Genomic DNA, 55285 nt, shown 5'->3' with positions numbered 1-55285 from the left:
CGGGCTCCTCCTCGGCGGCGGGCTCCTCGGCGACGGGCTCGGCGGGGACCTCGGCGTCGGCGGCGGCCTGAGCCTCCTCCGCGACCTCGGTCTCGTCCGAGGCGACGGCCTCGTCGTCACCGGGGACCGCGGTGAACGCGGTCAGGTCGACGGCGTTGCCCTCGGTGTCGGTGACCTTCGCCTTGCCGAGGACGATCGCGAGCGCCTTGTTGCGGGCGACCTCGCCGACCATCTGGCCGATCTGGTTGTTCTCGGACAGGATCTTGATGAACTCGTTCGGCTCCATGCCGTACTGCGCCGCACCCTGGATGAGGTACTGCGTGAGCTCGTCCTGGCTGACCTGGACCTTCTCCTGCTCGACGACGTGGTCGAGGAGGATCTGCGTCTTGAAGGTCTTCTCGCTGGCCTCCTTGACCTCGGCGCGGTGCTCGTCGTCCTCGAGGCGGTTCTCGCCCTCGAGGTGGCGGTGCACCTCGTCCTCGACGAGACCGGCGGGTACGGGGACCTCGACGAGGGCGAGCAGCGCCTCGACGAGCTTCTCGCGGGCCTCGCCGCCCTGGCCGAAGGTCTTCTGCTGAGCGGCCTGCTCCTTGAGCGACTCGCGCAGCTCGGCGATGGTGTCGAACTCGCTGGCGATCTGCGCGAAGTCGTCGTCGGCCTCGGGGAGCTCGCGCTCCTTGACGGCGGTGAGCGCGACGGCGATCTCGGCCTGCTCGCCGGCGTGGTCGCCGCCGAGCAGCGGAGCGGTGAACGTGGTGCTCTCGCCCGCGGTGAGCGAGTCGAGCGCCTCGTCGATGCCCTCGATCAGCTCGCCCGAGCCGAGCTCGTACGAGATGGCGTTGGCGGTGTCGACCTCGACGCCGTCGATGGAGGCGACCAGGTCGATCTGCGCGAAGTCGCCGGTCTTCGCCGGGCGGTCCACGGTGACCAGGGTGCCGAAGCGGCTGCGGAGCTTGTCCAGCTCGGCGTCGACGTCGGCGTCGGTGACCTCGGCCGCCTCGACGGTGAGCTCGATGCCGTCGTAGTCCGGGACGGTGATCTCGGGGCGCACGTCGACCTCGATGGCGAGCTCGAGGTCGCCGGTGAAGTCCTTGTCGCTCGGCCAGGCGACGATGTCGGCCTGCGGGCGGCCCAGGGGGCGGACCTCGGTCTCGCGGACGGCCGCGCGGTAGAAGCCGTCGAGGCCCTCGTTGACCGCGTGCTCGAGCACCGCGGCCTTGCCGACGCGCTGGTCGACGATGGCGGGCGGGACCTTGCCCTTGCGAAAGCCGGGGACGTTGATCTGCTCGGCGATGTGGCCGTAGGCGTGCGTGATGCTGGGGCCGAGCTCGTCCGGGGTGACCGAAATCGCGAGCTTCACGCGGGTCGGGCTCAGCTGTTCTACCGTGGTCTTCACGTGAGGGGATCTCCTGTGCTGGTTGGTGTCGGCGCCGGATGACGGTCGTCACGGGTCGATGTCGTCACGATGAGTACTCGTGGTCGGGGCGACAGGATTCGAACCTGCGACCTCCCGCTCCCAAAGCGGGCGCTCTAGCCAAGCTGAGCTACGCCCCGGATGCGCGGGCCTGGGCACCGTGCGTGAGACTCTCGTCGAGCCGTCCCCGCACGTGCGCTTGCGCGACACGCCGAAATGGCCTTCGCAAGTGTACTGCACCGCGGCAGCGGCGACCGGAACCGCGCGGCGGAGGACGACCGGGGTGTCCACGGTGCTCGCGCGATGTACTACGCTGTCCTGGTGCCTGGTTGAGAGATCCGGACGCACCGGTTCGCGGTCGTCAGACCGCCGATCCGGGGCTGTAGCTTAGTGGTAAAGCCTCTGTCTTCCAAACAGATGATGCGAGTTCGATTCTCGTCAGCCCCTCTCCTCTCGAAGAGCCCCGGACGTCCGGGGCTCTTCGTCGTTCCGAGGCGTTCCGGGCGTGCTCAGCCGACCGCGCCGCGGTGCTCCTCCGTCAGGGCGAGGTACGAGGCGGCGTTCCGGCGGATGCCCTCGCGCTCCTCCTCCGTCAGCTCCCGCCGGACCCTCCCGGGGACGCCCGCCACGAGCGAGCCCGGCGGGACGACCGTCCCCTCGAGGACGACGGCGCCCGCGGCGATCAGCGAGCCGGTGCCGATGACGGCCCCGTTCAGGACGGTCGCGCTCATGCCGACCAGCACGTCGTCCTCGAGGGTGCAGCCGTGCAGCACGGCGTTGTGCCCGACCGAGACTCCGGCGCCGATGACCGCGTCGTAGTCGGCGTCGACGTGGACGACGACGCCGTCCTGGAGGTTGCTGCCGGCGCCGAGCTCGATCCGCGCGTGCTCGGCGCGCAGGACGGCGCCGTACCAGACGCTCGCCCGCTCCCCCAGGCGCACGGAGCCGATCACGGTGGCGCCCGGAGCGACCCACGCGGTGTCGGCGATCTCCGGGGCGCGTCCCCCGGTCAGGGCGAGGACGCGGGCGCCCTCCGCAGGACTCGACGGCATCGGGTTCTCCTCTTCTCCGGTGGTCAGCGCCCGGCGCGCAGGAAGGCGAGGACCGCCAGCACCCGCCGGTGGTCGGAGCCCGAGTCCTCGAGCCCGAGCTTCTGGAAGATCGCGGTCACGTTCTTCTCCACGGCGCCCACGCCGACGAAGAGAGCGGAGGCGATGCCCGCGTTCGTGCGCCCCTGGGCCATCTGCTCCAGCACCTCCCGCTCCCGCGGGGTCAGCGAGGCGAGCGGGTCGCGGTTGCGCTGCAGGAGCGAGGCGACGACCTGCGGGTCGAGGACGGTTCCGCCCGCTGCGACGCGCTCGACGGCGTCGCGCAGCTCCTCCACGGAGGCGACCCGGTCCTTCAGGAGGTAGCCGAGTCCGCCGTCGCCGGAGCCGAGCAGCTCCTGCGCGTAGGTGACCTCGACGTACTGGCTGAGCAGCAGGACCGACACCTGCGGGTAGCGCCGGCGGATCTCCAGCGCCCCGCGGACGCCCTCGTCGCGGAAGGTCGGCGGCATCCGGACGTCGAGCACGGCGACGTCGACGCCGGCCGGGTCCCGCGCCAGATCGGCGAGCAGGGCGTCCGCGTCCCCGAAGGCGCCGACGGAGGCGAACCCCGCGTCCTCGAAGAGGCGGACCAGGCCCTCGCGCAGGAGGACCGAGTCCTCGGCGATGGCGACTCGGATCACGGGCACGCCCTCAGGATAGGACGGCCGGGAGGTAGGGGACGTGCACCCCGACCGTGGTCGGCCCGCCGACCGGCGACTCCACGCTCAGGATCCCGCGCAGGCCCCGGACGCGCCCGCCCACCCCCTCGAGACCGTGACCGGCGACCGGCGACGCCCCGCCGACTCCGTCGTCGACCACCCAGGCGTCGAGCCAGCGCTCCCCCGGAGTGCCGGAGTCGCGGGTGTCGAGATGCACCCGCACCGATCGGGCACCGGAGTGCTTGGAGACGTTGGCGAGCAGCTCGGCGACGACGAAGTAGACGCTGCGCTCGACCTCGGGCGGCACGTCCGCCACGGGGTGCTCGGTGAGGACCTCGACCGGCACCGGGCTGAGCTCGGCGAGCGAGTGCACCGCCGCCTCGAAGCCCCGGTCCTGCAGGATCGGCGGCGCCACTCCGCGGGAGAGGGCGCGCAGCTCGTCGAGCGCGGCGCGCACGTGCTCGCGAGCCTCGTCGACCAGGCGGGCGGCGGACTCCGGGTCGGCGGCGAGTCGGTTGCGGGCCGAGGCCAGGTCCATCTGCACCCGGATCAGGCGCTGCTGCGGGCCGTCGTGGATGTCGCGCTCGAGCCGGCGCAGCGCGCGGTCCTCGGCGGCGACGGCTGCGCCGCGGGAGGCGCTCAGCTCGGCGACCTCTCGCTGGAGCACCTCCGACTCCCACGGGCCGAGCAGGAGACGGTCGACCAGCCAGTGCAGGAGGGAGAGGCCGCGGGTGGCGAACGGCAGGGTCGAGACGAAGAGGACGGTCGTGGCGACCGTCGCCGCGGCGACCAGTCCCGCCGGAGGCTGCGGGGCGCCCAGCAGAGCGGCCCCGCTCTCGGCCAGCAGGCGGGCCGGACCGGGGGCCCCCGTGAGCGCGGCGGCCACCGTGCCCGGGCCCGCCCAGGTCCACAGCGCGAGGAGCAGTCCGGACAGCAGCGCGAGCACCGGAGCCACGACGAGCGTGTGCAGGAGAGCGAGCCAGTAGTGCCCGTCGATCACCGGACCGTAGAGGGCGAAGGTCGAGGGAGTGACGGCGGAGGGCGGTCGCCGCCACTGCGGCCGGGGGACGGCGGGCCGTCCGGCCAGCACGTCGAGGCCGACGGCGGCCCGCGAGAAGAAGCGCGCCGTGTAGAGGGCGGCGGGCAGGAACACCAGGCCGATCAGGACTCCGACGAGCCCGAGCGCGACGGCCAGCGCGACGCCGGCGCAGAAGGCACCGAGGAGGGCGACCGGGATCGCGGCCACCAGCGCGAGCACCTCCCGGGGCAGTCCGCGCCAGAGCCGGAGGTAGGCGCGCGAGGCCTCGCCGAGGGCCGTCGATGCTCCGCTCATCCGCGCCTCCTGTCCGCTCCCGCCGCCGCCGCGACCCGGTCGAGCGTACCGGCGGCACGGCTCCGGGCACCCGGGGGGAAGCCCCCGTGACGCCCCTCCGCGACCGAGGTGAGCCTGTCCTTCACCGGACTGAGCCGAGCCTGCGCTTCCTTGCGGCGCCGAGGGATCTGCGTACTGTTGACGATCAGTCACCCCCTCTCGAAAGGACCAGACGATGTCCACCACGTCCGTCACGTCGCTCACCTCGTCGAACCCGGATGTCGCATCCGGAGTCGCCCAGTTCCTCAGCCCCGTCGTCGTCGAGATGACCGCGCTCGCCGTCAACGGCAAGCAGGCGCACTGGCACGTCCGCGGCGCCAACTTCATCGGCGTCCACGAGCTGCTCGACGCGATCGTCGGCCGCGCCATCGAGTGGGCCGACATCGCCGCGGAGCGCGTCGTCGCCCTCGGCCTCCCGGTCGACGCCCGCATCCAGACCGTCGCCTCGGCGACGCGGTCCGAACCCCTCACCCCCGGCTTCCAGCGCTCCGAGAACGCGATCGTCGAGATCATCCGCCAGATGGACGTCGCCATCGCGACCGTCAACACGGCGATCGCCGAGCTCGCCGAGATCGACGCGAGCAGCCAGGACGTCGCGATCGAGATCGGCCGCGGCCTCGAGAAGGACCGCTGGTTCCTCTTCGCCCACGTCAGCGAGAGCTGAGCACCACGCCTCGACCGGCCTGCGGATCCTCGGATCCCGCGGGCCGTCGTCGTTCCCGGGCCCGTCCGCGCGATCCGGAGCAGCCGGTGTCGCGACGGGCGCGGGTCAGCCGCCGTGCGTGAAGCGGCCCGCCAGGAGGGTCGCGGCGACCGGCATGGATCGGAGGGCTCCTGCATCGGCGGCGAGCGGATCGCGGTCGACCACCACCAGATCGGCGGGATCGCCGGCCGCGGGCGTGAGCCGGCGCACCCGGGTCGAGGCGACGATCGCCTCCTCGACGCTCACCCGCTGCTCCGGATGCCAGGGCTCGTCGCCCGGCAGCGCCCGCGCGACCGCGGCCGAGATCGCGACCCACGGGTCGAGCGGAGCGACCGGAGCGTCCGAGCCGAGCACCACGCGGGCCCCGGAGTCGAGCAGCGAGCGCAGCGGGAACGCCCGGCCGGTGCGTCCCGGCCAGTACCGCTCCGCCACCTCGCGGTCGTCGAGCGCGTGCGCGGGCTGCACTCCGGCCTCCACGCCGAGCGCGGCGAACCGCGGAAGGTCGGTCTCCGCGAGCAGCTGAGCGTGCTCGATCCGGCCCCCGCCGACCCGGCCGAGCGCGTCCAGAGCCAGCGTCGCCGCGGCGTCTCCGATCGCGTGCACGGTGGAGCGGATGCCCCCGGCGGCCGCGCGGGCGAGCAGCTCGTCCAGCTCGGCGGGCTCCACGGTGAGGACGCCGTTGCCGTCGTGGTCGGCGTAGGGGTGGGCGCAGTAGGCGGTCCTCGTGTTGAGGGAGCCGTCGATCAGGACCTTGAGCGGGCCCATCCGCAGCAGGCCGTCACCGCCGTCGAGCTCGTCGCCCGTGCGCAGTCCCTCAGCGAGGGCGCGGTCGAGGTGGTCGCGGTAGACGCCGGTGTCGACGCGGAGGGAGCGTGCTCCGCCAGCGACGCGACGGGGCCAGTCCCCCACATTCCAGCGCATCTCGAGGTCGACGACGCCGACCACCCCGCGAGCCGCAGCCCGCCGCGCCGCCGCGTCGGCGAGTGCGTCGAGCTCGTCGTCGCCGAGGGCGCCGAGTGCGGTGACGAGCTCGAAGCAGGCGTCCTCGCGCAGCAGCTCGGGCTCGGGAGCGACGGCGTAGCGCCGGTACGCGGCGGAGTTCAGCCAGGCGCAGTGCAGGTCGCCGCTGATCAGCACGACGGGCCGTTCCGGAGAGACCTCGTCCAGGAGCGCGGTCGTGGGCGGCTCCGGCCAGAGGCCGTCGCGGAAGCCGAAGCCGATCAGCGTGCCGGTACCGGGCTCCTCCGCCAGGCGACGTCGGACCGCGTCCGCCGTTCCGCGGGCCGAGTCGGCTGACGAGACGTCCAGGCGCGGTGCCGTCATCGCCCACTGGGAGAAGTGGACGTGCTCGTCCCAGAGGCCGGGGAGCACCCAGCGCCCGTCGAGGTCGCGCACCTCGTCGCCCGGGGCGGCGGCGGCGTCCGGTCCGACCGCTTCCACGCGGCCGTCGCGCAGGAGCACGGCACCGGGTCGGGACGAGCCGAGGAGGCGGGCGCCCCGGAGCAGGAGACCGCCGGTCATCGGGCGGCCTCGCGGAGCGCGGGGCGGACAGCTCGGCGGGCGCGGGACCGGGCCGGCGTCTCTCCACCGGCGCTCACGACTGGCACACCGGGCACCAGTAGAGCTTGCGTGCGCCGATCTCCTCGAGCAGCACGTTCGTGCCGCAGACGCGGCAGGGCAGACCCTCGCGCTTGTAGACGTAGTTGCGCTCGGCGCGGCTGCGGACGGCTTTCGAGCGCTCGGTCTTCGTCAGGCCGCGGCGCGTGATCATCATCCCGGTCCGGATGCCGTCCTCGAGCAGGTCCGCCCAGTCCCGCCACAGCTCCTGTGCGAGGTCCAGCGGCACCTGCTTGCCGGGAGTGTGCGGGTCGAGGCCGGCGCGGTAGAGCAGCTCCGCGCGGTAGATGTTGCCGATGCCGCTGACCACGGACTGGTCCATCAGCACCAGCCCGACCGGCGTCGCCGTCCTGCGGAGCCGGTTCACGAAGCGGTCGCGCGCCTCGTCGGAGTCGTCGTCGGCCGGATCCGGACCGAGGCGGGCGAGGAGGGCCTCCACCTGGGCGGGGTCCATCACCTCGCAGGCGGTGGGGCCGCGCAGGTCGGCGACCGTCTCCTCCGTCATGATGCGCACGCGCACCGCGCCCACGGGCGGCGGCGGGAACTCGTCGAGATCGGAGTCGGTCTCGTGCTCCGTCTCGGAGAGGCGCACGGCGCGGCGGCGCCGGGGAGCGCCGATGCTGCTGCCGGCCTTCCCGTCCGGGAACAGCGGCGAGACGTGCCCGAGGAAGTCCCACGCGCCGTAGAGGCCGAGGTGGACGTGCAGCGTCAGGTCGCCCTCGAAGCGCAGCAGCAGGTGCTTGCCGACGGCCGTGGACTCGAGGACTTCGCGCCCGTCGAGGAGCGCGGCTCCCTCGGTGAAGCGGCCCTGGGGGCTGCTGGTCGCGACGCGGTGCCCGACGACGTCGCGCTCGAACTGCAGGGCGATCCGGTGGACGGAGTGCCCCTCGGGCACTCAGCGCTCCTTCGCGGCGGAGTCGACGACCCGGCCGGCGATGTCGCCGGTGGCCTCGTACTCGGCGAGCTGCGCGATGCGGCGCACGTGCCGCTCCTCGAAGGTGAAGGGCTCGGCGACGAACGCGTCGATGAAGCCGGTGGCCTCCTCGACGGAGTGCTGGCGGGCCCCGATCGAGATGACGTTCGCGTCGTTGTGCTGGCGGGCCAGCACGGCGGTGCTCAGATTCCACACGAGCGCCGCGCGCACGCCCGCGACCTTGTTCGCCGCGATCTGCTCGCCGTTGCCCGAGCCGCCGAAGACGACGCCGAGAGCCTCGACCCCCGCCTCCTGATCGCGGACGACCGCGGCGGCGGCGTTGATGCAGAAGGACGGGTAGTCGTCCAGCGGGTCGTAGGACGTGGGGCCGTGGTCGATCACGTCATGACCGGCGGCGCCGAGGTGCTCGATCAGGTGACGGCTGAAGTCCAGCCCTGCGTGGTCCGTGGCGATGTGGATGCGCACGAGAGAACTCCTCCGGAAGAGCCGTCTGGGGCCCGCGGTGCCCGGGCCGGGAGCCAGAGTACCGCGGGTCGGCTCAGTCGAACTGCGGGTCGCGGGTCCGCGAGCGCTTGAGCTCGAAGAAGCCGTCGAAGGAGGCGGCGGCGACGATGCCGTCCCAGAGGGTCAGCGCCTGCTCGCCCCTCGGGATCGGCGAGATGACGGGGCCGAAGAAGGCGACGTCGCCGATCGCGATGACCGGGGTGCCGACGTCCTGGCCGACCCGCTCGATCCCGTCGAAGTGGGAGGCGCGCATCGGCTCGTCGTACTCGTCCGAGTCGGCGTGGGCGGCGAGCTCCGCGGGGAGGCCGAGCTCGGCGAGCGACTCGGCGATCACCGCGTCGACGTCGGTGCGCCCCCCCGGGTGGATCCGGGTGCCGAGCGCGTCGTAGAGCGGCTTCACGTGCTCGCGGCCCTCGCACTCGGCGACGGCGGCGACCAGGCGCGTGTAGCGCAGCGCGCGCGGGAGGAAGGCGCGGTACGAGTCGTCCACGTCCTTGTCCTCGTTGAGGACGGCGAGGCTCATGATGTGCCACTGCACGTCGAGGTCGCGCGCCGGCGTCACCTCGTCCACGAATCGCGAGGTCATCCAGGCCCACGGGCAGGAGGGGTCGAACCAGAAGTCCACAGAGGTCATGGGGACACGCTACGCCGCTCGCGGCGGCCGCGTCCGCGCTCCCCGGCGGCTCCGCAGGATCGGCGCCACGGGGCTCCACGGCGGGTCCCGGCAGCTCTAGGGTGGATCGGCGGCGCCCGCACCCCGGCGCCCGCGGCAGCGCCCGAGACGAACGGATGGAGCACCCCCGTGCCAGGAGACAACCTCACCCGGAGCGAGGCGCAGGAGCGCGCCTCGCTGATCCAGGTCCACGACTACGACATCGCCCTCGACCTGACCCGGGGAGCCGAGACCTTCCTCAGCACGACCACGGTGCGCTTCTCCGCCACCGAGGGCGCCTCGAGCTTCATCGACGCCGTCACGGGCACGGTCCACTCCGTCACCCTCAACGGCGCGGAGCTCGACCCCGCCGACGTCGCCGACGGCGTCCGGATCCGCCTCGACTCCCTGGCTGCGGACAACGAGCTCACCGTCGTCGCCGACATGCTCTACACCAACACGGGCGAGGGCCTGCACCGCTTCGTCGACCCCGTCGACGGCGAGGCGTACCTGTACTCGCAGTTCGAGGTGCCCGACTCCCGCCGCGTCTTCGCGGTGTTCGAGCAGCCGGACCTCAAGGCCGAGTTCCGCTTCACCGTCACCGCGCCCGCGCAGTGGCAGGTCGTGTCGAACCAGCCCACTCCCGAGCCGGTCCCGGCGGGCGAGGGGATCGCGACCTGGAGCTTCGAGCCCACCCCGCGCATCTCCTCCTACATCACGGCCCTCGTCGCCGGACCCTACGTGGTCGAGACCGACTCGCTCGTCTCCTCCGACGGCCGCACCATCCCGCTGGGGGTCTTCGCCCGGGCCTCGCTCGCGCCCTTCCTCGACGCCGACTACGTGTTCGAGAAGACGAAGCAGGGCTTCGCCTTCTACGAGGAGAAGTTCGGCGTCCCGTACCCGTTCGCGAAGTACGACCAGCTGTTCGTCCCCGAGTTCAACGCCGGCGCGATGGAGAACGCGGGAGCGGTGACCTTCACCGAGACCTACGTGTTCCGCTCCAAGGTGACGGACGCGATCAAGGAGCGCCGGGTCGTCACGATCCTCCACGAGCTCGCCCACATGTGGTTCGGCGACCTGGTCACGATGAAGTGGTGGAACGACCTCTGGCTCAACGAGTCGTTCGCCGAGTACGCCTCCACCCTCGCCACCGCGGAGGCGACGGAGTGGACCGAGGCGTGGACCACCTTCGCCGCGATGGAGAAGAGCTGGGCCTACCGCCAGGACCAGCTGCCCTCGACCCACCCGATCGTCGCGACCATCAACGACCTCGAGGACGTCCAGGTCAACTTCGACGGCATCACCTACGCCAAGGGCGCCTCGGTGCTCAAGCAGCTCGTCGCGTGGGTCGGCGAGAAGGAGTTCCTCGCCGGCGTCCACGAGTACTTCGTCAAGCACGCCTTCTCGAACACGGAGCTGCGCGACCTGCTGGTCGAGCTGGAGGCCACCAGCGGGCGCGACCTCACCGAGTGGTCGGCGCAGTGGCTCGAGACGGCCGGCGTGAACACGCTCCGCCCCGAGATCGCGGTCGACGAGAGCGGAGCGATCGCGTCCTTCGCGATCCTGCAGACCGCGGTCGAGGAGTACCCGACGATCCGCCCGCACCGCCTGGCGATCGGCCTGTACGACTTCGAGGGCGAGCGCCTCGTCCGCGTCGACCGCCTCGAGCTGGACGTCGACGGGGAGCGCACCGAGGTGCCCGAGCTGATCGGCCGCACCCGTCCGGCGCTCGTGCTGCTCAACGACGACGACCTCGCCTACGCGAAGGTCCGCCTCGACGACGCCTCGCTCGCCGTGGCCGTCGAGCACCTCGCGAGCATCGACAGCCCCCTGGCCCGCTCGCTGGTCTGGGGCTCGGTCTGGGACTCGACCCGCGACGCCGAGTCGGCGCCGCGCGACTTCGTCCGCCTCGTCCTGGGCAACGTCGCGACCGAGACCGAGTCCACGACCCTGCGGACGGTGCTGAACCAGCTCGTCGCCACCGCCACCCAGTACGTCGCTCCGGAGTACCGGGCCGAGGTCGTCGAGGAGGCGGGCGATCAGCTGTGGACGCTCGCGCAGAGCGCCGAGCCGTGCAGCGACGCGCAGTTCCAGTTCGTGAAGTTCTTCGCCGCGATCGCGTCCACCCCGGCGCACCTCGAGGCCGTGCAGGCGCTGCTCGACGGCTCCACCGCCCTCGGCGGCCTCGACATCGACACCGACCTCGGCTGGGAGCTGCTGATCGCTCTCGTCGCCGGCGGGCGGGCCGGTGCGGACGACATCGACGCGGCGCTCGCCTCGGACAACACGGCGACCGGCCAGCAGTCGGCCGCGCACGCCCGTGCCGCACTGCCGACCGCGGAGGCGAAGCGCGCGGCGTGGGACTCCGTCACGGCCGACGACTCGGCACCGAACACGATCGTCCGCTCGACGGGCCTGGGCTTCCAGCGCGCCGCCGACCCGCGCCTGCTCGACGCGATGGTCCCGGTCTACTTCGACGCCCTCCGCACCCTCTGGGAGTCGAAGAGCTACAAGATCGCCGAGTACCTGGTCGTCGGCTTCTACCCGGCCGCCACGCCCTCGCAGGAGATCGTCGACGCCACCCGCGCCTGGCTCGACGCGAACCCGGAGGTCCCGGCGCTGCGCCGACTCGTGATCGAGAACCTGGCGGGCGTGGAGCGTGCACTCCGCGCCCAGGAGCGCGACACCCGGGGCTGACAGCGAGCCGCCCGGTCCCCCGGCGCTCGGCGCTGCGGGACCGGGCGGATCTCCCCTCTCCCGGCGCCTAGCGCTGCGGGACCGAGCGGCGCTCCGGCCCGTCATAGGCGGACAGCGGCCGGATGAGCGCGTTCGAGCCCCGCTGCTCGATCACGTGGGCCGTCCAGCCCACCACCCGCGCGGCGACGAACAGCGGAGTGAAGATCCCGGTGTCGAAGCCCATCAGCCGGTAGGCGGGGCCGGACGGGTAGTCGAGGTTCGGCAGGATGCCCGTCCGCTCGGCCATCGCCGCGGCCAGGGCGTCGTACAGCTCCATCATCTCGCCGGCCCCCTCGTGCTCGGCGAGCCGCCGGAGAGCGGCGTCCATGGTCGGCACCCGCGAGTCGCCCGACTTGTAGACCCGGTGGCCGAACCCCATGACCTTCCGGCGCTGTCCGAGAGCCTCGGCGAGCCACTCGCGGGACCGCCGGTCCACCTCCGGTCCGGTGCCGACCTCGTCGAGCACGTGCAGCACGGCCTCGTTCGCCCCGCCGTGGAGCGGTCCCTTGAGCGCTCCCACGGCGGCGGTCACGGCGGAGTGGACGTCCGACAGCGTCGACGTCACGACGCGGGCCGTGAAGGTCGAGGCGTTGAAGGAGTGCTCGGCGTAGAGCACCAGCGAGACGCGGAACGCGTCGACGACGACCGGCTCCGGCACCTCGCCGAAGGTCGTCCAGAGGAAGTTCTCGGAGTAGTCGAGGTCGTCGCGCGGATCGATCGGCTCGAGGCCGCGCAGGCGGCGCTGAGCGTAGGCGACGATCGCCGGCAGTGCCGCCCAGAGCCGCACGGAGCGCTCCAGCACGGCCTCGGGAGCGTCGGCGTCCGGATCCTCCTCGAGCGCGCCCAGGACGCTCACCGCCGTCCGCACAACGTCCATCGGGTGCGCCGACAGCGGCAGCAGGTCGATCACGGTGCGCACCTCGGGGGCCAGGGCGCGGTGGGCCCGCTCCGCGGCGGCCAGCCCGGCCGCCTCCTCCGGAGTGGGGAGCTCGCCGTGCCAGAGCAGCCAGGCCACGTCCTCGAACGAGGTCCCCGCCGCGAGCTCCTGCGCGGGGTAGCCGCGGTAGAGCAGCGAGTTCGACGCCGGGTCGACCTTCGAGACGGCCGTCGTGTCGACGACGACCCCCACGAGTCCCTTGCGGATGTCCTGATCGGTCGTGCTCATCCTTCGCTCCTTCGCGAGAGGCGGGCGGCGGCGCCGGGGAGCGCCGCCGGTTCGTGCGGGTCGGCGCGCTCAGGCGCCGTAGTGGTCGGCGAGCGAGAAGTCGAAGACGCCCTCGTCGAAGCGGTTGTACGAGGCGTAGTCGAGGAGCTCGTAGAGCTCGGCGCGCGTCTGCATGGCCGGGACCTCCGAGCGGAGCGAGCCCTCCGCCTTGAGGGCGTCGAGTGCCCGCATCGCGGCGCCCATCGCGATCCGGAGCAGCGAGACCGGGTGGATCACGACGTTCACGCCGACGTCGGCGAGCTGCTGCGCGGTGAACAGCTCGCTCTTGCCGAACTCGGTCATGTTGGCGAGGATCGGCACGTCGATCGCGGCGCGCACGGCCTCGAACTCGGACAGGTCGCGCATCGCCTCGGGGAACACCGCGTCTGCTCCGGCGTCGACGAGGCGCTTGGCGCGGTCGATCGCGGCCGGCAGGCCGTCGAGGGCGCGGATGTCGGTGCGGGCCATGATCACCAGGTCGGAGTCGCGCCGCGCGTCGACGGCCGCCGCGATCCTCCGCACCGAGGTCGCCTCGTCGACGACCGCCTTGCCGTCGAGGTGCCCGCAGCGCTTGGGGTTCACCTGGTCCTCGATGTGCAGCCCCGCGACTCCGGCGTCCTCGAGCATCTGGACCGTGCGCGCGACGTTCAGCGGCTCGCCGAAGCCGGTGTCCGCGTCGACGAGGACCGGCAGGTCGGTCAGGCGCGCGATCTGCTGCGAGCGGCCGGCCACCTCGCTGAGCGTGGTGAGCCCGATGTCCGGCAGCCCCAGCTCGGCCGAGAGCACGGCGCCCGAGACGTAGATCCCGTCGAAGCCCTTCGCCTCGATGAGGCGCGCGGAGAGCGGAGTGAACGCGCCGGGCAGCTGCAGCAGCTCGCCCGAGGCGAGGCGCTCGCGGAAGAGGCGGCGCTTCTCGGCGGGAGTCCGGGTGGAGTGGAGCATCGGGCGTCCTTCCCAGGGCGGTGTCCGGGTCCGAGCGGACCCGACTCGAATCTATACGCGCGCGGAGCTCGTGCACCCGTCTCGGAGGGAGGCGTCCCGTAGCCTGGAGCGGTCATGCTGCTTCTTCAGACCTCCACCCCGGACCCTGTCCCCGCCACCGTCTCCTTCTTCGAGTCCGAGCCCTTCTGGAAGGTGGTCGCGATCCTCGGGATCGTGCTGGGCGCGCTGCTGGTGCGCGTCATCGCCCACTTCGTGATCGGCCGCGTCGTCGACCAGATCGTGTCGGGAGTGAAGCGCCGCCAGCGCGTCGAGGACACCCAGTCGATCGCCGCGTCGCCGCTCGCGGCCGTGCGGGTGGTGCAGCGCACGCGCACGCTCGGGTCGATCCTCAACAACCTGAGCTCGATCCTGATCGTCGTCATCGCCCTGGTCATGATCGTGACGACGATCGACAAGGACCTCATCGGCTCCTTCGCCCTGCTGACGGCCGCCCTCGGCGCGGGCCTCGGCTTCGGCGCGCAGAACATCGTCAAGGACGTCCTCAACGGGCTGTTCATGGTCGCAGAGGACCAGCTCGGGGTCGGCGACGTCGTCGACACAGGGCAGGCGACGGGCGTGGTCGAGTCGGTCGGCGTCCGGGTGACGCAGATCCGCGACGTCAACGGCACCCTCTGGTTCGTCCGCAACGGCGAGATCGTCCGGGTCGGGAACATGTCGCAGGGCTGGTCGCGCGTCATCGTCGACCTGGCCGTGCCCTACGAGACGGACCTCGAGCAGGTGCAGTCCACGGTCCTCGCGACCGCGAACGAGCTGGCGGCGAGCAGTCGCTGGCGGGCCCGGATCATCGACAAGCCCGAGCTCTGGGGCCTGGAGTCCATCGCCGACGACGCCCTGGTCATCCGGGTCGTGGTCAAGACCCGCACCACCGCCAAGGACGACGTCGCCCGCGAGCTGCGCCTGCGCCTGAAGAAGTCGCTCGACGCGCTCGACGTGAAGCTCCCCTCGCTGGCCACCGTCGTCCTCGAGGGCTTCGAGGGGGCGACGAGCGTCGGAGGCGCCAAGCCGCCGCGGACCACGCCCTCCCCCACGATCAGCACCGAGCACGGCAAGCCCGTGCGGCTCCCCCGCGCGCTGCGGCGCGGGAGCGGGACGCCGCCCCAGGACGGCGGCGGCACCTCCGGCCCGACGGGAGCGCGCTCGTGAGCGGCCTGCAGATCGGCGGCACGCCTCCGCTGCGCAGCTTCTGGGAGCACATCGGCGGCCGGCCGACGTTCGAGCGACTGGTCCGCCGCTTCTACGAGGGCGTCCGCGAGGACGAGGTCCTCTGGCCGATGTACCCCGAGCACGACCTCGAGGGCGCGATCCAGCGGCTGACCGGCTTCCTCGAGCAGTACTGGGGCGGGCCGGGCACCTACAGCGAGGAGCGCGGCCACCCGCGCCTGCGGATGCGGCACCAGCCCTTCCGGATCAATCCCGAGGCCCGCGACCACTGGCTCCGGCACATGCGGACGGCCGTCGACGATCTCGAGCTCGCTCCGGCCGACGACGCCCTGCTCTGGGACTACCTGGAGCGCGCCGCCCACGCGATGGTGAACACCTTCGAGGAGTAGCCCCTCAGCCCGGGGTGCGGACCAGCACGTGTCCGCGCCGTGAGGTGAGGCGGCGCCAGGCGCCGCTCTCGAGCAGGGCCACCGGGTCGTCGGCGCCGAGGAACCCGAGCGCGAAGAGGGCGAACGCCGCTCCCGCCGGGACGTCCTCGAGGCCGTCGAGCGGGCGGCCCCAGACGCTCGACCGCACGCGGCCGACGATCTGCTCGCCCGTCTCGGAGCCGACGGCCGCCGCGATCTCGTCGATCCCCTCGCGCGCGACGCGCTCCAGGAAGCCCGGGTCCACGGGCTCGCGCCGGGTCCAGCCGCCGCGGGGCGGGGAGACGCCCGCCCAGGGCCCCGCCGTCGCGTCGTCGCCGTCGGGCAGCACGACCGGCTTGCCGTCCGCTCCGCCCGGCTCCCACTGCAGGCGGGCGAGGCGGTCCGACAGCGCACGGATCGGCACGACCCGGTCGAAGCCGGCGGGCTCGTCGAGCGCGAAGACGCGCAGGCCCAGCACGGTCGCGGAGCGGTCGAGCAGACCGCGGGGCTGGAGGATCGGCGTGTAGGCGGCCAGCACGTGGTCGTCGGCGAGGAGCCGGACCGCACCGTCCTCGACCCGGGCCGAACGGCCGAGGAAGACGCGCAGATCCGACAGGCTGGGCGGATCCGCCAGGGAGAAGGACGGACTCATCGCGTCGATAAACTTACCCGAGGCCGCTCGCCCCACCGCCCGACACCCCGGAGGTACCGTGCCCGATCCCCTGTCCTCGTTCCTCACCGCGCTCGACCTGACGGACACCGGCGCCCGCACCAGCGAGGACATCTCGACGGGTCCCTCGCAGTGGATGCCCGAGGGGCGGGTCTTCGGCGGCCAGGTCCTCGCGCAGTCGCTCATCGCGGCCGGTCGCACCGTCGAGGGGCGCTCCGTGCACTCGATGCACGGGTACTTCCTCCGCCCCGGGGACGTCTCCCTGCCGATCACGTTCTCGGTCGACCGGATCCACGACGGCCGCTCCTTCTGCACGCGGCGGACGCAGGCCTACCAGAACGGACGCCCCATCCTCTCGATGATCGCCTCGTTCCAGACCGAGGACGAGGGTCTCGACCACCAGGCGCCGATGCCGGAGGGGATCCCCGACCCGGAGTCGCTGCCGAGCACCGCTCAGATCCTCGCGGGGGTCGACCACCCGGTCGGCAGCTTCTGGGCCACGCAGCGCCCCTTCGACGTGCGGCACGTCGAGCACCCGGTGTACCTCCGGGCCGACCCCGAGCGGGTCGCGCACCAGAGCGTGTGGATGCGCTCGCTCGGACCGCTGCCGGACGATCCGATGCTGCACCGCGCCGCCCTCGCCTACGCGAGCGACTACACGATCCTCGAATCCACGCTCCGCAGGCACGGTGCGGCGTGGACGACGCCGGGCCTGCGGATCGCGAGCCTCGACCACGCGATGTGGTGGCACCGCCCCGCGCGCGTGGACCAGTGGCTCCTCTACGTGCAGGAGGCGCCGAGCGCGTCCGGCGGACGCGGGCTCTCGCTCGGGCGCATCTACACGCAGGAGGGCGTGCTCGTGGCGAGCGTCGCCCAGGAGGGCATGGTCCGCGTCCCCCTGGGCTGAGCTCAGCCCCGCTTCGAGAAGGTGATGGGCTCCTCGACGTAGGGGCCCCACGCCTCGCGGAGCTCCTCCGGGATGCGCTGGGGCCTGCCCGTCGCGGCCGTGACCAGCACCAGAGTGGTGGCCGCCTTCGTGAAGAGCACCCGCGGGACGACGCCGGCGGGCGAGTAGAGCTCGTAGCAGACCTCGAGGCTCGCCCCGCCGATCCGCCCGATCCACAGCTCCACGTCGATCGGCGCGCGCATGTACGGGATCGGCGCGAGATACTCGATCTCCTGCCGGGCGATGAGGCTGATCGACTCGGCGCCCGGCCGTGCGTCGAGCACCGCCGTCGCCATCCCGCCGGGCTGCGGCGAGTCCGGCTTCCAGAACGCCTGGATGCGCGCCTCCTCGAGCAGGCGCAGCATCTCGGCGTTGTTCACGTGCGCGTAGGCGTCGAAGTCCGACCAGCGCAGCGGGATGGCGACGTGCAGGCGCATCAGTCGCGGGTGAGCTTGCGGTACGCGGAGCGGTGCGGCTTCGCCGCGTCCGGGCCGAGGCGCTCGATCTTGTTCTCCTCGTACGCCTCGAAGTTGCCCTCGAACCAGTACCAGTTGGCCGGGTCCTCCTCGGTGCCTTCGTAGGCGAGGATGTGGGTCGCGATCCGGTCGAGGAACCACCGGTCGTGAGTGATGACCACGGCGCAGCCCGGGAACTCGAGGAGCGCGTTCTCGAGGCTGCCCAGGGTCTCGACGTCGAGGTCGTTGGTGGGCTCGTCGAGCAGGAGCAGGTTGCCGCCCTGCTTGAGCGTCAGCGCGAGGTTGAGGCGGTTCCGCTCGCCACCGGAGAGGACGCCGGCCTTCTTCTGCTGGTCCGGGCCCTTGAAGCCGAACTGCGAGACGTAGGCGCGGGAGGGGATCTCGGTCTTCCCGACGGTGATGTAGTCGTGCCCGTCGGAGACGACCTCCCACAGGTTCTTCTGCGGGTCGATGCCGCCGCGGCTCTGGTCGACGTAGGAGATGTCGACCGTCTCGCCGATCTTCAGGTCGCCCGAGTCGAGCGGCTCGAAGCCGACGATCGTCTTGAAGAGCGTGGTCTTGCCGACGCCGTTCGGGCCGATGACGCCGACGATGCCGTTGCGGGGCAGCGTGAAGCTGAGGTCGTCGATGAGGACGCGCTCGCCGAACTGCTTGTGCAGCTTCTTCGCGTCGATGACCTGGGAGCCCAGACGGGGGCCCACCGGGATGACGATCTCCTCGAAGTCGAGCACGCGCGTCTTCTCGGCCTCGGCCGCCATCTCCTCGTAGCGCGCCAGGCGCGCCTTCGACTTGGCCTGACGGCCCTTGGCGTTGCTGCGCACCCAATCGAGCTCGGTGGTGAGCCGCTTGGCGAGCTTGGCGTCCTTCTTGCCCTGGACCTCCAGGCGGGCGCTCTTCTTCTCGAGGTACGTCGAGTAGTTGCCCTCGTAGGGGTAGAGGTGTCCGCGGTCGACCTCGGCGATCCACTCCGCGACGTTGTCGAGGAAGTACCGGTCGTGGGTGACGGCGAGCACGGCGCCGGGGTACTTCGAGAGGAACTGCTCGAGCCAGAGCACGCTCTCGGCGTCGAGGTGGTTGGTGGGCTCGTCGAGCAGCAGCAGGTCGGGCTTCTGCAGGAGGAGCTTGGTGAGCGCCACGCGGCGCTTCTCGCCACCCGAGAGGTTGGTGACGAGGGAGTCCCCCGGCGGGGTGCGCAGCGCGTCCATCGCCTGCTCCAGCTGCGAGTCCAGGTCCCAGGCGTCGGCGGCGTCGATCGCCTCCTGCAGGGTCCCCATCTCGGCGAGGAGACTGTCGAAGTCGGCGTCCGGGTCGGCCATCGCGAGGGAGATCTCGTTGAAGCGGTCGATCTTGCCCTTGATCTCGCCCACGCCCTCCTGGACGTTCTCGAGCACCGTCTTGGTCTCGTCGAGCTCGGGCTCCTGCATCAGGATGCCGACGGTGTAGCCCGGGCTGAGCCGCGCCTCGCCGTTGCTCGGCGTGTCCAGCCCCGCCATGATCTTCAGGATCGTCGACTTGCCGGCGCCGTTGGGCCCGACCACGCCGATCTTCGCTCCCGGCAGGAACGACATGGTGACGTCGTCCAGGATCAGCTTGTCGCCGACCGCCTTCCGCGCGCGCACCATCGAGTAGATGTATTCAGCCATGCCCAGTCCTCAAGTCCGTCGGTCTGCGCGGAGTCGGGTCGCCCGCCGGTGGTCTGCTCCGCGCGGAGGCGCTGACGGAGGCTCGGACCGGGGCGGGACGCCGGGCCCCGGCCGACGCGGAGCGCAGGCCGCGGGACCGTCCGCACCAGTCGAGGATAACGGGAACTCGCCGGTCCGCGTCGGAGGGACCGTCTGAACGCGGACCGCCCTCCGCTCCGGCCGGGCCGGTGGGGAGGGCGGATCGCGTCAGCGGCCGACGGTGCGGATCAGCTGCAGGGCGTCAGGCGCTCCACCGCCTCGGACAGCGTGTCCGTGCTGCCGAGCAGGATCACCTGCGTCGCCTTGGATGCGGTGATGTCGGCGAGGACCGCCCGGGGCACGCAGGTGGGCTGGACCGCGAAGAGCGGGCTCCCGGTGTAGCCCGCCGCCGTGGCTCCGGCCAGGGCGTCGGGGAACTTCTCACCGGTCGCGAGGTAGACGGTCTTCGCCGAGGTGAAGGCCGCCTTGTTCAGCTTCTCCGAGGTGTCGTACCGGTCGGTCCCGCCGATGCGGGTGATCACCGGGCCCGTGATCGAGCGCTCGATGCCGGCGCTGACCGAGAGCGAGGAGCCCGCGATGGTCAGCGTCCTGATCTTGAGGCCGCTGATGATCTGCTGGGTGAGGGGGTCCACCGTGGAGCCGGTTCCGTTGGTCAGCACCACCGGAGCGTCCTTGGCGCCGGCCGCGGCGCTGGCGCTCAGAGCGTCGGGGAACTTCTCGCCCGTCGCCAGCCAGGCCCTCGAGGAGCCGCCCCTGAAGGCGTCCTGGAGGATCAGCTTCGAGGTGTCGTAGCGGTCGACTCCGCCGAGGCGCGTGATGTTCCTGTTCGTCGCGTACCCGGCCAGGTCGTTGTAGACCTGGCTGCCGACGCTGAGCTCGGAGCCGACGACGACGATCTTCGCGGGCTTGAGACGCGTCAGCTCGGTGCGGACGACCTGGCTCATCGAGTCGCGGTCGACCAGGAGCAGCGGCCCGCCCGCCTTGGCCGCGGCGGGTCCGGCGCTGAGCGCGTCCGGGAAGTTCTGCCCGGTGGCGACGTAGACGACGGGGACGTTCGCCGGGAAGGTGCGCTTGGACACCTCGACCGCGGTGCCCTGACGGTCGGTGCCCGAGATGCGCGAGACGACCGGCGAGCCGGCGGGCGGGGCCGTCGGCGTTGCGGTCGGCGTGGGCGTGACCGGAGGAGTGGTCGGGGTCGGCGTGACCGGCGGGGTGGTCGCGGTGGCCGTCGGGGTCGGCGTGACCGGCGGGGTGGTGGCTCCGCTTCCCGTCACACGGACCGCGGCGTCCGACGTGATGGTCGCTCCGCGGGGCTGCTCCACCCTGCCGTTGCTGATGCCGGTGACCTGGAGCAGGCTGCTCACGCGGTTCTTGTAGGCGTCGTAGGCGCTGGACGGGATCGTCACGGTGACCTTGGACTGATCGTTGTCCGCGACCACCTGGGCGGGGATCCGCTCGGTCCTGCTGGGACCGACGTAGGCGGCGAGCCCCTGGAGGTCGTAGAAGCCGTCCCGGTTGGACTCGAGGACGACGGTGTCGCCGCCCTTGACCTCCACGACGTCGACGTCCTTCTTGTACGCGAAGTACGCGGCGCTCCGCTGCAGCGTCTGCGCGGTCCCGCTGAGGTCGACCCCGCCGACACCGCCGCTGCCGGAGGCTTCGGCGACGGAGAGGGTGGCCGACGTGGTCAGCTCGTAGCCGCTGTCGACCGGCTGGCCGATCGGCTCCTCGGGGTTCTTGATCGGCTGCTTCTGCGCAGTGATCTGCAGAGCGACGGTTCCACTGCCGAACGAGGCGAGGGGCTGCTTCAGGTCGATGCGGAAGCTGCGACTTCCGGACGCGAGGGTCGCCGACCCGGCGAGGTCGTAGTCCCCGATGGCCCAGTTGTAGGTCGTGAACGCCGGGTACGGTCCCGTCGGCCGAGCGGAGTCGGAGAGCGTGACGTCGAGCCCGGTGACGTCGCCCGCGACGGCAGCGGTCTGGGCGGCCGAGAAGGTCTCCGTCGTCGACCAGTTATAGGGACTGACCTGCGCGGACAGACGCTCCTGCTCGGCGGCGGCCGCTCCGGCTCCTGTCGTCACTCCGAGGACGACGGCTGCCGTGCTCGCGACCGCGATGGCGGCGCGCCTCCACCTCGCTCGCGTCGTCGTCTGCGGTCGGGATGTGATCATGGCGAGTTCCCCCTCGTCGTGGTCCTCGTGCCGAGCACTCCTGTCGGCACGTCCGTCGCGGTGCCCGCGCTGGGGCCCACGTGTCGGTCAGGGCAGCCTAACCGTGCGGAGCGGCGTCCCGGGGAGGGGAAGGCGCCGCCGACCACCGGGATCGTCGACCGGTCCGCGCGCACGAGGCTGTGCTCACGCTCGGATCCGCACCGGTCGGAGTGGTCCTGCAGGAGCGACGGGCGAACACCGGGCTCTCTCGGACTCGACGGGCGAGGGGCTTTGTCGAGGATCCTTTCGTCCTTTCCGACCCCGACCGGGGCTCATGGCGGAGCGGTTCCCGGTCGGAGCGAGCGCGTCAGCCCTGGATCGGGACGGTCCGGCCGACCAGGCAGGCGCCGGTCGCGATCGGAGCCGCGATCACCGCCCGCACCCCGCCGCTCTTCGGGCCGTACTGGCCGATGAGGCACGACTCCCCGAGCTTGACGGAGACCTGCACCGAGTCCGCGTCGAGTCCGACCGAGGTCTCGTCAGCCGTCAGCTGCATCGACTCGCGGGAGAACCCCGCCGCGACGAGCGCGTCGACCACGCTGGAGCCGCTCACCTCCGGATCGGGCTCGGCCGCCGCGCGAAGGGTCTGCTCGAACACGGGGAGGTTCTGCTCCGTCGTCCCGCCCGGCACGAAGGCGACGGGTGCGGTGGACTCCGCCGGTGCCGGCGCCTCGGCCGCGGAGGAGGACACCACGGGGTCCGGCGCCGACGGCGACGTACAGCCGGAGAGGCAGACGGCGAGACCGCCGAGCACGAGCGCGATGCGGGCCGCTCGGTTCCGTGTCACGCCCGGCTCCTCCCGACCGGGACGGCTCTCGCTCCGGTCCCCCGGATCAGAACGGGGTCTCCCCGGATCCTACCGAGAGACCGGGAGCGCCTCCGCCGACGCCCGCCGCCACCGGCGGCTCGGGCGCGGCATCACCGCGGTCATGGCCCGACGCGCCCCAGTCCCCCGCCGCGGCGCCCTCGCGCGGCGCCTCCTCGCTCCACGCGGGCTCGGCGGCAGGGGCGGGAGCAGAGGCGCGCCCGACGGTCTTCGTGAAGCTGCTGGTCCCCCAGGCGAGGTCGTGCCCGATGCCCTCGGCCGTGAGGACCACATCCGTACCGGCCTTGCCTCCCGCCTCCCAGGCCCTCACCCCGAGCCGCCCGGTGACGAGGATCCGGTCGCCGCGCGACAGGGAGGACAGCGCGTTGCCGGCCAGGCCGTTGAACGCGGTGACGGTGTACCAGTTGGTCGAGACGTCGACCCAGCGCTGCTCCGAACGGTCGTAGCGCCGCTGCGTCGAGGCGAGCCGGAAGCTGGTCATCGCGGTGCCGCTGGAGGTGTCGATGCTCCGGGGCTCGGTGCCGATGGTCCCGATGACGGTCAGCGTGTCGGTCATGGTCGTGTCCTCTCTACTCCTGCCCCGCCACGGCTGCGACGGGCACGGCGCCCGGGCGGAGGGGGCTGGTACCGCTCGGGCGCCGCAGGGCCAGTGTCGCGACGAAGGGCCCGTCTCCGAGGTGGAGGCGGGCCCTTCTGGGGAGAGGACGAGCGGATCGTCCCCTGTGGAGGAGCGTTACGACGCGGTGATGTACCTCGAGTAGGACTTGCGGATCTTGTTCACCTTGGGCAGTGCGACCGCCATGCAGTAGCCCTGGCCCGGGTTCTTCGCGAAGAAGTCCTGGTGGTAGTCCTCGGCGGGGTAGTAGACGCCCAGCGGCGAGATCTCGGTGACGATCGGGCCGTCCCACCACTCGGACGCACGGTCGCGCGCGGTCTCGAACAGCTCCTTCTCCTCGTCGGAGGAGTAGAACATCGCCGAGCGGTACTGCGTGCCGACGTCGTTGCCCTGGCGGTTCAGCTGTCGCGGGTCGTGCAGGGTGAAGAAGACGTCGAGGACGACCTGCTCGGGGATGACCTCGGGGTCGAAGGTGACGGCGACGGCCTCGGCGTGGCCGGTGCGCCCGGAGCAGACGTCCTCGTAGTCGGGCTCGGTCGTGCGGCCGCCGGTGTAGCCGGAGACGACGTCGGTCACGCCGTCGAGGACGCGGTAGACGGCGTCCAGACACCAGAAGCATCCTCCGGCGAGTACGAATGTGCGCATTGCGTGTGACTCACTTCCTGTCGCGTCGACGTGTCCGGGGTGCCGGAGGCGTCAGTCGGTCCAACACGCTCACCGCCCCCTGCATTCCGCGGATCCGCCCCCTGCAATAGAGTCGCGGCGTGAGCTACGACGCCGCCCCCGCCCGCTACGACCGCATGGACTACCGACGCACCGGACGGAGCGGCCTGCTGCTGCCCGCCCTGTCGCTGGGCCTCTGGCACAACTTCGGATCCGACCGCTCCCTCGACACGCAGCGCGCGATCCTCCGCCGCGCGTTCGACCTGGGCGTCACCCACTTCGACCTCGCGAACAACTACGGACCGCCCTACGGCGCCGCCGAGACGGCCTTCGGCCGCATCCTCGCGGAGGACCTCCGCCCGTACCGCGACGAGATCGTCATCTCGTCCAAGGCCGGTTACGACATGTGGCCCGGCCCGTACGGGGACGGCGGCTCGCGCAAGTACCTGCTCTCCTCGCTCGACCAGAGCCTGCAGCGGATCGGCGTCGACTACGTGGACGTCTTCTACTCGCACCGGCCGGACCCGGAGACTCCGATCGAGGAGACCATGGGCGCTCTCGTCTCGGCGGTGGAGTCGGGCAAGGCGCTCTACGCCGGCATCTCGAACTACTCGCCCGAGCAGACCCGGGCCGCGCAGGCGGCACTGGCGGGCAGCGGAGTGCCGCTCCTCCTGCACCAGCCCCGCTACTCGCTCTTCGACCGCGGACCCGAGGACGGCCTCTTCCCCGTGCTCGACGAGCTCGGCACCGGCTGCATCGTCTTCTCGCCGCTGGCGCAGGGGCTCCTGACGGACCGCTACCTCGACGGCACCGTGCCGGAGGGGTCCCGTGCGGCGACGTCGCGCTTCCTCTCCTCCGACCGGATCGACGAGGCGTACCTGACGCGCGCCCGCGGCCTGAACGCGATCGCGCAGCAGCGCGGCCAGTCGCTGGCCCAGCTCGCCCTGAGCTGGGTGCTCCGGGTGCCCACCGTCACGAGCGCCATCATCGGCGCGTCGAGCGTCGCGCAGCTCGAGCAGAACGTCGCCGCGCTGGACGCCGGCCCCCTCTCGCAGGAGGAGATCGACGCGATCGAGGAGTTCGCGGTGCACGGCACGACCCTGCGCTGACGCCCCGGCGGGGATGTCGGTGGTCGGCCGTAGTCTGCGACAGCACTCGGCCGGTGGGTGCTCCGACACTCGAGCAGGAGGAACCGATGTCCCTGTCCACGCTGCACGCCACCCGCACCCCGCCGACGCTCACCCGGGTCAACGCCCGGCTGTGGCGCGTGAGCACCGGCTCGGGTGCCGTCGTCGGCCACATCGAGCTGGTCGAGGATCCGCTCGGCGAGCGGTACCGCGCCCGGCTGCTGCGTGCGGGCATGCCCGCCGGCGCCGAGCTCGGCGAGTTCTGGAGCGTCGACGACGCGATCGAGGTCTTCCGCGTCGCCTGACGCGCCGATCCGCCCGGTCGGCGGCGTGCCGAACGGGCGGCGGCGACCGCCCCGGATAGCGTTCGCCCCATGCAGTGGTGGAACGAGTTCATGTCCTGGATCCGCACGAGCGACGGGCACCAGGCGGTCTTCACGGCCGCTGTGGTCCTGCTGGCCGTGGTGGTCGGAGCGATCGTGATCGGATCCGTCTTCCGAGCGTCCATCGCGCGCCTCATCCGTCAGCAGGATCACGAGCGGAAGAACGCGGTCATCGCGACGCTCGTCGACGCCGCGGTCGATGCCTCGGCCTGGAACTTCCTCAGCAGCCCGGAGCGCGTCCTCAGCGACCGCGCGTCCGCGCAGGCCGAGACGCACCTGCGCCTCCTGCCCGTCAAGGGCTCCGGAGTCGCGGCCAACTGGGCCGCTCACGAGCTCGCCGAGCTGAAGCACACGTCGAGCACCGGCGGATACCAGACGCAAGCGAGCGTGGGCGAGTTCCGCGACCGCCTCGTGCAGTGGCGGGACAAGCCCGGACGCGCCCGGAAGGCCTTCCTCGCCGACCTCGAGCGCTGGCGCTTCTCGGAGACGGGTCGAGACCGCTCCGCCGAGCCCGCTCCGTCGTCCGATCGGGCCCCGAGCACCTCCGAGGCCGCTTCCCAGCGCACCGCTCCCCCGGCCGCCGCACCGACCGCCGTCGCACCGGTCGTCGTCGGCGCGGGCTCCGCCTCCGGCTCTGCAGCCCCGCAGACGCCCACGATCGTCCTCCCCGCGTCGGCCGGGGACGCCTCGCAGGAGGAGACCCGCCGCCTGCTCGCCGACGTCGACCGACTGGAGGTGCCCTCGCGCGAGCGTCCCGTGGAGGAGCTGCCGCCCGTCGACCCGCAGCGCTCGGCTCCTGCCGTCGAGCCGCAGCCGGATGCGGAGCACGACGCGACGCCGTCGGCTCCGGCCGACGGAGACCGCGACGACGTGCCGGCCGATGACGAGGCCGTCGTCCGGGCGGACGAGGCCCGGTTCGAGCGGTCCGCCTCGGACGACGACCGAGGCCAGGAGCGCAGCTCGGTCTGAGTGCTCCCGACCACGAGAAGAAGGCCCCGATCGCGAGTGCGATCGGGGCCTTCTCCGTGGTGCGGGCGGTGCGTGTACTGACTAGCTGTGTGCATCACGTGCACGGGCGACTCGGCCGACCAGTACGGCGAGGGGCGCCGCGACGATCGTCCACGCGACGGCGATTCCACCGAGGATGGCGAGGAGCAGCATGGTCGTACCTCCGTTCGTTACGTCGTTGTAATTCCGGACACCCCAAGACTAGGTGCCTGAACGACACTCAAACGACTTCGGGTGGGAAACACGCCGGTGTTGCCTCCGATTTGCCGGTGTGTTACTGGTGCAGCGACCGCGAGTCCTCGTCCGAGGGTCACCGGAGCGGAGGAAAACCCCGTGGGTGCCGGGCGTCACTCCTCGGAGGAGCGCAGCGCCGCCCGAGGAGGGGCCGCGACGCGCTCGAAGGACGGGCGCGAGGCGCCGTCGATGATCCCCGGGCCACCGGGGACAAGACCTGAGACCGCGACCGGAGCGCTCCCGATCCGATGGTGCCCCCGGCAGGAATCGAACCTGCGACCAAGAGATTAGAAGGCTCCTGCTCTATCCGCTGAGCTACGGGGGCGGACTCCGACCACGATACCGAAGCGCAGGGGCCGCGCCCGCCGGGGCCTAGGCGCCCCGGACGAGTCCCAGCACTCCCACGACCAGGGAGACCACGGCGAGGGCGAGCGACACGCCGATGAGGACCGTGTGCACGCGGAGGAAGGTCGTCGCGCGGCCGTCCGCGTCGCGCGCCCGCGGGTCCTTGCGGACGCGGCGGAGGAAGGGCGGCCAGACGATCGCGTTCCACACGGCGTTGACGATGAGGAGGCAGCAGGCGAGCGTGATCACGAGGGTCCAGTGTAGGAGGAGCGAGGCGGCCGGACCGGGTGTCGGCGGCCGCCGATAGACTGCCCCGCATGAGTAGCGCCCCCGACCGTCTTGTCTGGATCGACTGCGAGATGACGGGGCTCGACCTCTCCGTCGACGAGCTCGTCGAGATCGCCGTCGTCGTCACCGACTTCGAGCTGAACCCGCTCGACGAGGGACTCTCCCTCGTCATCCGGCCCGACGCGACCGCGCTCGAGAACATGGGCGACTTCGTCCGGTCGATGCACGAGACCTCCGGCCTGCTGGTCGAGATCCCCTCCGGCGTCAGCGTCGCGGAGGCCGAGTACGAGGTGCTGGAGTACGTGCTGAAGCACGTCCCGGCCGAGCAGCAGGCCCCCCTCGCCGGCAACTCGATCGGCACCGACCGCGCCTTCCTCGCGAAGTTCATGCCGCGCCTCGACGGCCACCTGCACTACCGCAACGTCGACGTCAGCACGATCAAGGAGCTGGCACGGCGCTGGTTCCCGCGCATCTACTTCAACGCGCCCAAGAAGCACGGCGGACACCGCGCTCTCGCTGACATCCTCGAGAGCATCCGAGAGCTGCAGTACTACCGCCGTGCCGTGTTCGTGGAGCAGCCGGGGCCGAGCACCGCCGAGGTGCAGGCCGTGTCGGCCGCCGTCGTGGACGAGTTCGCCTCGCGGATGTAGTACTCTCGTACAGTTGCTTCGGCGGGTCACCCCGCCGGAACACGCTCCTGGTGGGTATAGCTCAGTTGGCAGAGCGCCTGGTTGTGGTCTAGGAGGTCGCGGGTTCGAGCCCCGTTACTCACCCCAGTGGCTGTGCATGCAGCGGAAGAGGCCCGGAGTTCCGACTCCGGGCCTCTTCGCACATCCGGCGACCGGCAGCGATCGCCGACGCAGAGAGGTCCCGGATGCTCGAGCTGGACGAGGACGCCTTCGAAGCCCTGGTGATCTCCGAGCTCGACGCGCTCCCGGACGACATGGTCGACGGGCTCGACAACGTCGTGTTCGTCGTGGAGGACCGGCCCGAGGACGGGACCCTGGATCTGCTCGGCTACTACGACGGCGTCGCCCTCACCGAGCGCGAGCGCTACGGCTTCGGCGAGATGCCCGACCGCATCGTGCTGTTCCGCGAGCCGCACCTCGCCGCGTGCGACGATCTGGACGCGCTGCGCGACGAGATCCATGTCACCCTCGTCCACGAGATCGCGCACTTCTACGGCATCGACGACGACCGGCTGCACGAGCTCGGCTGGGCCTGATCGCCGCCGAGGGCGAGCCTCTCACCGGCATCCGCGCGTCGCCGCGCTCGGAGGGGACCCCTCAGCCGCGCACCGCTCCCCCGCCGCCCGTGTCCAGCACGAGGTCGGCGCTCTCCCGGGGCCGCTCCCGAGCGCAGTAGGAGCGGAAGTCGCGGTCCCAGGCGTCCCAGTGCGGAGCGAAGAGCTCGCCGTCGCGCTCGAGCGCGCGCACGCGCCGCACCTCGTCGTCGGCCTCGAGCCAGACCACCAGATCGGCGTGGCGGCGCGCGGCGGCGCCGGCCGATCCGCAGCCCTCGAGCACGAGAAGCGTCTCGCGGACGACGCGGCGCCCGGCCGTCGTCCCCGCGGCCCAGTTCCAGGGCCGCCAGTGCGCCGCGAGGCCGAGGCCGTGGGGGCGGACGAGCGTCCCGGCCGTCTCCCGCGACGCCCGGTCCAGGCCCGTCCAGCCGGGGTAGAGGTCGTCCATCCGCACGAGCGCGACCGACGATGCCGCCGGCGCGAGACGGAGCTGCTCGACCAGCGCGCGCGCGAACGTCGACTTGCCGGAGCCGCTCGGTCCGTCCAGCAGCACCGTCCGACGACGCCGCGCGATCACGGAGCGGGCGAGGTCGCCCGCCGTGTGATCCGTCAGCGGCAGGATCCGCTCAGCCATGCAGGACGAAGCTCCAGGAGCCGGTGACGACGGCGGCGGTCACGGCGACGGCAGCGATCAGCACTCCGCCCGCGAGCAGCAGGAGGTCGCCGCCTCCGAGGCGCGACTGCCGCGCCCAGGTGCGCGGGACGCCGGAGCCGAAGCCCTTCGCCTCCATCGCCGTCGCGAGCCTGCTCCCCCGCCGGATGGCCAGCACGAGCAGCGAGAACGTGCGGGCCGCGAGGCTGCGGAGCGCCTCGACGGGCCCGCGGCCGTCGGCGACCCCACGGGCCCGGCGGGCCATCGACAGGGTGCGCCAGTCGTCGACGAGCAGACCGACGAGCCGCATGCCGGCGAGAGCGCCGAGCACGAAGCGCGAGGGCAGGCGCAGGATCTGCGCGAGGCCGTCCGCCAGGTCCGTCGGGTCGGTGGTGGCGATGAGGACCACGCTCGGCAGTCCGATCGCCAGGACGCGCAGCGCGATGGCCAGCCCGAGGGCGACGGATCCCTCTGTGACCGAGACGATGAGGAACTCCGCGTAGACGGCGCCGCTGTCACGCCCGTAGAGGACTGTCGAGAGGCCGGCGAGCGGAGCCGCGATCCAGACGGGAGCCGTCCGCCGCACGAGCTCACCCGCCCGGAGCCCCGCGAAGGGCAGAACCAGCAGCTCGAGCGCCAGCGCCGTCGCCGCGGAGACCGCATCGACCGTGAGGAGGAGCGCGAACGCGATGACCAGGCTGGCGAGGAGCTTGGCGACCGGGTTGGCCCGGGCGATCCGGCTGCGCGCGGGCACGGAGTCGAGGAGCGTCATCCCGACACCGCCTCGCGGGCGCCGAGGGTGACGACCGAGTCGGCGAGGGCGGCGACCAGCGCCTCATCGTGGGTGACGGCGAGCACCGCCGTGCCCGCGTCGCGCTGCTCGGCGAGGAGGTCGACGAGCACCTCCCAGGTCAGGCGGTCCTGCCCGAACGTCGGCTCGTCGAGGACGAGCACGGACGGCGACCGGGTGAGGGCGGACGCGACGGCCAGGCGCCGCTTCTCGCCTCCGGAGAGGGTGAACGGATTGGCGTCGGCGAGGTGCGCGAGGCCGAGGCGCTCCAGGAGCTCCTCCGCCCGATGCCGCTCCGTCTCGTCGCGGGCGCCCAGCGCGAGCTCGGCGCGCACGCGAGCGGTGAGGAACTGGTGCTCCGGCTCCTGGAACACCATCGCGATCCGTCCGGCGAGCTGTGCCGAGGTCCAGCGGATCGGCTCCGGGCCCGCACCGGCGCGGAGCGACTCGGAGGCGGTCACCCGCCCCGCGACCGGCGGCAGGAGACCGGCCAGCGTGAGCGCGAGGGTCGACTTCCCCGCGCCGTTGGGTCCCAGCACGGCCGTGGCCCGCGCGGAGTCGACGGCGAGCTCGAGCCCCGAGGCCACGATGGTCGAGCGGCGGCGCCCGAGGACGGGCCGGCCGATGGCGAGGTCGTGCGCGCTCAGGGCGGCGGGCGAGGGCAGCACGCTCGCCCCGCGCCGGGCGGGGGTGTCACCGGGCAGCCAGACGCCGGAGGCGCGGAGCACGTCGTGCGTTCGATCGAGGACCTCGACTGGAGCGCCGTCGGCGACGACCGCGCCGTCCCGCCCGAGCACCACGACCCGGTCGACGAGGCCGACCCACACGTCGACCCGGTGCTCGACGACGATCAGCGTCGCCCCCGTGCGGGCGGCCGTGCGCTCCACCGCCGCCCGCACCTCGCGTACACCGTCCGGATCGAGGTTGGCGGTGGGCTCGTCGAGGAGCAGGAGCCGCGGACGCATGGCGAGCACACCCGCCAGGGCGAGCCTCTGCTTCTGCCCGCCCGAGAGCGCCGATGTGGAGTGGTCCAACGGCACGTCGAGCCCGACGTCGCCGAGCGCCTCCCGCACCCGCGCGGGGATCTCCTCGCGCGGCACGCCGAGGTTCTCGCAGGCGAACGCGACGTCGTCGCCGACCCGCGCCAGGACCGCCTGGGTGTCCGGATCCTGCAGCACGAGCCCCGCGACACCGCGCCGGGTGAGCGGCGCGGCTCCGTCGATCTCGAGCTCGCCGGCCGCGGAGCCGTCCTCCTCCCCGCCGAGGACGCCGGCCAGGGCGTGCAGCAGCGTGCTCTTTCCCGCGCCGGAGGGGCCGAGGAGCAGCACGCGCTCCCCCGGCTCCAGCGCGAGATCGAGGCCGGAGAGGGCGTCGCGCGAGCGTCCCGCATGCCGCCAGCTCCAGCCCCGCGCCCGGACGGAGGCGCCGCTCATCGAGCGCCCGCGCCGGCTCCCTCGACCGTCCGGCCCTCGCGCCCGGAGGCGAAGCGGTCCAGCGCTCCCGAGGCCGCGAGCCCCCGCACCGCGAACCAGGACAGCAGCCCGGCCAGGAGCGCACCCGAGACGATCGAGGAGGCGACGTAGACGGTCTTGAAGAGCGCGTCGTTGACGGCGTAGTACGACAGCAGGTCGTTGATCGCGAGGGCCAGCCCGGCACCGGCACCGGCCAGCATCGCGACGAGCGGACGGCCGCTGCGGTAGAGGAAGAGCGCCAGGACGATCTCCGCGCCGAGTCCCTGCACGAGTCCGGAGATCAGCACGGTGAAGCCCCACTGGGTGCCGATCAGAGCCGACACGGCCGCGGCGACCAGCTCGGTGTAGAGCGCGGCTCCGGGCTTGCGGATGATCAGGCCGCCGAGGACGCCGGCGAAGAGCCAGCCGCCGCCGAGGAGCCCGCCGAGCCCGGGCAGGAACTCGAAGGCGAGGCCGAGGACGTTCGTCGCCAGGCCCCAGGCCCAGAAGACGATCCCGCTCGCGACGGCGACGACGCTCGCCACCACGATGTCGACGACCCGCCAGCGCAGATCGCGCCGGGCCGGGGCGGAGGAGGTGAGGTTCTGCGCGTTCGTGTTCTGCGCGTTCGTGTTCTGCGCGTTCGAGTTCTGCGCGTTCGTGTTCTGCGCGTTCGTGTTCTGCGCGTTCGTGTTCTGCGCGTTCGTGTTCTGCACTGACGTGCCCTTTCGTGGAAGCGAATGGAGGGCACGGGTTGGTAAGAGGAGATCGAAACGTTCCTTCGCTGGCATGACCCAGATCAGGTTCGACGGTCGAAGGCTGCTGCCTTCCTCTCAGCCCGGTGCACCGGACTCCCGTGTTCGTCGGCAATCATAGACGTCATGTCGTGGTCGGTGGTCGTCGTCCTGGCCGTGCTGCTGATCGTCCTGCTGCAGGCCCTGCTCTGGCAGCGCCGTGCGCGGATCCGCCGCGAGCTGCTCAGCTACGGCACGCGGGTGCCGGCGCGCGTCGTCGGGCCGGATCCGGCACGCGGCGATCGCGATTCGGCACGGGATCTGGGCAGGCTCCTGGTCGTCTACCGGACCGCCGAGGGTGTGGAGAAGCGCGCGCAGAAGTACCCGCTGAAGCGGGGGGACGCGTGGATGGCCGGTGAGCCCGCCGCGGTGATCTACGACCCCCGCCGGCCGGACGACGCCGAGCGTCTGATCGTCGGCTTCGGCCGGACGAAGAAGAAGTGGTACCCCGCGCGCCAGCAGCGCGCCAGCTGACGCGGGGCCGCTCCGGCTACTTCTTGAGGGCGCGGATGATGCGCGCGAGGGCCTTGCCGGTCACCCACACGAAGGGGATGCCGACGGCGAGGACCGAGATAACGTTCGGCTGGAACCGCAGGCCGAGGTCGTCCTTGATGTACGCGCCGATCGGGATGACCGTGGCGCCGCCGCCTCCGCCGCCGCCCTCCTGGCCGTCCTCGGAGCCGCTGCCTCCGCCGAAACCGAACCAGCGGAGGGCGACGGGGACGAGCGAGACGCCGTCGACGGTGACGGGCTCACCGTAGATCGTCGCGGTACCCGCGGTGGTGACGGTGTCGGCCAGGGAGACTGCGATGTTGGGCATGGTGCGACGGTACTCCGCGGCTCTCCGCGGCGACAAGCGGCCCGCCGGGGCGCACAGGACTCGTCCATGGACCTCCGGGGACCTGCTGCCATGATCGACGGATGTCCGCCCGCACCCGCCGCCGCCGCCCCGTGCGCTCGGCCGCGGTGGCGGTCGCGAGCCTCGTGCTCGCCGCCTTCCTCGCCTTCCACCGCGCACTGCCCGATCCGATCGGCTGGCTGTCGGTCCTCGAGGTCGGGATCCCCTGGACGGGGCTCCTCGTGCTGCTCCTCATCGCGGCCGCGGCGGCCCTCCGGTCGCGCCGGACGGCGGCCGCGGTCACCGTGCTGGCGATGGTCTACGGCGTGCTGGTGCTGCCGGTCGCGCTTCCGGCGCCGGCCGTGCGCTCCGGCTCGTTCACCGTCGTCAGCCAGAACATCGAGACGAGCGGCGACGCCGGCGGGCTCGCCGCCTCGCTCGCCGCCCGCGGCCCCGACGTGATCGCGCTGCAGGAGCTCGACGGAGACGCCGTGGACGCGGTCGACGCCGAGCTGGCCGACGAGTACCCGTACTCGTCCGTCTCGAGCACCGTCGGCGTCTGGAGCCGGACCGAGCTGACCGACGAGGAGCCGCTCGACCTCGGTCTCGGCTGGGAGCGCGCGCTCGCCGTCGACGTCGACACACCGGTCGGCAGCGCACGCCTGTTCGTGGTGCACCTCGCCTCGTTCCGGCCGGGCGACCACGAGGAGCGGGACACCATGCTCTCGAACCTCGCCACCGCTCTCCGAGACGACGAGTCGGAGCGGACACTGGTCATCGGTGATTTCAACACGCCGACGGACGACCACCTGTTCGCTCCGGTGCTGGCGGAGGCGGGCCTCGTCCGCACGGGTGGAGTCGGCTTCCCGGCGACCTGGCCGTCCCTGCTGCCGCTCGTCTCGCTCGACCACGCGCTCGCCGACGGCGTCACCGCCGCGACCGTCGCGGTCCTGCCGCCGAACGGCTCCGACCACCGCCCGATCAGTCTGACGATCGGTTCCGCGTAGCGAGCGTGTCGCTGAGGTCGATCCCCTTGGCCGACTCGGGAGCCGACCGGGACAGGAGCGAGGCGGGACGCACGGCCCCGGAGCCGAAGCGGGCGGCCACGCCGTCGACAGCGAGCTCCGCGTCGCGCCAGTCGTCGGAGTCGCTCCACAGGGAGAACGCGACGTCGTCGCCCTCGACGAGCTGCTCGCCGCGCACGCCGATCAGCCGCACGGGCCGCCGCATCGGGTTGGCTGCCTCGAGCAGCGCGGAGGAGGCCTCGTAGAGGACCCGGGCCACGTCCGTCGCCTCGACGAGCGTGCGGGAGCGGGTGAGGGTGCTGAAGTCGCCGAAGCGCACCTTCACCGCGACGGTGCGGCAGCGCACTCCCGAGCGGCGCATCCGCACGGCGACCTTGTCGCAGAGCCGCAGCAGCTCACGACGGACGAGCTCGGGGTCGGCCACGTCGTCGGCGAACGTGATCTCGTGTCCGGCGCTCTTCTCGATCTGGCGGGTGTCGACCGGCCGGGGATCCACCCCGTTCGCCAGGGCGTGCAGGCGCCTCCCGGTCGCCTCGCCGAGGGCGGACACCAGCGACGGCAGCGGCGTGGTCGCGACGTCGGCGACGGTGCGCAGACCGCGGCGCAGAAGCGCCTCCTCCGTGCTCGCGCCGACTCCCCACAGCGCGCTCACGGGCAGCGGATCGAGGAACTCGCGGACGCCGTCGGCGGGGACGACCAGCAGACCGTCGGGCTTGGAGCGGCCGGAGGCGAGCTTGGCGACGAACTTGGTGCTGGCGATCCCGACCGAGCAGGTCAGCCCGAGCTCGGCGTGCACCCGGCGGCGGATCTCGGTGCCGATCGCGAACGGTGAGCCCGAGATACGGCGGGCACCCGCGACGTCGAGGAACGCCTCGTCGATGCTCAGGCGCTCGACCAGCGGCGTGAAGGAGTCGAAGATCGCCATGACGCGGCGAGAGGCCTCGCGGTAGCGCTCCATGTGCGGCTCGAGGACCACGGCCTGCGGGCAGCGGCGGAGGGCGACCGCCATGGGCATCGCCGAGTTGACGCCGTAGCGGCGCGCCTCGTACGTCGCCGCTGTGACGACGGAGCGCGCTCCGTGGTGGCCCACGATGACCGGCCTCCCGCGCAGATCCGGCCGGTCGAGCAGCTCGACGGAGGCGAAGAACGCGTCCATGTCGATGTGCATGATGCTCGCGCGCGGGTCGTCGAAGGGCTCGGTCGTGACCTGCCGCCCCGTGCCGTCCTGCTTGCTCACGCGGTGCCGTCCTGCTCGCTCACGCCGTGCCGTCCTGCTTGCTCACGCCGCTCCGTCCTGCTCGACCACACCTCCGGACATGATCGCACCCACCACCGACATCGGCTTCCCGGCCGCTGCGCCCGGGCCGGCCGGGAATGAGCGCCGACCACTCGCGGTTGACCCGAGCACCACGACGCTCCGGAGAGACCATGACGCACGAGCAGCCCGACTCCCCCACCGCCACCGAGACCGGCCCCGGCGCCGAGATGAGCCGCTGGCTCGATCTGCAGGACCGCGCCCACCGCGCCTTCGAGCTCCGGCTGAGCGCCGTCGAGGACTGGTCGGCCCCCACGCCCGACACCGAGTGGGACACGCGCGCTCTGGTGCTGCACGTCGTCCGCGAGCAGCAGCGCGCGCACACGCTCCTCTCGGGGGGCGACGAGTCGGCGCTGCGCCTCGAGTCCGTCGCCACCGATCTGAGGAGCGAGTGGCGCCGCGTGACCGACCGCCTGCGCGACGCTGTCCGCACCGTCGACCCGGCCGCGACCGTGCAGCTGGGGCGCGACACCGTCAGCGCCGTCGAACTGCTGCAGGAGCAGACGGCCGATGTGACCGTCCACGCCTGGGACCTCGCCCGCGCGACCGGCAGCGACGACCGGCTGGACGAGGAGCTCGTCGCAGCGGTCTGGGAGCTCTTCGCACCCCAGGAGGAGACCCTGCGCGCGAGCGGCCTCTACGCCGCGCCCGTGCCGGTCGACGACGCCGCCTCCCTCCAGAGCCGCCTGCTCGCCATCACCGGACGCGACGACCGCCTCGCCGCCTGACTGCCCGGTGCCCGGACGCCGTCAAGGCCTGGGGGCGTCCAGGGTCGCCGCGGCAGGATGGAGGGGACCACGAACACGGGGCGACCCGCCCCGACGAGGAGAGGAACGTCCATGACACGCATCGCCGTCATCGGAGCCCACGGCAAGGTGGGGCAGCAGATCCTGCACCTGCTCTACGACGCCGGCCACGAGTCGGTCGGAGTGATCCGCAACCCCGATCACGCCGAGGACATCGTCCGGCTGGGCGGCGAGCCGCTCGTGCACGACCTCGAGGACACGACGCCCGAGGCCTTCGCCGAGGCGCTGGGCCACGTCGACGGCATGGTCTTCACCGCCGGAGCCGGACCCGACTCGGGCCCGGAGCGCAAGCGCACCGTCGACCTGGGGGCGTCCGTCCTCAGCCAGAAGGCCGCCGCGATCGTCGGGGTCCAGCACTTCGTGCAGGTCAGTGCGATCGGTGTGGACGAGCCGCTCCCCGAGGACACGGAGGAGGGCTGGAAGGCCTACGTCGAGGCCAAGCGCGACGCCGACGCGGCACTGCGCGACTCCGGCCTCGACTACACGATCCTCCGCCCGGGCGGGCTGACGGACGACGAGGGCACCGGCACGATCACGCTCGGCACCTCCGTCGAGAAGGGGAGCATCCCGCGAGCGGACGTCGCCGCGACGGTGATCGCCGCCCTGGCGCAGCCGACCTCCATCGCGAAGACGTGGGAGATCGTCTCCGGTCCCACCCCGATCGAGGACGCGGTGGCTCAGGGAGCCTGAGCCCCGGCACCTCCTCCTAGAGTGGGGCGGGTGAGCACCCACCCGCCCCGCCCCTGGATCCGCAGCTACGCGCCCGGCGTGCCGACGGAGCTCGAGCTCCCGACCGGCTCGCTCGTCGACATCGTCACCGAGTCGGCCGAGCGCTATCCCCACCAGGTCGCGCTCGAGTTCTTCGGCCGTTCGACCAGCTACTCCCAGCTCGCCGACGAGGTGGAGCGGGCCGCCGAGGGCCTCCGCCGCCTGGGCGTCCGCGCGGGCGATCCTGTCGCCCTCGTCCTCCCGAACTGCCCGCAGCACGTCGTCGCCTTCTACGCCGTCCTCCGGCTCGGCGCCGTGGTGGTCGAGCACAACCCGCTCTACACCCCGCGCGAGCTGCGCCACCAGTTCGAGGACCACGGCGCTCGTGTCGCGATCGCCTGGAACCGCGTCGTGCCGACGGTGCAGGACCTCCCGGCCGATCTCGGCGTCGAGACCGTCGTCGCCGTCGACCTCACCCGCGCGATGCCCGCCTCGATGCGCGCAGCCCTCCGCCTGCCGCTGAAGAAGGCCCGGGAGTCGCGCGCCGCGCTGACCGGGCCGGTCCGCGGTGCGATCGAGTGGGAGTCGCTGCTGAGGCGGCGGATCGACCCGGCGCACCCGCGCCCGGTCGCGAAGGACCTCGCGGTCATCCAGTACACGAGCGGCACGACCGGCACGCCCAAGGGCGCCGAGCTGACCCACGTGAATCTGACGGCGAACGCCGCCCAGTCGCGCGCCTGGGTGCCAACGGTCCGCCGTGGCGACTGCGTGGTCTACGCGGTGCTCCCCATGTTCCACGCCTACGGGCTGACGCTCTGCCTCACCTTCGCGATGAGCATGGGCGCGCGCCTGGTGCTGTTCCCGAAGTTCGACCCGGAGCTGGTGCTGAAGGTCGTCAAGAAGCACCCCGCCACCTTCCTCCCGGCCGTTCCGCCGATCGCGGAGCGCCTGGCGCGCAGCGCGCAGCAGCGGGGCGTCTCCCTCCGCGGCATCGAGATCGCCATCTCCGGCGCGATGCCGCTCGACCCGGCGCTGGTCGAGTCGTTCGAGGCGCTGACCGGAGGCACGCTCGTCGAGGGCTACGGCCTCTCGGAGACCTCTCCGGTCCTCATGGCGAACCCGGTCGGTCCGACGCGACGCGCCGGGACGGTCGGGCTCCCGCTTCCCGGCACCGACGTGCGGATCGTCGATCCCGAGGATCCCGACACGGAGGTGGCGACCGGCGAGCAGGGCGAGCTGGTCGTGCGCGGTCCGCAGGTGTTCCGGGGCTACCACCGCAAGCCCGACGAGACGGCGGCGACCTTCACCGGCGACGGCTGGTTCCGCACCGGCGACATCGCGACGATCGACGAGGACGGCTTCGTGCGCATCGTCGACCGGATCAAGGAGCTCGTGATCACGGGCGGCTTCAACGTCTCGCCGTCCGAGGTGGAGGAGGTGCTGCTCCGCCTGCCCGAGATCAAGGAGGTGGCGGTGGTCGGCCTGCCCGATCCGCGCAGCGGCGAGTCCGTGGCGGCGGCGGTCGTCCTGGAGCCGGGCGCGCAGCTCGACGTCGCAGCCGCCCGCAAGGCCGTCCGGGAGGCGCTGACCCCCTACAAGGTGCCCAAGCGGATCACCGTCGTCGACGAGCTGCCGCGGAGCATGATCGGCAAGGTCCTCCGCCGCCAGGTGAAGGCCATGCTGACCGACGAGGACTAGCCCGGAACGAGCGAGGGCCCCCGACCACTGTCCGTGATCGGGGGCCCTCTGCAACGAGGCTAGAAGCCGAAGTCGCCGCCTCCGAAGTCGCCGCCTCCGAAGTCGCCGCCCCCGCCGAAGTCGCCTCCGCCACCGAAGTCGCCGCCGCCGGAGTCGCCCCAGCCGCCGCCGTCTCCGGCGTCCGCACCGGAGGCGTCCGCACCTCCCGCATCCGCTCCGCCGTCGGCCGAGGCGTCTCCCCCGCCGTCACCGCCGGCGTAGTCGCCTCCCGCATCGGGGAGGAACGCGCCCGCGATGGCCGAGCCGATCGCGAACCCGGCGATCGTGCCGAGCATCGAGGAGGCGAGGACGCCGCCGAAGCCCATGCCTCCGCCGCCGGAGAAGCGCCGCTCCATGAATCCGGGCTGGCGCAGCTCGCTCCGCGTGGCGGACTGGGCGAGCGTGCGGGGGTCGTCGTCCTTCGGCGCGTCGCCGACGGGGGCCCCCTCGCTGAGCTCTCGGAAGACCTGCTGGCGCTGCTCCGGGGTCAGCTGCTCGAAGGCCTCGCGGTGCACCTGCTCGATCGCCTCGGGCGGCGCGGTGCGGAGGAGGTAGCGGTAGCGCTCGATGGCACGCTCATCGTCGGTGCGCGGAGACGTCGCCGGAGGGGAGCCGTACTCGGGCCTGCGGTCCGCGGCCTGCGGCGGCGCGTACGTCGAGCGGCGTGCGCTCTCGGGCTGCTCGTCGCGGCCCAGCAGTCGGTCCAGGAATCCCATGATCTCCTCCTCGGCGCCCGACGGACGCACACCGCCACCGTAGGCCTCTCACCGCTCCGGGTGCTGAGCGTTCTCTCAGAGGCTGCTCGGAGCGGAGGCCTCGGTCACTTCTGCTTCGGGATGACCACCCACATCACGAGGTAGGCGATGATCTGCGGCCCCGGGAGGAGGCACGAGAGCACGAACAGGAGACGCACCACGAAGGGGCTCCAGCCGAATCGGCGGGCGAGACCGGCACAGACGCCGGCGATGATCCTGCCCCGACGGGGGCGCACGAGAGTAGCCATGACTCCACTCTGGCGCAGGGCGCCTGAGCGGGGCATCCGGGAAACCCCCTAGGTCTGCGCGGGAGTCCCGTCGAGCTCCTCGGGCCGGAACGCTCCGACCGAGCGGGCGAAGGCGGCGGCGCGCTCGGCGTCGGCCTCCGGCCAGACCACGTGGAAGCGCTCGAAGACCACGTCGCCGATGCCGCCCGGTGAGACGCGGGCGAAGTAGCGGCGGTGGCCGTCGAGCCAGGAGGCGCGCGTGCGGTCCCCCTCGCCCTCGGCCCAGGCGAACGCGTCGTCGACGGAGTCGAGCGGACCGGTCCGAACCTCGTCCGTCACGAGGACGACACGCGCCGCTCCCGCGCCGTCGCAGACGATCCAGTGGTCGCCCGCGACGGGTGCCCCCTCCTCGGCGAGGGACGCCGTGGCCGTCTTCACTCCGCGCCGCACGAGGCCCAGCAGCTCGTCCGCCATCGCCGTGCTGTCGCCGAACGCCTCGACCGGGGGGAGCGCCTCGTCGACTCCCGGATGCGCGGAGCGGTACTCCGCCCAGAGGAGCGCTGCCGAGGCGGGGTCAATGTCGGGGAGGGCCGTGCGCTCCGGCGCGACGGGCACGAGCGCCACGATGTTCGCCCCAGCCAGGGAGGCGGGATCGTCGGGGTGGTTGTCGGGCGTGGTGACCGTGTCGAAGGGCCAGTGCTGCTGGAGCCAGCGGCGCGCGTAGGCGTCGAGCTCCTCCTCGAGCCGCGAGCCCCGGACGGCGGGGACGACCCACCAGGAGGCCTCGGCGGAGTCGCCGCCGCCGGACCGGACGCTCAGAGCGCCCAGCGCCTCGGTGCGGTCCGGGCCGACGAGCAGGAACGCGTGCGCTCTGCCCGCACGCGACTCCTCCTCGAGGCGCAGGAGACCGCGTACGTCGTCGCCGAGGGACGCCGACGGCAGGGCGGCCGGATCGTCCCCGCGGAGGAGAGCCGCGAGCCACGGTCGCTGCTCGCCGATCACCGCGTGCAGGAGGTCCGCATCGCTCGAGACGAGAGGACGCAGGAGGGCGCCCGCCGGCAGCTCGAGCCGCGCGGGAAGGGGCGCGTCGCCGGTTCCACCGCTCATGACCGCACCTCCCCGCGCACCGGCTCAGCCGGCCGCGCGCTCCAGGACGAGCTCGCGGACGCGGGCAGCGTCGGCCTGCCCCTTCATGGCCTTCATCACGGCACCGATCACGGCACCGGCGGCCTGCACCTTGCCGTCGCGGATCTTCGCGAGCACGTCGGGCTGCGAGGCCAGTGCCGCGTCGATCGCCTCGATGAGCGCTCCGTCGTCCGAGACGACCGCGAGTCCCCGGGCGTCGACGACCTCCTGCGGGGTGCCCTCTCCGGCGATGACGCCCTGGAGGACCTCGCGGGCGAGGCGGTCGGTCAGCGTGCCGCTCTCGATCAGACCGGCGAGCTCGGCGACCTGGGCCGGGGTGACCAGGGAGGCCGGGTCCTCGCCCGCCGCGTTCGCGAGGCGCGCGATCTCCCCGGTCCACCACTTGCGGGCCGCCTGCGGAGCGGCTCCCGCGGAGACGGTCTCGGTGATCTCGACCAGCAGGCCGCTGTTGGCGACGTCCTGGAACTCGAGGTCGGTGAAGCCCCACTCCTGCTTGAGGCGGCGACGGCGGTCGGCGGGCTTCTCGGGGAGCGCGGCGCGCAGCTCCTCGATCAACTCCGGGCTCGGCTTGACCGGGAGCAGGTCGGGCTCCGGGAAGTAGCGGTAGTCGTCGGCGTCGCTCTTGGGCCGGCCCGCGGAGGTGCGGCCGGTGTCCTCGTGCCAGTGGCGCGTCTCCTGCGTGATCGTGCCGCCCGCGGCGAGGATCGCCGCCTGGCGCTGGATCTCGTAGCGGACGGCGCGCTCGACCGAGCGGAGCGAGTTGACGTTCTTGGTCTCGGTGCGGGTGCCGAGCTTCTCCTGGCCGATCGGGCGGAGCGAGACGTTCGCGTCGCAGCGCAGGTTGCCGCGCTCCATCTTGGCGTCCGAGATGCCGAGCGCCAGCACGATGTCGCGGATCGTCGCGACGTAGGCCTTCGCGTATTCGGGCGCGCTCTTCCCCGCGCCGTAGATCGGCTTCGTGACGATCTCGACGAGCGGGACCCCCGCGCGGTTGTAGTCCACGAGCGAGTACTCGGCGCCCTGGATGCGGCCGGTGGCGCCGCCGACGTGCGTGAGCTTGCCGGCGTCCTCCTCCATGTGCGCGCGCTCGATCGGGATCTGCACGAGCGAGCCGTCGGCCAGCTCGATCTCGACCGAGCCCTCGAAGGCGATCGGCTCGTCGAACTGCGAGATCTGGTAGTTCTTCGCCAGGTCCGGATAGAAGTAGTTCTTGCGCGCGAAGCGGCTGGACGGGGCGATCGAGCAGCCCAGGGCGAGGCCGAGGCTGATCGAGTAGCGGACGGCCTGCTCGTTCACGACCGGCAGCGAGCCCGGGAGGCCGAGGTCGACCGGGGTCACGTTCGTGTTGGGCTCGGACCCGAACTCGTTCGGCGCGTCCGAGAACATCTTGGTCTTCGTGTTGAGCTCGACGTGCACCTCGAAGCCGAGCACCGGCTCGAAGGTCTCGAAGACCTCGTCGTAGTCCATCAGCTCGGGAGCGGACGTGTGCGCGGAGGCCATCAGACGGCACCTTCCTCGGTCGCGGAGAGCACGGAGTGGGTCAGGTCGGGGGCCTGCGCGAGGAGCGGGCGGCCCCACTTCTCCTCGAGCAGCGCCTCGAGCGCGGCGCCCACGGTGTAGAGGCGCACGTCCTCCCGGGCGGGAGCGAGGAACTGGATGCCGACGGGCAGCCCGTCCTCGTCGGCGAGGCCGGCGGGGACGGAGATGCCGGGGATGCCGGCCAGGTTCGCCGGGATGGTCGCGACGTCGCCGCGGTACATCGCCAGCGGGTCGTCGAGCTTCTCGCCGAGGCGGTAGGCGGTCGTCGGTGCCGTCGGCGAGGCGATCACGTCGACGTCCGCGAAGGCCGCGTCGAAGTCCCGCTGCACCAGGGTCCGGACCTTCTGCGCGCTGCCGTAGTAGGCGTCGTAGTAGCCGGCCGAGAGGGCGTAGGTGCCGAGGATGATCCGGCGCTTGACCTCGGGGCCGAAGCCCTGCTCGCGGGTCGCGGACATGACCTGCTCGACCGTGCCGCCGCCCTCCGGCGTGACCCGGAGGCCGAACCGGACCGAGTCGAACTTGGCGAGGTTGCTGGAGGCCTCCGCGGGGAGGATCAGGTAGTAGGCGGCGACCGCGTGCTCGACGCTCGGGAGGCTCACCTCGACGACCTCGGCTCCGGCGCCCTGCAGGATCTCGAGCGCCTCGTGGAAGCGCGCCAGCACGCCGGGCTGGAAGCCCTCGCCGCCGTCGAGCTCCTTGACCACGCCGATCCGGAGGCCCGTCACGTCGGCGCGGCGCACCGCGTCGGCGAAGGAGGGCCAGGAGTCGCGCAGCGACGTCGAGTCGCGCGGGTCGTGGCCCGCGATGACGTCGTGCAGCAGCGCGGAGTCGAGGACCGTCCGGGAGACGGGGCCGATCTGGTCGAGGCTCGAGGCGAGCGCGATCGCTCCGTAGCGGGACACGCCGCCGTAGGTCGGCTTCACGCCGACGGTGCCGGTCACGTGCGCGGGCTGACGGATCGATCCCCCGGTGTCGGAGCCGAGGGCCAGGGGCGCCTCGTAGCTCGCGACGGCCGCGGCGGACCCGCCGCCGGAGCCGCCGGGGATGCGGTCGAGGTCCCACGGGTTGTGGGTGGGGCCGTAGGCGCTGCGCTCGGTGGTCGAGCCCATCGCGAACTCGTCCATGTTGGTCTTGCCGATCGGGACCAGCCCGGCCTCGCGCACCTTGCGCATGACGGTCGCGTCGTAGGGCGGGCGCCAGCCCTCGAGGATGCGGGAGCCGCTCGTGGTCGGCATGTCGTTCGTGACGATGACGTCCTTGACCGCGAGAGGCACCCCGGCGAGGGGGTGCAGCGACTCGCCGTCGGCCCGCCGGCGGTCGATCGCCTCGGCGGACGCGACCGCGCCCTCGCGCGCGACGTGGAGGAAGGCGTGGACCGCTCCGTCGACCGCGTCGATGCGCTCGAGGTGGGCGCGGGTGGCCTCGACCGAGGAGACCGAGCCGTCGGCCAGCTTCTCGGAGAGGGCGGACGCGCTGAGGCGGACGAGCTCGTCGCCGTGCGCGCTCACTGCTCCTCCCCCAGGATCGCGGAGACCTGGAAGCGGCTGCCGTCGTGCTCGGGCGCGCCGGAGAGCGCCTGCTCGAGCGTGAGGGTCTCGCCGACCACGTCGGGCCGGAAGACGTTCTCGAGCGGGATCGGGTGGCTGGTCGCCGGCACCTCGGGCGTGGCGACGGCCTGGACCGCGCGCACGGAGTCGACGATCTGGCCGAGCTCCCTGGTGAGGCTCCCGATCTCGTCGGAAGTGAGGTCGATCCTGGCCAGCTGGGCCAGATGGGCGACCGTGTCGGCCGTGATCTCGGACATGCGTCTCCGTCTGGTGGTTCGGGGGGATTTCCGGCCGCCAGTCTACTCGGCGCGCCCGCACCGCCTCCGCCCGCGCCGCCCGCCCGTCAGGAGCCGCCGAAGAGGCTGGAGCCGTGCTTCAGGAGTGCGTTGTACGCCCCCTCGTAGGTGGTCGGCAGGTCCTCGCCGGGCTCGCCGTACCGGGCCAGCAGCAGGCCCATCAGGCCGACGGCGGGCGGGCTCAGCGGCTTGTCGCGGTTCACGTGCGCCGGATGCGCCGGTGCCGCCTCGGGGTTCGGGGGCAGGTACTGCGGCACCGTGGTCGGCCAGTCGCCGATCTGCCGCGGCTCGTCGAGCGTCAGCACCCCGAAGAGGTCGGGGGCGGAGGCGTCGCGAGCGGTCAGCGGCTCGAGGCCGTGCAGGGCGCTGAGGGTCCGGATCACCGCGCCGTGGTGCAGCTCGTCGTGCACGATCGTGCCGGCTCTCGTGTACGCCGAGACGGCGATCGCCGGCACGCGGCAGCCGAGCCGGTCGAAGGCGAAGCCCATCTCGCCCTCGCGGCCGTCGCCCGGCGGAGTCGCCGACGGCGGGGGGACGTGGTCGTAGAGGCCGCCGTGCTCGTCGAAGGTCGCCAGCAGGAGCGTGTTCACCGCGTTCGAGCCGGTCGTGCTCGCGCTCTCCCGGATCGCCGAGTACACCTGGTGCAGCAGCAGCTCGCCGGCGCGGACGTCGGACAGCGCGCTGTCGTAGACGGGCGTGCCGTCGACCTCGTCCTCGTGGAGGACGCCGGTCGGCGGGTGCATGTCGTTGTGGTCGAAGACGAGCCGCGGCTCGAGGAAGGCGTAGTCGGGCAGCTCGCCGTTCTCCACGTCGGCGTAGAAGCGGTCCATCGTCGAGAAGTGGGTCTTCCAGTACTTCTCGAGCACCGGCGCGTGCAGGAAGCCGGTGTAGGAGACCACCTGCAGTGCGTCGAAGTAGACGCGCCAGGTCCTCCCCGCCTCCTCGAGGCGGTTGAACACCGTCGGCGCGTCGGCCAGGTCGTCCGCGAGCCACTTCTCGTAGCCGCCGCTCTGCTTGTTGGTGACGAAGCCGTGCGAGGTCGACGCGTGCAGGAAGGACCGGTTGCAGAAGGTCTGGGAGGGGACGGCGCAGAACCACTGGTCGAAGACGGCGAACTCGCGGGCGAGGGTGGAGAAGACGGGCAGCATCTCCGGCGAGAAGCCGCCCATGATCGTCCGCGCCTCCTCCGCCGTGGGCTCCTGCCCCTTCTTCATCACCCTCAGGTGCTGGACGTAGTCCTCGAGGAAGCCGCTCATCGTCGGGGCGGAGGCGTCGGCGGGCGCGTTGAAGGGCGCGGTCATGGCACCGACGGTGCGGCCGGCGTTCTCGGGCGGATCCACCGTGCCGAAGAGCTGGGTGTTGACGTGCGGGTACTCCTCGCCCGGGTCCGGGTCGGGCTGGCGCATCACGGAGTCGGTGGCGCCCCCGTAGACGTGCGTGCCGACGGTCAGTCCCCCGGCGCTGGTGTTCGTCCGCTCGTCGGGGAGGAGGCCCTCGAAGCTCTCGCCCGCGGGCAGGTCGTCCGGTCCGTAGAGGCGGCCGAGGACGTTGTCGAAGGAGCGGTTCTCGAACATGATCACGACGACGTGGTCGAATCCCGGCTCCGTGCGGGCGGGCAGTCGCGGCTCCTCCTCGCGGCGGGGGCCGGAGGCGACGGCCGCGCCGATCGCGCCGCCGGCGAGGGCTCCGGCTCCGACTCCGGCGGCGGCGGTGCCGGCCAGGAAGCGGCGGCGCGAGCGGGAGCGGGGAGCTCCGTCGTCGTGCTCCGAGGGAGTCCGCTCGCTGGTCATCTCCGCCGCCTCTCCTGCGCCGCCTGCGCCTGCTCGGAGTGTAGCGACGCGCCCGGGACGGCGGCTCGAACGCGGGCGAGCAGTCCGGCCTCCGGCTCGGGGTCGACGTGCGCGCGGCGGGCCGCGTCGCGGAGGCGCCGCCCGACCGGCGCGGGCGGCGCGAACGCCGGCGCCGTGCGGGGCCAGCGCGCGAGGGACCGGTCGGGACCGCCGAGGAGTGCGGCCAGCTCTCGGACCTGCGGATCGACGAGGGCCCGGCGCCCGCCCGCCCGGGCGCGGACGAGCTGCGCGGGAGTCTCCGGATCGAGCGGCACGCCGATCCGTGCACCCGAGGGGACGGCCGAGGCGAGCACGAGCGCCGGCACCGTGCCGGGCCGCTCCGCGCTCCCCCGCGCGGTGACGAGGAGCAGCATCCGCCGCCCCGCCCGCTCCCCGTCGCGGACGGCGTCGAACACGACGTGCAGCAGCTGCTCCGCGAGGCGCGCATCGGCGGATCGATCGGTGCCGGCGGCTGCGGCGTCGGCGAAGTCGGCCGGATCGACGAGGGACCGCGGCTCGACCAGGACGAGCGGAGGCAGGGTGCCGGCTGCGGCCTCGGCGGCCAGCGCGTCGATGGGAAGGAGGCGCCCGCCGCGGGAGCCGGCGGCGCCCGGGTCGCGGTGGGGCCACTCCGGATCGGCGAGGAGCGTGGTCGAGACGCCCTGCCGCTCGTCGACCGCGAGAGCCCAGCCGGTGCCGGTCTCCCGGGCCGCGCGCAGGGCCGCCGGCAGCGGATCGCGGCCGTCGGCGCGCCAGTGGTCGGCCCGGGCGAAGGCCGTGGCGAGGAGCGCGTGCACCGGCAGCATCTCGGGGGCGAAGCGCGCGCCCGGAGGATCGTCCGGGCCGGGCGCGGTCATCACGGCGTCCGTATCACCGGTGAACACCGGACCGTCCGGATCGTCGAGCGCGCCGAGGACCTGGTCGCGGCTGCGGCCGGCGAAGGAGAGCACGACCAGGTGGTCGATCCGGCCTAGCACCTCGGCGGTCCGGCGCTCGGCGGGGGTGGGCCTAACCGCGGCGTCGAGCGCGAGCGACGCTGCGTCGGCGAGGGAGCGGCGCAGGAACGCACGCCGCTCCCCGCCGCCCGCGTCAGGCATCGGGCCCGGTCGGCTCCTCCGTGCTCGGGGCGGCCGCGTCCGGGACGGCGTCGGTCTCCGGCACGGCGTCGTCCTCCGGCGAGGCGTCGGAGCGCGATGCGCCGGCGACGTCCCCGTCCGGGCCGGCGGCGGCCTCCTCCGGAGCGTCGGCGGACGCCTCCTCCGGCAGCGCGATCGCGTCCGGTCCCTCCGTCACCAGGAGGTGGAACTCGGCCGCGGTGATGATCCGGAGCCCCAGGGCCTCGGCCTTGCCGAGCTTGCTGCCGGCGCCGGGACCGGCGGCGACGTAGTCGGTCTTCTTGGAGACGCTCGAGCCGGCCTTGCCGCCGGCCGCGAGGATGGCCTCCTGCGCCCCCTCGCGGGAGTACCCCTCCAGGCTGCCGGTCGCCACGACCGTGAGACCCGCGAGCACCCCGCCGGCGGCGTCCGCGGCACCGGGACCGGGGTGGCCGGGCGTGGCGAAGCGCACTCCGGCCGCGGCCCAGCGGTCGACGATCTCGACGTGCCAGTCGACCTCGAACCAGGCGATCAGGGCGTCGGCGATGATCCCGCCCACCCCGTCGACCGCGGCGAGCTCGTCGCGGCTCGCCCCGCGGATCGCGTCGAGCGAGCCGAAGTAGCCCGCCAGCGCACGCGCGGCGACCGGGCCGACGTGCCGGATGCTGAGCGAGACCAGCAGGCGCCACAGCTCCTTGGTCTTCGCCCGCTCGATGTTCTCGATCAGCCGGAGGGCGTTGGTGGAGGGCACGGAGGCGGCGTCCCCCGCGAAGGCTCCCGCCTCCGGGTCGAAGGCGCCGTCCTTGGCGAGCTGCCGCTTGCGCTTGAAGGGCGTGACGACCTTCGGATCGCCCTTCGCGTCGAGCTTCTGCAGACCCGTCTCGGAGTCGCGGACGACGACCTCGATCGGGAAGAGATCGGCCACCGTGAGCTCGAACAGGCCGGCCTCGGTCCGCAGCGGCGGCTCGGCGGGCACCAGGGGCTGGGTCAGGGCGGCGGCGCTGACCTCGCCGAGCGCCTCGATGTCGAGCGCGCCGCGGCTGCCGATGTGCTCGACGCGCCCGCGGACCTGCGCGGGGCAGGACTCCGCGTTGGGGCAGCGCAGGTCGACGTCGCCCTCCTTGGCCGGAGCGAGCGTGGTGCCGCACTCGGGGCACTGCGTCGGCATCACGAACTCGCGCTCGGAGCCGTCGCGGAGCTCCACCACCGGGCCGAGCACCTCGGGGATGACGTCCCCGGCCTTCCGCAGCACGACCGTGTCGCCGATGAGCACGCCCTTGGCCTTCACCACGTCGGCGTTGTGCAGCGTGGCCTGGCGCACCTCGGACCCCGCGACCTTCACCTTGGTCATCTGGGCGAACGGTGTCGCGCGGCCGGTGCGCCCGACGCTCACCACGATGTCGAGGAGCTTCGTGTGGACCTCCTCGGGCGGGTACTTGTAGGCGATCGCCCAGCGCGGCGCCCGGCTGGTGGCGCCGAGCTCGTCGTGCAGCTCGAGCTCGTCCACCTTCACGACCACGCCGTCGATCTCGTGCTCGACCGAGTGCCGCTCGCGGCCGTAGCGCTCGACGAAGGCGAGCACCTCCTCCACCGAGGCCGAGACGCGGTTGTGGCCGCTGACCGGCAGTCCCCAGGAGGAGAGGAGCCCGTAGACCTCGGACTGGGTCGCGACAGGCGGGTCCGGCCAGGCGCCGATGCCGTGCACGTAGAGCGCGAGGGAGCCGACGCGCGCCTCGCCGGCGCGCAGGTCGAGACCCGACTTCTTGTCGAGCTGCTGGCGGAGGCCGCCGCTCGCCGCGTTCCGCGGGTTGGCGAAGGTCGGGAAGCGCCGCAGCGCGCTCGTGCGCGCCTTCTCCTCCTCGAAGACGCCTCGGGTGGCGGGCGGGCGGGACGACCAGCGGGTCCGCGCCTCCTCGACCGCCTCGTCGCGCAGCGTCTCCTGGAGGGCGTTCAGCTCGGCGAAGGCGGCCACGGGGATGAAGACCTCGCCGCGGACCTCGACCAGTGCCGGGTGGCCCTCGCCGGAGAGGCGCTCGGGGATGCCCGCGACGCGGAGGGCGTTGACGGTGACGTCCTCGCCGGTGCGGCCGTCGCCCCGGGTCGCCGCCGTGACGAGGCGGCCGTCCTCGTAGTGGAGGGAGATCGCGAGCCCGTCGATCTTGAGCTCCGTGAGCCAGGCGACGGGGCGGTCGGCCGAGGCCACCGTCTTCTCGCACCACTCGCGCAGCTCCTCGGCCGAGAACACGTTGTCGAGGGAGAGCATCCGCTCGGCGTGGTCGATCGGGGCGAGGCCCGCTCCGACGATCCCGCCGACGGTCCGCGTCGGCGAGTCCTCGGCGGCGAGCTCGGGGTGCTCGGCCTCGAGCGCGGCGAGCTCGCGCACCAGGGCGTCGTACTCGGCGTCGGACAGCGGCGAGGAGTCGGCCGCGTAGTAGTCGTCGCTCGCCGACCGGATCCGCGCCCGCAGTTCCTCGACGCGGGCGGCGGGCTCGACGGCGCTCACCGGAGCACCGCGGCGTCGGCCGTGACCGTGCGGTCGATCGTGCACTGGCCCAGCACGCGGGTGCCGAGGTAGACGACGGCCGTCTGGCCGGGGGCGACGCCGTCGAGCGGCGAGTCCGGAGTGATCACGAGCTCCACCCTGCCATCGACGTGCGACACCATCGCGGAGGCGGGGACCGGGTCGGCGTGCGCGCGGATCTGGACGTCGCAGCGGAAGGGCGCGTCCGCGTCCTCGGGAGCGGCGCCCGCCCAGGTGAACCGCTCGCCGGCGATCTCGCCGATGCGCAGCGCTTCGCGCGGACCGACGACGACCTCGTTGCTCACCGGCCGCACCTCCAGGACGAAGCGCGGCCGACCGTCGGGCGCGGGGACGCCGAGATGCAGGCCCCGGCGCTGGCCCACCGTGTACCCGTGAGCGCCCTCGTGGGAGCCGACCACCGCGCCGTCCCGATCGACGACCGCTCCGGTCACGGGGGCGACGCGCTCGGCGAGCCAGCCGCGGGTGTCGCCGTCGGGGATGAAGCAGATGTCGTAGCTGTCGGGCTTGCTCGCGACGCTGAGGCGCCGCTCGGCCGCCTCCGCGCGCACGATCGCCTTGGACGGCGTGGAGCCGAGCGGGAACATCGAGTGCCGCAGCTGCTGCTCCGTCAGCACGCCGAGGACGTAGGACTGGTCCTTCGCCTCGTCGCTCGCGCGGTGGAGCTCCGGGGAGCCGTCGGCGGCGGTGCGGAGGGAGGCGTAGTGGCCGGTGCAGACCGCGTCGAAGCCGAGGTCGAGAGCCTTCTCGAGCAGGGCGGCGAACTTGATCCGCTCGTTGCAGCGCATGCAGGGGTTCGGGGTGCGGCCCGCCGAGTACTCGGCGACGAAGTCGTCGACGACGTCCAGCTTGAACCGCTCGGAGAAGTCCCACACGTAGTACGGGATGCCGAGGACGTTCGCGGCGCGCTGCGCGTCCATCGAGTCCTCGATCGTGCAGCACCCCCGGCTGCCCGTGCGAAGCGTGCCGGGCATCCTGCTCAGGGCGAGGTGCACGCCCACCACGTCGTGCCCCGCCTCCACCGCGCGGGCCGCGGCCACGGCCGAGTCCACTCCACCGCTCATCGCCGCCAGAACCTTCACCGTGCGAGTCTACGTTTCCCGCGGGCGCGGGCGGCAGGGGTTCAGGCGGGCAGCACCGCGCGGTTCGACAGTCCGGCTCGGGCGGCGCGGGCGTAGGCGCCGGGCAGCGCGGCCAGGAGGGCGTCGACGTCCTCGTCGGTCGAGGTGTGGCCGAGCGTCATCCGGAGCACCCCGCGGGCCTCGTCCTCGCTCCGGCCGAGCGCGAGGACCACGTGCGAGGGCTCCGGGATCCCCGCCGTGCAGGCGGACCCGGTCGAGACGGAGACGCCCGCGGTGTCGAGGAGGAAGAGGAGGGAGTCGCCCTGCGCACCGGGGAAGGCGAGGTGCGCGTTGTTGGCGACCCGGCGTCCGGAGTCGAGGGCGGGCCCGGTCAGGGTCGCCCCCGGCACGGCGGCGAGGACGCCCGCGACGAGCCGGTCGCGCAGGGCGGCCAGGCGCTGCGCCTCCGCCGACAGCTCGGCGTCCGCCTCGACCGCGGCGGCGGCGAAGGCCGCGGCGCCGGGCACGTCCTGGGTGCCGGAGCGGACGCCCCGCTGCTGTCCGCCTCCGTGCAGCACCGGGACCACGCGGGCGTCGCGGGCGAGCACGAGCGCACCGGTCGCGATCGGCCCGCCGACCTTGTGACCCGAGACGCTGACGGCGGCCAGTCCCGCGCCACGCCCGGAGCCGGAGGCGCGGCGGATCTCGGCGATCCGCAGCGGCACGTGTCCGAGGGCGGCGACCGCGTCGACGTGGAGGGGGACGCCGGCGCGGGCGCACGCGGCCGCCAGCTCGGCGATCGGGTTGATCGTCCCGATCTCGTTGTTGACCCAGAGCACCGTGACCAGGGCGACCGATCCGGGGTCCTCCTCCAGCGCCGCGGCGAGCGCCTCCGGCCGCAGGGCGCCCTCGTCGTCGAGAGGCAGCCACTCGAGGACGGCGCCCTCGTGCTCGGCGAGCCAGGCGGCGGAGTCGAGCGTCGCGTGGTGCTCCCCCTCGGCGACCAGGACCCGGACGCGGGCCGGGTCCTCGCTCCGGCGCTGCCAGTAGAGGCCCTTGATCCCGAGGTTGACCGCCTCGGTGCCGCCGGCGGTGAGGATCACCTCGATCGGCTCGCAGCCGAGCACCCCGGCGAGCGCCGACCGGGCGTCCTCCAGCCGGCGGCGCGCCTCCTGGCCGGAGCCGTGGACGGAGGAGGGGTTGCCGCCGTGGGCGGACGCCTCCGCGAACGCGGCGAGCGCCGAGGCGCGCAGCGGGGTGGTCGCGGCGTGGTCGAGGTAGATCACAGCAGCCCTTCGTCCCGCGTCGGGGGCACGGAGGGAGCCGGTGCCCGTCACTACTGTAAGTCGCATGACCTCTCACGATCCCCTGGCCCGGCTCGGCGTGACCGTGGACGATCAGGGCGGTGAGCTGCGGGTCTGGTCCGAGAGCGCGAGCGCCGTCGATCTGCTGCTGTACGACGAGAAGGATCCGACCTGGGTGACCCGCACGGTCCCGCTGGCGCGCGACGACGCCGCGGTCTGGTCCGCGCGCTCCGATCTGCTGGCCCCCGGCCGCCGCTACGCCCTGCGCGTCGACGGGCCGACGGGCCCCCGGCACCGCTTCGACCCCCGCCGGGCCCTGCTGGAGCCGTACTCCCGGGGCCTGCACCGGGTGGCGGAGAACGAGTGGCGCTCGGTCGTCGTGGACGACGCGTTCGACTGGGGCTCCTCCTCCCGGCCCGGCACCCCGATGGACCGCACCGTGATCTACGAGGCGCATGTGAAGGGGCTGACCCGGCTGAACCCGGCGCTGCCCGTGGAGCTGCGCGGCACCTACGCCGGCCTGGCGCACGAGTCGACGGTCTCGGCGCTGCTCGATCTGGGCGTGACGGCGGTCGAGCTGCTGCCCGTGCACGCGTTCGTGTCGGAGCAGCGCCTGCTGCGGCAGGGGCTGACCAACTACTGGGGCTACAACACGCTGAACTTCTTCGCCCCGCACGCCGCGTACGCCTCCTCCACCGCGCAGCGCGGCGGACCGTCCGCGGTGCTCCGCGAGTTCAAGGGGATGGTGAAGCTCCTGCACGAGGCCGGCCTCGAGGTGATCCTGGACGTGGTCTACAACCACACCGCCGAGGAGGGGCCGGGCGGGCCGATGTCGAGCCTGCGCGGGATCGACGACGCCGGCTGGTACCGCCAGACGCCCGAGGGCCACTACGTGGACGTCACCGGCTGCGGGAACACGATCGACTTCGGCCGGCCCGCGGCGCAGCGCCTCGCGCTGGACTCGATGCGCTACTGGTCGGGCGAGGTCGGGATCGACGGCTTCCGGCTCGACCTGGCCGCGACCCTCGGCCGCGACGAGATCGCGCACTTCCGGAGCGACCACCCGCTGCTGCGGGCCGCGGTCGAGGATCCGGCGCTGGCCGGCGTGAAGATGATCGCCGAGCCCTGGGACGTGGGAATGGGCGGCTGGCAGACGGGGAACTTCCCGGCCGGGTGGTCGGAGTGGAACGACCGCTACCGCGACCGCGCCCGCAACTTCTGGCTCTCGGACATCGACTACGCCCGCCGCGCCGGCACGGCCCCCGTCGGCATCGGCGGCTTCGCGACCCGGCTCTCGGGCTCCTCCAACACCTTCTCGGCGGAGCGGGGACCCCTCGCTTCGGTCAACTTCGTCACCGCGCACGACGGCTTCACGCTGGCGGACCTCGTCTCGTACAACGTCAAGCACAACATCGGCAACGGCGAGTCGAACCGCGACGGAGCCGACACCAACCGCTCCTTCAACCACGGCTTCGAGGGCCCCACCACCGACGAGCGGATCACGCTGGCGCGGCGCAAGGCGATGCGGAACCTCCTCGGCACCCTGCTGCTGTCGGCCGGCGTGCCGATGATCACGGCGGGCGACGAGACCGGGCGCAGCCAGCGCGGCAACAACAACGCCTATTGCCAGGACTCGGACCTGACCTGGGTGCGCTGGGAGGGCCTGGCCGACTGGCAGCTCGCGCTCCGCGCGCACACGCACACCCTGCTGCGCCTGCGGCGCGAGCACCCGGCGCTGCGTCCCTCCCGCTACGGCAGCGGCGACGCGAGCGAGCCGGGCGCCACGACCATGACGTGGTTCGACGCCCACGGGCGCGGGATGAGCGAGCACGACTGGACCTCCGCCGCCAACCGGACGCTGCAGTACCTCGCGGCCTCGACGCCGGTCGAGGGCGAGCCGGACCGCGTCCTGCTGGTGGTGCACGGCGTCGAGCAGGACACCACGGTCGTGCTCGCCGAGGGCGAGGGGGTCACCGGCTACACGCGCCTGTGGAACAGCGAGGAGCCGGAGCCGCTGGAGCACGGCGAGTCGTTCGAGCCGGGGCAGGTCATCCGCGTGGCCGGCACCTCGATGCAGCTCTTCGCCGCGCACGGGCCGGCGGCCGAGCAGGACGCCTGATGGCGCGGAGCGGGCCGGGGACCCCGGCGACCGTCGCGCTGACGGCGGCGGGCGTCCCCTTCACTCCCCGCCAGTACCGGCACGACCCGGCCACGACGCGCTACGGGCTCGAGGCGGCCGAGGCGCTCGGCGTCGAGCCGGAGCGCGTGTTCAAGACCCTGATGGTCGACGTGGACGGCGAGCTCGTGGTGGGCGTCGTGCCCGTCACCGGCTCGCTCGGGCTGAAGGAGCTCGCGGCCGCGGTCGGAGGCAGGCGGGCGGCGATGGCCGACCCGGCGCTGGCCCAGCGCCGGACCGGCTACGTGCTCGGCGGCATCTCGCCGCTCGGGCAGAGGACGCGGCACCGCACCGTGATCGACGAGACCGTCGAGCTCCACGACACGGTGCTCGTGTCGGGCGGGCGCCGGGGCTTCGACATCGAGCTCGCCCCCGCCGACCTCGTCGCCGCGACGGCCGCCCTCATCGCCGACATCGCGCGCTGACCCCTGCTCCCCCGCCGTCCTCCTCCGGGCGCCGTCCTCCTCCCGCGAGACCCCGCCCCGGTCCGCGAGACGCCGAGGAAGGCGCACCGGAGCGGCATCTCGCGGAGAGGGACCGGGCGGGGTCAGCCGGCGGCGGCGGCCAGGCCCAGCTCGGCGGAGCGGGCCAGGAGGGGATGCCGGGGCACGACGCGGACGGTGTAGCCGAAGGAGCCGCTGCGGTCGAGAGTGACCACTCCGGCGTAGGGCACGCGCCCGACCGCGTCGGCCGGCACCACGGCACCCGACTCCTCGACCACCTCGAGCTCGTGGTGGCGGACCTCGGTGAGCGAGCCGTCAGCGGACGTCGTCCCGTAGACGACCTCGACCGAGACGTCCGCCGGCGAGAGCTCGCCCAGGCGCACGCCCGCCCGCACGGCGAGCCGGTCCCCGCGCTGGGGCACCGCGTCGATCCCGCCGGATTCGACGGACGCGACCGCGACTCCGGGCCAGCCGGCGCGGACCCGCCGCTTCCAGCTCGCCAGCTCCTTGGCCGGCTCGAAGTGGTCGGCGGCGACGGCGCGCCCGGCCTCGGCGGCCGGCGAGTAGAGCGCCTCGACGTACTGGCGCACCATCCGCTCGGCGGAGAGCTCGGGCGAGAGGGTCGCGAGGGTGTGCCGGATCGACCGCACCCACCGACGGGGCACTCCGTCGTGATCGCGCTCGTAGTAGCGCGGCACGACCTCGGTCTCGAGCAGCTCGTAGAGCGCCTCGGCCTCGAGCGTGTCGCGGGCCTCCGGGTCGAGCGCGCGGTCGGAGGAGGGGATCGCCCAGCCGTTCTCGCCGTCGAAGTACTCGTTCCACCAGCCGTCGAGGATCGAGAGGTTGAGCGAGCCGTTGAGCGCCGCCTTCATCCCCGAGGTGCCGCACGCCTCGAGCGGGCGCAGCGGGTTGTTGAGCCAGACGTCGGTGCCCGGGTAGAGCAGCTGCGCCATCGCGATGTCGTAGTCCGGCAGGAAGACGATCCTGCGGCGCACGTCCGGCTCCTGCGCGAAGCGGACGAGCCGCTGGATCAGGCGCTTCCC

Annotated in this window: 53 protein-coding genes, 4 tRNA genes and 1 riboswitch (2 of these 58 only partly in view); of the genes, 19 read left to right on the top strand and 38 right to left on the bottom strand. The window is 72.9% G+C overall.

Translation table 11 applies throughout. The features are described from left to right. On the bottom strand, window positions 1–1396 hold the 5' portion of the coding sequence (tig, locus tag C5C25_RS10490) for a trigger factor (protein WP_104250562.1). It extends 80 nt beyond the left edge of the window; only the first 1396 of its 1476 coding nucleotides appear in the window; its start codon is at window positions 1394–1396; the stop codon falls past the left edge of the window. A gap of 80 nt (window positions 1397–1476) precedes the next feature. Then, window positions 1477–1554: transfer RNA gene (locus C5C25_RS10485), tRNA-Pro, on the bottom strand. A 236-nt stretch (window positions 1555–1790) separates the two neighbouring features. Here C5C25_RS10485 and C5C25_RS10480 point away from each other — a divergent pair. Further along, a tRNA-Gly gene (locus C5C25_RS10480) sits at window positions 1791–1861 on the top strand. A gap of 62 nt (window positions 1862–1923) precedes the next feature. On the opposite strand, the gene C5C25_RS10475 is transcribed toward C5C25_RS10480, so the two are convergent. From C5C25_RS10475 to C5C25_RS10465, 3 genes are read right to left on the bottom strand one after another with little or no spacing between them, the layout of a single operon-like run. Next, window positions 1924–2466 (bottom strand): gamma carbonic anhydrase family protein, encoded by a 543-nt coding sequence (locus tag C5C25_RS10475; protein ID WP_104226728.1) that lies wholly within the window; start codon window positions 2464–2466, stop codon window positions 1924–1926. A 23-nt stretch (window positions 2467–2489) separates the two neighbouring features. Further along, window positions 2490–3149: a response regulator transcription factor gene (locus C5C25_RS10470; RefSeq protein WP_104223696.1), complete on the bottom strand. Its 660-nt coding sequence runs from the start codon at window positions 3147–3149 to the stop codon at window positions 2490–2492. A gap of 4 nt (window positions 3150–3153) precedes the next feature. Next, window positions 3154–4494: a histidine kinase gene (locus C5C25_RS10465; protein ID WP_181133685.1), complete on the bottom strand. Its 1341-nt coding sequence runs from the start codon at window positions 4492–4494 to the stop codon at window positions 3154–3156. A 214-nt stretch (window positions 4495–4708) separates the two neighbouring features. Between C5C25_RS10465 and C5C25_RS10460 the strand changes: the two genes are divergently transcribed. After that, a complete protein-coding gene (locus C5C25_RS10460) occupies window positions 4709–5197 on the top strand; it encodes a Dps family protein (protein WP_104250561.1) in 489 nt (162 codons plus the stop codon). Between the two features lie 105 nt (window positions 5198–5302). On the opposite strand, the gene C5C25_RS10455 is transcribed toward C5C25_RS10460, so the two are convergent. The 4 genes from C5C25_RS10455 to C5C25_RS10440 form a co-directional block, all read right to left on the bottom strand. Then, complete coding sequence (locus tag C5C25_RS10455; RefSeq protein ID WP_104226732.1) at window positions 5303–6757, bottom strand: amidohydrolase; 1455 nt, start codon at window positions 6755–6757, stop codon at window positions 5303–5305. 73 nt (window positions 6758–6830) lie between these two features. Then, window positions 6831–7748: an Fpg/Nei family DNA glycosylase gene (locus C5C25_RS10450; protein WP_104250560.1), complete on the bottom strand. Its 918-nt coding sequence runs from the start codon at window positions 7746–7748 to the stop codon at window positions 6831–6833. Further along, window positions 7749–8252, bottom strand: a complete 504-nt coding sequence (locus C5C25_RS10445) for a ribose-5-phosphate isomerase (RefSeq protein ID WP_104223700.1) — start codon at window positions 8250–8252, stop codon at window positions 7749–7751. It abuts the gene before it with no gap. Between the two features lie 73 nt (window positions 8253–8325). Further along, window positions 8326–8925, bottom strand: a complete 600-nt coding sequence (locus tag C5C25_RS10440; RefSeq protein ID WP_104250559.1) for a disulfide bond formation protein DsbA — start codon at window positions 8923–8925, stop codon at window positions 8326–8328. Between the two features lie 168 nt (window positions 8926–9093). On the opposite strand from C5C25_RS10440, the gene pepN reads away from it, so the two are divergent. Beyond that, window positions 9094–11640: an aminopeptidase N gene (gene pepN / locus C5C25_RS10435; RefSeq protein WP_104250558.1), complete on the top strand. Its 2547-nt coding sequence runs from the start codon at window positions 9094–9096 to the stop codon at window positions 11638–11640. A gap of 67 nt (window positions 11641–11707) precedes the next feature. Here the strand turns inward: pepN and C5C25_RS10430 are convergent, their stop codons facing one another. Together C5C25_RS10430 and prpB are read right to left on the bottom strand one after the other, a co-directional pair. Continuing rightward, window positions 11708–12844 (bottom strand): bifunctional 2-methylcitrate synthase/citrate synthase, encoded by a 1137-nt coding sequence (locus C5C25_RS10430; protein WP_104250557.1) that lies wholly within the window; start codon window positions 12842–12844, stop codon window positions 11708–11710. Between the two features lie 69 nt (window positions 12845–12913). Continuing rightward, window positions 12914–13825, bottom strand: coding sequence for a methylisocitrate lyase (gene prpB / locus C5C25_RS10425; protein ID WP_104250556.1), 912 nt, complete (start codon window positions 13823–13825; stop codon window positions 12914–12916). 114 nt (window positions 13826–13939) lie between these two features. Here prpB and C5C25_RS10420 point away from each other — a divergent pair, with 114 nt between their 5' ends. Together C5C25_RS10420 and C5C25_RS10415 are read left to right on the top strand one after the other, a co-directional pair. Further along, window positions 13940–15028 carry a mechanosensitive ion channel family protein gene (locus tag C5C25_RS10420; protein WP_104250555.1) on the top strand — a complete coding sequence of 363 codons (1089 nt, stop codon included), beginning with the start codon at window positions 13940–13942 and terminating at the stop codon, window positions 15026–15028. After that, complete coding sequence (locus tag C5C25_RS10415; protein ID WP_308470798.1) at window positions 15025–15435, top strand: globin; 411 nt, start codon at window positions 15025–15027, stop codon at window positions 15433–15435. The genes C5C25_RS10420 and C5C25_RS10415 overlap by 4 nt, the downstream gene beginning before the upstream one ends. A gap of 4 nt (window positions 15436–15439) precedes the next feature. On the opposite strand, the gene C5C25_RS10410 is transcribed toward C5C25_RS10415, so the two are convergent. Next, window positions 15440–16105, bottom strand: a complete 666-nt coding sequence (locus C5C25_RS10410; protein WP_104250554.1) for a hypothetical protein — start codon at window positions 16103–16105, stop codon at window positions 15440–15442. A gap of 58 nt (window positions 16106–16163) precedes the next feature. Between C5C25_RS10410 and C5C25_RS10405 the strand changes: the two genes are divergently transcribed. Then, entirely contained in the window at window positions 16164–17030 is an 867-nt protein-coding gene (locus C5C25_RS10405; protein ID WP_258069390.1) for an acyl-CoA thioesterase II, read from the top strand. Window positions 17031–17032: 2 nt separating this feature from the next. Here C5C25_RS10405 and C5C25_RS10400 read toward each other — a convergent pair whose 3' ends face one another. The 6 genes from C5C25_RS10400 to msrA form a co-directional block, all read right to left on the bottom strand. After that, window positions 17033–17506 carry a thioesterase family protein gene (locus C5C25_RS10400; protein WP_104223707.1) on the bottom strand — a complete coding sequence of 158 codons (474 nt, stop codon included), beginning with the start codon at window positions 17504–17506 and terminating at the stop codon, window positions 17033–17035. Beyond that, window positions 17506–19188 carry an energy-dependent translational throttle protein EttA gene (gene ettA / locus C5C25_RS10395; RefSeq protein WP_104223708.1) on the bottom strand — a complete coding sequence of 561 codons (1683 nt, stop codon included), beginning with the start codon at window positions 19186–19188 and terminating at the stop codon, window positions 17506–17508. The genes C5C25_RS10400 and ettA overlap by 1 nt, the downstream gene beginning before the upstream one ends. A gap of 266 nt (window positions 19189–19454) precedes the next feature. After that, a complete protein-coding gene (locus C5C25_RS10390; RefSeq protein ID WP_104250553.1) occupies window positions 19455–21398 on the bottom strand; it encodes a cell wall-binding repeat-containing protein in 1944 nt (647 codons plus the stop codon). 346 nt (window positions 21399–21744) lie between these two features. After that, window positions 21745–22224, bottom strand: a complete 480-nt coding sequence (locus C5C25_RS10385) for a DUF6993 domain-containing protein (protein ID WP_104250552.1) — start codon at window positions 22222–22224, stop codon at window positions 21745–21747. 46 nt (window positions 22225–22270) lie between these two features. Beyond that, window positions 22271–22819, bottom strand: coding sequence for a single-stranded DNA-binding protein (locus C5C25_RS10380; protein WP_104232526.1), 549 nt, complete (start codon window positions 22817–22819; stop codon window positions 22271–22273). A gap of 177 nt (window positions 22820–22996) precedes the next feature. Next, a complete protein-coding gene (gene msrA / locus C5C25_RS10375; protein ID WP_104223713.1) occupies window positions 22997–23524 on the bottom strand; it encodes a peptide-methionine (S)-S-oxide reductase MsrA in 528 nt (175 codons plus the stop codon). A 119-nt stretch (window positions 23525–23643) separates the two neighbouring features. Here msrA and C5C25_RS10370 point away from each other — a divergent pair, with 119 nt between their 5' ends. The 3 genes from C5C25_RS10370 (at window position 23644) to C5C25_RS10360 (ending at window position 26021) form a co-directional block, all read left to right on the top strand. Continuing rightward, window positions 23644–24651: an aldo/keto reductase gene (locus tag C5C25_RS10370; RefSeq protein ID WP_104223714.1), complete on the top strand. Its 1008-nt coding sequence runs from the start codon at window positions 23644–23646 to the stop codon at window positions 24649–24651. Window positions 24652–24737: 86 nt separating this feature from the next. After that, window positions 24738–24974 carry a hypothetical protein gene (locus C5C25_RS10365; RefSeq protein ID WP_104223715.1) on the top strand — a complete coding sequence of 79 codons (237 nt, stop codon included), beginning with the start codon at window positions 24738–24740 and terminating at the stop codon, window positions 24972–24974. A 69-nt stretch (window positions 24975–25043) separates the two neighbouring features. After that, complete coding sequence (locus tag C5C25_RS10360) at window positions 25044–26021, top strand: hypothetical protein (RefSeq protein WP_104250551.1); 978 nt, start codon at window positions 25044–25046, stop codon at window positions 26019–26021. Window positions 26022–26543: 522 nt separating this feature from the next. On the opposite strand, the gene C5C25_RS10355 is transcribed toward C5C25_RS10360, so the two are convergent. Both C5C25_RS10355 and C5C25_RS10350 read right to left on the bottom strand, forming a co-directional pair. Continuing rightward, window positions 26544–26619, bottom strand: a tRNA-Arg gene (locus C5C25_RS10355). 47 nt (window positions 26620–26666) lie between these two features. Further along, window positions 26667–26888: an SCO4848 family membrane protein gene (locus C5C25_RS10350; RefSeq protein ID WP_104223717.1), complete on the bottom strand. Its 222-nt coding sequence runs from the start codon at window positions 26886–26888 to the stop codon at window positions 26667–26669. Between the two features lie 68 nt (window positions 26889–26956). Between C5C25_RS10350 and orn the strand changes: the two genes are divergently transcribed. From orn to C5C25_RS10335, 3 genes are all read left to right on the top strand, one after another. Next, complete coding sequence (orn, locus tag C5C25_RS10345; protein WP_104223718.1) at window positions 26957–27577, top strand: oligoribonuclease; 621 nt, start codon at window positions 26957–26959, stop codon at window positions 27575–27577. Window positions 27578–27627: 50 nt separating this feature from the next. Beyond that, window positions 27628–27703 (top strand) — tRNA-His (locus tag C5C25_RS10340). A gap of 98 nt (window positions 27704–27801) precedes the next feature. Then, entirely contained in the window at window positions 27802–28152 is a 351-nt protein-coding gene (locus C5C25_RS10335) for a metallopeptidase family protein (protein ID WP_104223719.1), read from the top strand. Window positions 28153–28213: 61 nt separating this feature from the next. Here the strand turns inward: C5C25_RS10335 and C5C25_RS10330 are convergent, their stop codons facing one another. Genes C5C25_RS10330 through C5C25_RS10315 form a run of 4 tightly spaced genes read right to left on the bottom strand, consistent with a single transcriptional unit; the run spans window position 28214 to window position 31779 of the window. Beyond that, complete coding sequence (locus tag C5C25_RS10330) at window positions 28214–28804, bottom strand: AAA family ATPase (RefSeq protein ID WP_219814402.1); 591 nt, start codon at window positions 28802–28804, stop codon at window positions 28214–28216. After that, complete coding sequence (locus tag C5C25_RS10325) at window positions 28797–29594, bottom strand: energy-coupling factor transporter transmembrane protein EcfT (protein ID WP_104250550.1); 798 nt, start codon at window positions 29592–29594, stop codon at window positions 28797–28799. The genes C5C25_RS10330 and C5C25_RS10325 overlap by 8 nt, the downstream gene beginning before the upstream one ends. After that, a complete protein-coding gene (locus C5C25_RS10320; RefSeq protein ID WP_104250549.1) occupies window positions 29591–31045 on the bottom strand; it encodes an ABC transporter ATP-binding protein in 1455 nt (484 codons plus the stop codon). The genes C5C25_RS10325 and C5C25_RS10320 overlap by 4 nt, the downstream gene beginning before the upstream one ends. Further along, complete coding sequence (locus tag C5C25_RS10315) at window positions 31042–31779, bottom strand: ECF transporter S component (protein ID WP_374955571.1); 738 nt, start codon at window positions 31777–31779, stop codon at window positions 31042–31044. The genes C5C25_RS10320 and C5C25_RS10315 overlap by 4 nt, the downstream gene beginning before the upstream one ends. Before the next feature lie 43 nt (window positions 31780–31822). After that, window positions 31823–31930: riboswitch (TPP riboswitch) on the bottom strand. A gap of 14 nt (window positions 31931–31944) precedes the next feature. On the opposite strand from C5C25_RS10315, the gene C5C25_RS10310 reads away from it, so the two are divergent. Continuing rightward, complete coding sequence (locus C5C25_RS10310; RefSeq protein ID WP_104223723.1) at window positions 31945–32331, top strand: DUF3592 domain-containing protein; 387 nt, start codon at window positions 31945–31947, stop codon at window positions 32329–32331. A 16-nt stretch (window positions 32332–32347) separates the two neighbouring features. On the opposite strand, the gene C5C25_RS10305 is transcribed toward C5C25_RS10310, so the two are convergent. Further along, the gene (locus tag C5C25_RS10305) at window positions 32348–32677 is read right to left on the bottom strand and encodes a hypothetical protein (RefSeq protein WP_104223724.1); all 330 of its coding nucleotides are present in this window, start codon (window positions 32675–32677) and stop codon (window positions 32348–32350) included. Window positions 32678–32778: 101 nt separating this feature from the next. On the opposite strand from C5C25_RS10305, the gene C5C25_RS10300 reads away from it, so the two are divergent. Next, entirely contained in the window at window positions 32779–33702 is a 924-nt protein-coding gene (locus C5C25_RS10300) for an endonuclease/exonuclease/phosphatase family protein (RefSeq protein ID WP_104250548.1), read from the top strand. On the opposite strand, the gene dinB is transcribed toward C5C25_RS10300, so the two are convergent. Further along, entirely contained in the window at window positions 33677–34957 is a 1281-nt protein-coding gene (dinB, locus tag C5C25_RS10295; RefSeq protein ID WP_104226745.1) for a DNA polymerase IV, read from the bottom strand. The genes C5C25_RS10300 and dinB overlap by 26 nt on opposite strands. A gap of 191 nt (window positions 34958–35148) precedes the next feature. Between dinB and C5C25_RS10290 the strand changes: the two genes are divergently transcribed. The 3 genes from C5C25_RS10290 to C5C25_RS10280 all read left to right on the top strand — a co-directional run bounded on the left by C5C25_RS10290 (window position 35149) and on the right by C5C25_RS10280 (window position 38247). Further along, window positions 35149–35763, top strand: a complete 615-nt coding sequence (locus C5C25_RS10290) for a TIGR03086 family metal-binding protein (protein WP_258062280.1) — start codon at window positions 35149–35151, stop codon at window positions 35761–35763. A gap of 111 nt (window positions 35764–35874) precedes the next feature. Further along, the gene (locus C5C25_RS10285) at window positions 35875–36531 is read left to right on the top strand and encodes an SDR family oxidoreductase (RefSeq protein WP_104223727.1); all 657 of its coding nucleotides are present in this window, start codon (window positions 35875–35877) and stop codon (window positions 36529–36531) included. Window positions 36532–36561: 30 nt separating this feature from the next. After that, the gene (locus tag C5C25_RS10280) at window positions 36562–38247 is read left to right on the top strand and encodes a long-chain-fatty-acid--CoA ligase (RefSeq protein ID WP_104250583.1); all 1686 of its coding nucleotides are present in this window, start codon (window positions 36562–36564) and stop codon (window positions 38245–38247) included. A 59-nt stretch (window positions 38248–38306) separates the two neighbouring features. Here the strand turns inward: C5C25_RS10280 and C5C25_RS10275 are convergent, their stop codons facing one another. The 11 genes from C5C25_RS10275 to C5C25_RS10225 form a co-directional block, all read right to left on the bottom strand. Next, the gene (locus C5C25_RS10275; protein WP_104250582.1) at window positions 38307–39002 is read right to left on the bottom strand and encodes a hypothetical protein; all 696 of its coding nucleotides are present in this window, start codon (window positions 39000–39002) and stop codon (window positions 38307–38309) included. 104 nt (window positions 39003–39106) lie between these two features. Next, window positions 39107–39289 (bottom strand): PspC domain-containing protein, encoded by a 183-nt coding sequence (locus C5C25_RS10270; RefSeq protein ID WP_104223873.1) that lies wholly within the window; start codon window positions 39287–39289, stop codon window positions 39107–39109. Between the two features lie 48 nt (window positions 39290–39337). Further along, window positions 39338–40375 carry an ASCH domain-containing protein gene (locus C5C25_RS10265; protein WP_104250547.1) on the bottom strand — a complete coding sequence of 346 codons (1038 nt, stop codon included), beginning with the start codon at window positions 40373–40375 and terminating at the stop codon, window positions 39338–39340. A 24-nt stretch (window positions 40376–40399) separates the two neighbouring features. Then, a complete protein-coding gene (gene gatB, locus C5C25_RS10260) occupies window positions 40400–41914 on the bottom strand; it encodes an Asp-tRNA(Asn)/Glu-tRNA(Gln) amidotransferase subunit GatB (protein WP_104247608.1) in 1515 nt (504 codons plus the stop codon). Further along, window positions 41914–43461, bottom strand: coding sequence for an Asp-tRNA(Asn)/Glu-tRNA(Gln) amidotransferase subunit GatA (gene gatA / locus C5C25_RS10255; RefSeq protein WP_104247609.1), 1548 nt, complete (start codon window positions 43459–43461; stop codon window positions 41914–41916). The genes gatB and gatA overlap by 1 nt, the downstream gene beginning before the upstream one ends. Continuing rightward, window positions 43458–43757: an Asp-tRNA(Asn)/Glu-tRNA(Gln) amidotransferase subunit GatC gene (gene gatC, locus C5C25_RS10250; RefSeq protein ID WP_104226848.1), complete on the bottom strand. Its 300-nt coding sequence runs from the start codon at window positions 43755–43757 to the stop codon at window positions 43458–43460. Before gatC ends, gatA begins: the two co-directional genes overlap by 4 nt. Window positions 43758–43843: 86 nt before the next feature. Beyond that, a complete protein-coding gene (locus C5C25_RS10245; protein ID WP_104250546.1) occupies window positions 43844–45586 on the bottom strand; it encodes an alkaline phosphatase family protein in 1743 nt (580 codons plus the stop codon). After that, complete coding sequence (locus C5C25_RS10240) at window positions 45583–46722, bottom strand: hypothetical protein (protein ID WP_104250545.1); 1140 nt, start codon at window positions 46720–46722, stop codon at window positions 45583–45585. Before C5C25_RS10240 ends, C5C25_RS10245 begins: the two co-directional genes overlap by 4 nt. Beyond that, on the bottom strand, window positions 46715–49222 hold the full coding sequence (ligA, locus tag C5C25_RS10235; protein WP_104327707.1) for an NAD-dependent DNA ligase LigA: 2508 nt from the start codon (window positions 49220–49222) through the stop codon (window positions 46715–46717). The genes C5C25_RS10240 and ligA overlap by 8 nt, the downstream gene beginning before the upstream one ends. Further along, window positions 49219–50340, bottom strand: a complete 1122-nt coding sequence (mnmA, locus tag C5C25_RS10230) for a tRNA 2-thiouridine(34) synthase MnmA (RefSeq protein WP_181133683.1) — start codon at window positions 50338–50340, stop codon at window positions 49219–49221. The genes ligA and mnmA overlap by 4 nt, the downstream gene beginning before the upstream one ends. A gap of 41 nt (window positions 50341–50381) precedes the next feature. Continuing rightward, a complete protein-coding gene (locus tag C5C25_RS10225) occupies window positions 50382–51671 on the bottom strand; it encodes a cysteine desulfurase family protein (RefSeq protein ID WP_104250543.1) in 1290 nt (429 codons plus the stop codon). Here C5C25_RS10225 and glgX point away from each other — a divergent pair. Together glgX and ybaK are read left to right on the top strand one after the other, a co-directional pair. Further along, window positions 51670–53742, top strand: coding sequence for a glycogen debranching protein GlgX (gene glgX, locus C5C25_RS10220; RefSeq protein ID WP_104250542.1), 2073 nt, complete (start codon window positions 51670–51672; stop codon window positions 53740–53742). The two genes, C5C25_RS10225 and glgX, sit on opposite strands and share 2 nt — an antisense overlap. Beyond that, window positions 53742–54224 carry a Cys-tRNA(Pro) deacylase gene (ybaK, locus tag C5C25_RS10215; RefSeq protein ID WP_104250541.1) on the top strand — a complete coding sequence of 161 codons (483 nt, stop codon included), beginning with the start codon at window positions 53742–53744 and terminating at the stop codon, window positions 54222–54224. The genes glgX and ybaK overlap by 1 nt, the downstream gene beginning before the upstream one ends. A 122-nt stretch (window positions 54225–54346) precedes the next feature. On the opposite strand, the gene glgP is transcribed toward ybaK, so the two are convergent. Next, window positions 54347–55285 carry the 3' end of an alpha-glucan family phosphorylase gene (gene glgP / locus C5C25_RS10210; RefSeq protein WP_104250540.1) on the bottom strand. Its footprint extends 1635 nt past the window's final position, so 939 of the gene's 2574 nt are visible here — the last part of the coding sequence; the start codon falls outside the window, past its right edge — the gene reads right to left on this strand; its stop codon occupies window positions 54347–54349.

Origin of the sequence: Rathayibacter sp. AY2B9, assembly GCF_002931595.1 — a bacterium.
GTDB lineage: Bacteria > Actinomycetota > Actinomycetes > Actinomycetales > Microbacteriaceae > Rathayibacter.
The sequence above is the reverse complement of the archived record's forward strand: the minus strand, read 5'-3'. Positions and strand labels throughout refer to the sequence as shown.

Coding starts and splice junctions, on each gene's coding strand:
- C5C25_RS10475 (WP_104226728.1), bottom strand. CDS start 2,466: ATGCCGTCGAGTCCTGCGGAGGGCGCCCGCGTCCTCGCCCTGACCGGG.
- C5C25_RS10465 (WP_181133685.1), bottom strand. CDS start 4,494: ATGAGCGGAGCATCGACGGCCCTCGGCGAGGCCTCGCGCGCCTACCTC.
- C5C25_RS10460 (WP_104250561.1), top strand. CDS start 4,709: ATGTCCACCACGTCCGTCACGTCGCTCACCTCGTCGAACCCGGATGTC.
- C5C25_RS10455 (WP_104226732.1), bottom strand. CDS start 6,757: ATGACCGGCGGTCTCCTGCTCCGGGGCGCCCGCCTCCTCGGCTCGTCC.
- C5C25_RS10440 (WP_104250559.1), bottom strand. CDS start 8,925: ATGACCTCTGTGGACTTCTGGTTCGACCCCTCCTGCCCGTGGGCCTGG.
- C5C25_RS10430 (WP_104250557.1), bottom strand. CDS start 12,844: ATGAGCACGACCGATCAGGACATCCGCAAGGGACTCGTGGGGGTCGTC.
- prpB (WP_104250556.1), bottom strand. CDS start 13,825: ATGCTCCACTCCACCCGGACTCCCGCCGAGAAGCGCCGCCTCTTCCGC.
- C5C25_RS10420 (WP_104250555.1), top strand. CDS start 13,940: ATGCTGCTTCTTCAGACCTCCACCCCGGACCCTGTCCCCGCCACCGTC.
- C5C25_RS10410 (WP_104250554.1), bottom strand. CDS start 16,105: ATGAGTCCGTCCTTCTCCCTGGCGGATCCGCCCAGCCTGTCGGATCTG.
- C5C25_RS10400 (WP_104223707.1), bottom strand. CDS start 17,506: ATGCGCCTGCACGTCGCCATCCCGCTGCGCTGGTCGGACTTCGACGCC.
- ettA (WP_104223708.1), bottom strand. CDS start 19,188: ATGGCTGAATACATCTACTCGATGGTGCGCGCGCGGAAGGCGGTCGGC.
- C5C25_RS10390 (WP_104250553.1), bottom strand. CDS start 21,398: ATGATCACATCCCGACCGCAGACGACGACGCGAGCGAGGTGGAGGCGC.
- C5C25_RS10380 (WP_104232526.1), bottom strand. CDS start 22,819: ATGACCGACACGCTGACCGTCATCGGGACCATCGGCACCGAGCCCCGG.
- msrA (WP_104223713.1), bottom strand. CDS start 23,524: ATGCGCACATTCGTACTCGCCGGAGGATGCTTCTGGTGTCTGGACGCC.
- C5C25_RS10365 (WP_104223715.1), top strand. CDS start 24,738: ATGTCCCTGTCCACGCTGCACGCCACCCGCACCCCGCCGACGCTCACC.
- C5C25_RS10360 (WP_104250551.1), top strand. CDS start 25,044: ATGCAGTGGTGGAACGAGTTCATGTCCTGGATCCGCACGAGCGACGGG.
- orn (WP_104223718.1), top strand. CDS start 26,957: ATGAGTAGCGCCCCCGACCGTCTTGTCTGGATCGACTGCGAGATGACG.
- C5C25_RS10335 (WP_104223719.1), top strand. CDS start 27,802: ATGCTCGAGCTGGACGAGGACGCCTTCGAAGCCCTGGTGATCTCCGAG.
- C5C25_RS10330 (WP_219814402.1), bottom strand. CDS start 28,804: ATGGCTGAGCGGATCCTGCCGCTGACGGATCACACGGCGGGCGACCTC.
- C5C25_RS10325 (WP_104250550.1), bottom strand. CDS start 29,594: ATGACGCTCCTCGACTCCGTGCCCGCGCGCAGCCGGATCGCCCGGGCC.
- C5C25_RS10320 (WP_104250549.1), bottom strand. CDS start 31,045: ATGAGCGGCGCCTCCGTCCGGGCGCGGGGCTGGAGCTGGCGGCATGCG.
- C5C25_RS10310 (WP_104223723.1), top strand. CDS start 31,945: ATGTCGTGGTCGGTGGTCGTCGTCCTGGCCGTGCTGCTGATCGTCCTG.
- C5C25_RS10305 (WP_104223724.1), bottom strand. CDS start 32,677: ATGCCCAACATCGCAGTCTCCCTGGCCGACACCGTCACCACCGCGGGT.
- C5C25_RS10300 (WP_104250548.1), top strand. CDS start 32,779: ATGTCCGCCCGCACCCGCCGCCGCCGCCCCGTGCGCTCGGCCGCGGTG.
- C5C25_RS10290 (WP_258062280.1), top strand. CDS start 35,149: ATGACGCACGAGCAGCCCGACTCCCCCACCGCCACCGAGACCGGCCCC.
- C5C25_RS10285 (WP_104223727.1), top strand. CDS start 35,875: ATGACACGCATCGCCGTCATCGGAGCCCACGGCAAGGTGGGGCAGCAG.
- C5C25_RS10275 (WP_104250582.1), bottom strand. CDS start 39,002: ATGGGATTCCTGGACCGACTGCTGGGCCGCGACGAGCAGCCCGAGAGC.
- C5C25_RS10270 (WP_104223873.1), bottom strand. CDS start 39,289: ATGGCTACTCTCGTGCGCCCCCGTCGGGGCAGGATCATCGCCGGCGTC.
- C5C25_RS10265 (WP_104250547.1), bottom strand. CDS start 40,375: ATGAGCGGTGGAACCGGCGACGCGCCCCTTCCCGCGCGGCTCGAGCTG.
- gatB (WP_104247608.1), bottom strand. CDS start 41,914: ATGGCCTCCGCGCACACGTCCGCTCCCGAGCTGATGGACTACGACGAG.
- gatC (WP_104226848.1), bottom strand. CDS start 43,757: ATGTCCGAGATCACGGCCGACACGGTCGCCCATCTGGCCCAGCTGGCC.
- C5C25_RS10245 (WP_104250546.1), bottom strand. CDS start 45,586: ATGACCAGCGAGCGGACTCCCTCGGAGCACGACGACGGAGCTCCCCGC.
- C5C25_RS10240 (WP_104250545.1), bottom strand. CDS start 46,722: ATGCCTGACGCGGGCGGCGGGGAGCGGCGTGCGTTCCTGCGCCGCTCC.
- glgX (WP_104250542.1), top strand. CDS start 51,670: ATGACCTCTCACGATCCCCTGGCCCGGCTCGGCGTGACCGTGGACGAT.
- C5C25_RS10225 (WP_104250543.1), bottom strand. CDS start 51,671: ATGCGACTTACAGTAGTGACGGGCACCGGCTCCCTCCGTGCCCCCGAC.
- ybaK (WP_104250541.1), top strand. CDS start 53,742: ATGGCGCGGAGCGGGCCGGGGACCCCGGCGACCGTCGCGCTGACGGCG.